The organism is Paraburkholderia sp. PREW-6R (assembly GCF_039621805.1).
Classification (GTDB): Bacteria; Pseudomonadota; Gammaproteobacteria; order Burkholderiales; family Burkholderiaceae; genus Paraburkholderia.
In genome coordinates, this window is record NZ_CP155074.1 from 115,343 (window position 1) to 173,013 (window position 57,671).

52 protein-coding genes (2 of these 52 running past the window's edge) are annotated in these 57,671 nt (G+C 60.8%); 21 read left to right on the forward strand and 31 right to left on the reverse strand.

The genetic code is table 11. From position 1 onward, the window contains the following. Both AAGS40_RS15825 and AAGS40_RS15830 read left to right on the forward strand, forming a co-directional pair. On the forward strand, window positions 1-604 hold the 3' portion of the coding sequence (locus tag AAGS40_RS15825) for a PLP-dependent aminotransferase family protein (RefSeq protein WP_345815727.1). The gene continues 884 nt to the left of window position 1, outside the view; 604 of the gene's 1,488 nt are visible here — the last part of the coding sequence; the start codon falls outside the window, past its left edge; the stop codon is at window positions 602-604. A gap of 239 nt (window positions 605-843) precedes the next feature. Further along, on the forward strand, window positions 844-1,176 hold the full coding sequence (locus AAGS40_RS15830; protein ID WP_345815728.1) for a hypothetical protein: 333 nt from the start codon (window positions 844-846) through the stop codon (window positions 1,174-1,176). A gap of 66 nt (window positions 1,177-1,242) precedes the next feature. Here the strand turns inward: AAGS40_RS15830 and AAGS40_RS15835 are convergent, their stop codons facing one another. The 3 genes from AAGS40_RS15835 to AAGS40_RS15845 form a co-directional block, all read right to left on the reverse strand. Beyond that, window positions 1,243-1,728 carry a GNAT family N-acetyltransferase gene (locus AAGS40_RS15835; RefSeq protein ID WP_345815729.1) on the reverse strand — a complete coding sequence of 162 codons (486 nt, stop codon included), beginning with the start codon at window positions 1,726-1,728 and terminating at the stop codon, window positions 1,243-1,245. A gap of 477 nt (window positions 1,729-2,205) precedes the next feature. Next, on the reverse strand, window positions 2,206-3,084 hold the full coding sequence (locus tag AAGS40_RS15840; protein WP_345815730.1) for an FkbM family methyltransferase: 879 nt from the start codon (window positions 3,082-3,084) through the stop codon (window positions 2,206-2,208). Between the two features lie 443 nt (window positions 3,085-3,527). After that, complete coding sequence (locus AAGS40_RS15845; RefSeq protein WP_345815731.1) at window positions 3,528-5,096, reverse strand: hypothetical protein; 1,569 nt, start codon at window positions 5,094-5,096, stop codon at window positions 3,528-3,530. Between the two features lie 1,022 nt (window positions 5,097-6,118). Here AAGS40_RS15845 and AAGS40_RS15850 point away from each other — a divergent pair. Beyond that, on the forward strand, window positions 6,119-6,412 hold the full coding sequence (locus AAGS40_RS15850) for a hypothetical protein (protein WP_345815732.1): 294 nt from the start codon (window positions 6,119-6,121) through the stop codon (window positions 6,410-6,412). 17 nt (window positions 6,413-6,429) lie between these two features. Here the strand turns inward: AAGS40_RS15850 and AAGS40_RS15855 are convergent, their stop codons facing one another. From AAGS40_RS15855 to AAGS40_RS15950, 20 genes are all read right to left on the reverse strand, one after another. Further along, on the reverse strand, window positions 6,430-7,923 hold the full coding sequence (locus AAGS40_RS15855; RefSeq protein ID WP_345815733.1) for a DHA2 family efflux MFS transporter permease subunit: 1,494 nt from the start codon (window positions 7,921-7,923) through the stop codon (window positions 6,430-6,432). Between the two features lie 170 nt (window positions 7,924-8,093). Next, window positions 8,094-8,771: a glutathione S-transferase gene (locus tag AAGS40_RS15860; RefSeq protein ID WP_345815734.1), complete on the reverse strand. Its 678-nt coding sequence runs from the start codon at window positions 8,769-8,771 to the stop codon at window positions 8,094-8,096. Window positions 8,772-8,873: 102 nt separating this feature from the next. After that, window positions 8,874-10,097 (reverse strand): dienelactone hydrolase family protein, encoded by a 1,224-nt coding sequence (locus tag AAGS40_RS15865; RefSeq protein WP_345815735.1) that lies wholly within the window; start codon window positions 10,095-10,097, stop codon window positions 8,874-8,876. A 40-nt stretch (window positions 10,098-10,137) separates the two neighbouring features. Beyond that, window positions 10,138-11,778, reverse strand: a complete 1,641-nt coding sequence (locus AAGS40_RS15870) for an AMP-binding protein (RefSeq protein ID WP_345816575.1) — start codon at window positions 11,776-11,778, stop codon at window positions 10,138-10,140. Window positions 11,779-11,864: 86 nt separating this feature from the next. Continuing rightward, window positions 11,865-12,257, reverse strand: coding sequence for a RidA family protein (locus tag AAGS40_RS15875; protein ID WP_345815736.1), 393 nt, complete (start codon window positions 12,255-12,257; stop codon window positions 11,865-11,867). Further along, window positions 12,254-12,697 (reverse strand): thioesterase family protein, encoded by a 444-nt coding sequence (locus AAGS40_RS15880; RefSeq protein WP_345815737.1) that lies wholly within the window; start codon window positions 12,695-12,697, stop codon window positions 12,254-12,256. Before AAGS40_RS15880 ends, AAGS40_RS15875 begins: the two co-directional genes overlap by 4 nt. Then, window positions 12,694-13,902, reverse strand: coding sequence for an acyl-CoA dehydrogenase family protein (locus tag AAGS40_RS15885; RefSeq protein ID WP_345815738.1), 1,209 nt, complete (start codon window positions 13,900-13,902; stop codon window positions 12,694-12,696). The genes AAGS40_RS15880 and AAGS40_RS15885 overlap by 4 nt, the downstream gene beginning before the upstream one ends. A 1-nt stretch (window position 13,903) precedes the next feature. Continuing rightward, complete coding sequence (locus AAGS40_RS15890; protein WP_345815739.1) at window positions 13,904-14,755, reverse strand: enoyl-CoA hydratase family protein; 852 nt, start codon at window positions 14,753-14,755, stop codon at window positions 13,904-13,906. Window positions 14,756-14,800: 45 nt separating this feature from the next. Continuing rightward, window positions 14,801-15,358, reverse strand: coding sequence for a MarR family transcriptional regulator (locus AAGS40_RS15895; RefSeq protein WP_345815740.1), 558 nt, complete (start codon window positions 15,356-15,358; stop codon window positions 14,801-14,803). After that, window positions 15,355-16,134: an SDR family NAD(P)-dependent oxidoreductase gene (locus AAGS40_RS15900; protein ID WP_345815741.1), complete on the reverse strand. Its 780-nt coding sequence runs from the start codon at window positions 16,132-16,134 to the stop codon at window positions 15,355-15,357. Before AAGS40_RS15900 ends, AAGS40_RS15895 begins: the two co-directional genes overlap by 4 nt. Continuing rightward, a complete protein-coding gene (locus tag AAGS40_RS15905; protein ID WP_345815742.1) occupies window positions 16,131-18,503 on the reverse strand; it encodes a bifunctional salicylyl-CoA 5-hydroxylase/oxidoreductase in 2,373 nt (790 codons plus the stop codon). The genes AAGS40_RS15900 and AAGS40_RS15905 overlap by 4 nt, the downstream gene beginning before the upstream one ends. Window positions 18,504-18,709: 206 nt before the next feature. Then, entirely contained in the window at window positions 18,710-20,089 is a 1,380-nt protein-coding gene (locus AAGS40_RS15910) for an NAD-dependent succinate-semialdehyde dehydrogenase (RefSeq protein WP_345816576.1), read from the reverse strand. A gap of 339 nt (window positions 20,090-20,428) precedes the next feature. Continuing rightward, window positions 20,429-21,802: an MFS transporter gene (locus AAGS40_RS15915; protein WP_345815743.1), complete on the reverse strand. Its 1,374-nt coding sequence runs from the start codon at window positions 21,800-21,802 to the stop codon at window positions 20,429-20,431. A 65-nt stretch (window positions 21,803-21,867) separates the two neighbouring features. After that, complete coding sequence (locus AAGS40_RS15920) at window positions 21,868-22,689, reverse strand: enoyl-CoA hydratase-related protein (RefSeq protein WP_345815744.1); 822 nt, start codon at window positions 22,687-22,689, stop codon at window positions 21,868-21,870. Window positions 22,690-22,729: 40 nt separating this feature from the next. Continuing rightward, window positions 22,730-23,506 carry an enoyl-CoA hydratase-related protein gene (locus AAGS40_RS15925; RefSeq protein WP_345815745.1) on the reverse strand — a complete coding sequence of 259 codons (777 nt, stop codon included), beginning with the start codon at window positions 23,504-23,506 and terminating at the stop codon, window positions 22,730-22,732. Continuing rightward, window positions 23,506-24,747: a CoA transferase gene (locus tag AAGS40_RS15930; RefSeq protein WP_345815746.1), complete on the reverse strand. Its 1,242-nt coding sequence runs from the start codon at window positions 24,745-24,747 to the stop codon at window positions 23,506-23,508. The genes AAGS40_RS15925 and AAGS40_RS15930 overlap by 1 nt, the downstream gene beginning before the upstream one ends. 126 nt (window positions 24,748-24,873) lie before the next feature. Further along, the gene (locus tag AAGS40_RS15935; protein WP_345815747.1) at window positions 24,874-25,758 is read right to left on the reverse strand and encodes a LysR substrate-binding domain-containing protein; all 885 of its coding nucleotides are present in this window, start codon (window positions 25,756-25,758) and stop codon (window positions 24,874-24,876) included. 228 nt (window positions 25,759-25,986) lie between these two features. After that, window positions 25,987-27,156, reverse strand: coding sequence for a Gfo/Idh/MocA family oxidoreductase (locus tag AAGS40_RS15940; RefSeq protein WP_345815748.1), 1,170 nt, complete (start codon window positions 27,154-27,156; stop codon window positions 25,987-25,989). 138 nt (window positions 27,157-27,294) lie between these two features. Next, window positions 27,295-27,657, reverse strand: coding sequence for a DUF3140 domain-containing protein (locus tag AAGS40_RS15945; RefSeq protein ID WP_345815749.1), 363 nt, complete (start codon window positions 27,655-27,657; stop codon window positions 27,295-27,297). Window positions 27,658-27,821: 164 nt separating this feature from the next. Continuing rightward, window positions 27,822-29,165, reverse strand: coding sequence for a hypothetical protein (locus AAGS40_RS15950; RefSeq protein ID WP_345815750.1), 1,344 nt, complete (start codon window positions 29,163-29,165; stop codon window positions 27,822-27,824). A gap of 785 nt (window positions 29,166-29,950) precedes the next feature. On the opposite strand from AAGS40_RS15950, the gene AAGS40_RS15955 reads away from it, so the two are divergent. Further along, entirely contained in the window at window positions 29,951-30,352 is a 402-nt protein-coding gene (locus AAGS40_RS15955) for a hypothetical protein (RefSeq protein ID WP_345815751.1), read from the forward strand. A gap of 338 nt (window positions 30,353-30,690) precedes the next feature. Next, the gene (locus tag AAGS40_RS15960) at window positions 30,691-32,391 is read left to right on the forward strand and encodes a hypothetical protein (RefSeq protein ID WP_345815752.1); all 1,701 of its coding nucleotides are present in this window, start codon (window positions 30,691-30,693) and stop codon (window positions 32,389-32,391) included. 99 nt (window positions 32,392-32,490) lie between these two features. On the opposite strand, the gene AAGS40_RS15965 is transcribed toward AAGS40_RS15960, so the two are convergent. Further along, complete coding sequence (locus AAGS40_RS15965) at window positions 32,491-33,390, reverse strand: SDR family oxidoreductase (protein ID WP_345815753.1); 900 nt, start codon at window positions 33,388-33,390, stop codon at window positions 32,491-32,493. Between the two features lie 94 nt (window positions 33,391-33,484). Between AAGS40_RS15965 and AAGS40_RS15970 the strand changes: the two genes are divergently transcribed. Next, the gene (locus AAGS40_RS15970; protein ID WP_345815754.1) at window positions 33,485-34,324 is read left to right on the forward strand and encodes a helix-turn-helix transcriptional regulator; all 840 of its coding nucleotides are present in this window, start codon (window positions 33,485-33,487) and stop codon (window positions 34,322-34,324) included. Between the two features lie 159 nt (window positions 34,325-34,483). On the opposite strand, the gene ilvD is transcribed toward AAGS40_RS15970, so the two are convergent. Together ilvD and AAGS40_RS15980 are read right to left on the reverse strand one after the other, a co-directional pair. Beyond that, window positions 34,484-36,343 (reverse strand): dihydroxy-acid dehydratase, encoded by a 1,860-nt coding sequence (ilvD, locus tag AAGS40_RS15975; RefSeq protein WP_345815755.1) that lies wholly within the window; start codon window positions 36,341-36,343, stop codon window positions 34,484-34,486. Between the two features lie 358 nt (window positions 36,344-36,701). Beyond that, window positions 36,702-37,439 (reverse strand): CerR family C-terminal domain-containing protein, encoded by a 738-nt coding sequence (locus AAGS40_RS15980; RefSeq protein ID WP_345815756.1) that lies wholly within the window; start codon window positions 37,437-37,439, stop codon window positions 36,702-36,704. Between the two features lie 169 nt (window positions 37,440-37,608). Between AAGS40_RS15980 and AAGS40_RS15985 the strand changes: the two genes are divergently transcribed. From AAGS40_RS15985 to AAGS40_RS16005, 5 genes are all read left to right on the forward strand, one after another. Continuing rightward, window positions 37,609-38,718, forward strand: coding sequence for an HlyD family secretion protein (locus AAGS40_RS15985; RefSeq protein ID WP_345816577.1), 1,110 nt, complete (start codon window positions 37,609-37,611; stop codon window positions 38,716-38,718). After that, entirely contained in the window at window positions 38,711-40,324 is a 1,614-nt protein-coding gene (locus AAGS40_RS15990; RefSeq protein ID WP_345815757.1) for an MDR family MFS transporter, read from the forward strand. Before AAGS40_RS15985 ends, AAGS40_RS15990 begins: the two co-directional genes overlap by 8 nt. A 17-nt stretch (window positions 40,325-40,341) precedes the next feature. Next, the gene (locus AAGS40_RS15995; RefSeq protein ID WP_345816578.1) at window positions 40,342-41,820 is read left to right on the forward strand and encodes an efflux transporter outer membrane subunit; all 1,479 of its coding nucleotides are present in this window, start codon (window positions 40,342-40,344) and stop codon (window positions 41,818-41,820) included. A gap of 173 nt (window positions 41,821-41,993) precedes the next feature. Then, the gene (gene zwf, locus AAGS40_RS16000; RefSeq protein WP_345815758.1) at window positions 41,994-43,457 is read left to right on the forward strand and encodes a glucose-6-phosphate dehydrogenase; all 1,464 of its coding nucleotides are present in this window, start codon (window positions 41,994-41,996) and stop codon (window positions 43,455-43,457) included. 150 nt (window positions 43,458-43,607) lie between these two features. Beyond that, the gene (locus AAGS40_RS16005; protein WP_345815759.1) at window positions 43,608-44,015 is read left to right on the forward strand and encodes a hypothetical protein; all 408 of its coding nucleotides are present in this window, start codon (window positions 43,608-43,610) and stop codon (window positions 44,013-44,015) included. On the opposite strand, the gene AAGS40_RS16010 is transcribed toward AAGS40_RS16005, so the two are convergent. Next, a complete protein-coding gene (locus AAGS40_RS16010; RefSeq protein WP_345815760.1) occupies window positions 43,999-44,751 on the reverse strand; it encodes an SDR family oxidoreductase in 753 nt (250 codons plus the stop codon). The two genes, AAGS40_RS16005 and AAGS40_RS16010, sit on opposite strands and share 17 nt — an antisense overlap. A 113-nt stretch (window positions 44,752-44,864) precedes the next feature. Here AAGS40_RS16010 and AAGS40_RS16015 point away from each other — a divergent pair, with 113 nt between their 5' ends. Then, window positions 44,865-45,779 carry an AraC family transcriptional regulator gene (locus tag AAGS40_RS16015; RefSeq protein ID WP_345815761.1) on the forward strand — a complete coding sequence of 305 codons (915 nt, stop codon included), beginning with the start codon at window positions 44,865-44,867 and terminating at the stop codon, window positions 45,777-45,779. A gap of 110 nt (window positions 45,780-45,889) precedes the next feature. Continuing rightward, a complete protein-coding gene (locus AAGS40_RS16020; RefSeq protein WP_345815762.1) occupies window positions 45,890-46,630 on the forward strand; it encodes a DUF2278 family protein in 741 nt (246 codons plus the stop codon). A gap of 69 nt (window positions 46,631-46,699) precedes the next feature. Here AAGS40_RS16020 and AAGS40_RS16025 read toward each other — a convergent pair whose 3' ends face one another. After that, on the reverse strand, window positions 46,700-47,170 hold the full coding sequence (locus tag AAGS40_RS16025) for an NUDIX domain-containing protein (protein ID WP_345815763.1): 471 nt from the start codon (window positions 47,168-47,170) through the stop codon (window positions 46,700-46,702). A 103-nt stretch (window positions 47,171-47,273) separates the two neighbouring features. After that, complete coding sequence (locus AAGS40_RS16030; RefSeq protein ID WP_345815764.1) at window positions 47,274-47,501, reverse strand: hypothetical protein; 228 nt, start codon at window positions 47,499-47,501, stop codon at window positions 47,274-47,276. Between the two features lie 206 nt (window positions 47,502-47,707). Here AAGS40_RS16030 and AAGS40_RS16035 point away from each other — a divergent pair, with 206 nt between their 5' ends. Beyond that, complete coding sequence (locus tag AAGS40_RS16035) at window positions 47,708-48,031, forward strand: hypothetical protein (RefSeq protein WP_345815765.1); 324 nt, start codon at window positions 47,708-47,710, stop codon at window positions 48,029-48,031. 67 nt (window positions 48,032-48,098) lie between these two features. Here AAGS40_RS16035 and AAGS40_RS16040 read toward each other — a convergent pair whose 3' ends face one another. Further along, the gene (locus tag AAGS40_RS16040; protein ID WP_345815766.1) at window positions 48,099-48,572 is read right to left on the reverse strand and encodes a hypothetical protein; all 474 of its coding nucleotides are present in this window, start codon (window positions 48,570-48,572) and stop codon (window positions 48,099-48,101) included. Between the two features lie 716 nt (window positions 48,573-49,288). On the opposite strand from AAGS40_RS16040, the gene AAGS40_RS16045 reads away from it, so the two are divergent. The 5 genes from AAGS40_RS16045 to AAGS40_RS16065 all read left to right on the forward strand — a co-directional run bounded on the left by AAGS40_RS16045 (window position 49,289) and on the right by AAGS40_RS16065 (window position 54,580). Next, window positions 49,289-50,590, forward strand: a complete 1,302-nt coding sequence (locus AAGS40_RS16045) for a gallate dioxygenase (RefSeq protein WP_345815767.1) — start codon at window positions 49,289-49,291, stop codon at window positions 50,588-50,590. 134 nt (window positions 50,591-50,724) lie between these two features. Beyond that, window positions 50,725-52,074, forward strand: a complete 1,350-nt coding sequence (locus tag AAGS40_RS16050; protein WP_345815768.1) for an aromatic acid/H+ symport family MFS transporter — start codon at window positions 50,725-50,727, stop codon at window positions 52,072-52,074. Between the two features lie 60 nt (window positions 52,075-52,134). Continuing rightward, window positions 52,135-53,160 carry an amidohydrolase family protein gene (locus AAGS40_RS16055; protein ID WP_345815769.1) on the forward strand — a complete coding sequence of 342 codons (1,026 nt, stop codon included), beginning with the start codon at window positions 52,135-52,137 and terminating at the stop codon, window positions 53,158-53,160. Window positions 53,161-53,162: 2 nt separating this feature from the next. Beyond that, window positions 53,163-53,846 (forward strand): 4-carboxy-4-hydroxy-2-oxoadipate aldolase/oxaloacetate decarboxylase, encoded by a 684-nt coding sequence (gene ligK, locus AAGS40_RS16060; RefSeq protein ID WP_345815770.1) that lies wholly within the window; start codon window positions 53,163-53,165, stop codon window positions 53,844-53,846. A 14-nt stretch (window positions 53,847-53,860) separates the two neighbouring features. Next, window positions 53,861-54,580 (forward strand): substrate-binding domain-containing protein, encoded by a 720-nt coding sequence (locus AAGS40_RS16065; RefSeq protein ID WP_345815771.1) that lies wholly within the window; start codon window positions 53,861-53,863, stop codon window positions 54,578-54,580. Window positions 54,581-54,605: 25 nt separating this feature from the next. On the opposite strand, the gene AAGS40_RS16070 is transcribed toward AAGS40_RS16065, so the two are convergent. Further along, window positions 54,606-55,631, reverse strand: a complete 1,026-nt coding sequence (locus AAGS40_RS16070; RefSeq protein WP_345815772.1) for an AraC family transcriptional regulator — start codon at window positions 55,629-55,631, stop codon at window positions 54,606-54,608. A 131-nt stretch (window positions 55,632-55,762) separates the two neighbouring features. Between AAGS40_RS16070 and AAGS40_RS16075 the strand changes: the two genes are divergently transcribed. Beyond that, a complete protein-coding gene (locus tag AAGS40_RS16075) occupies window positions 55,763-56,722 on the forward strand; it encodes a 3-keto-5-aminohexanoate cleavage protein (RefSeq protein ID WP_345816580.1) in 960 nt (319 codons plus the stop codon). A gap of 68 nt (window positions 56,723-56,790) precedes the next feature. Then, a protein-coding gene (locus AAGS40_RS16080; protein WP_345815773.1) for an MFS transporter crosses the window boundary here: on the forward strand, window positions 56,791-57,671 show its 5' portion. It continues 463 nt past the right edge of the window; the window shows 881 of its 1,344 coding nt (coding positions 1-881); it begins with the start codon at window positions 56,791-56,793; the stop codon falls past the right edge of the window.

Here is a 57,671-nt window from a genome sequence, read left to right on the forward strand (position 1 = left end):
GTGGCTGATCGAGGACGATTACGACGGCGAATTCCGCTATACGGGCGAACCCATTGCAAGCATGCAAGGGCTCGTCGAGGATGCGCCGGTCTTGTACGTCGGTTCGTTCAGCAAAACCATGTTCCCGGCGCTGCGGATCGGCTTCGTCGTGCTGCCGCGAGCCATCGCCGCGCATACCGAGGTCGCGTTGCAGGAGATCCTGCGCGGCGGCCACCGGCTGGAACAACTGGCGCTCGCGCACTTCATCGAAAGCGGCGAGTTTGGGCGGCACTTGGGACGCATGCGGCGTTTGTACCGCGAGCGTCAGCAGGCGTTGCGCGACGCGTTGACCGAACATTTTCCGGCGTCAGCCATTCTTGGCGGCGATTGCGGAATGCATCTGACGTTGCGCTTGCCCGACGCAATCGACGACAACGCGCTTGTCGCCCGCGCGCTCACCGAGGGACTCAATCCGCGTGCGCTTTCGGCGTTCGCGCTGGTGCCGCGCAGCGGCGCAAATGGCCTCGTGATCGGTTACGGCTGCACGCCCGCTGAACAGCTGGCGCCTGCCATACGCACGCTCGCCCGCCTCGCGGGCGCGTCGAGCGGGACAGCCCGCGCATAACTTTTAAATTTGTCCGAGTCACGTTGTCGCGCTATCGTGTCGTCTATGCGCAGCGATCTAAAAATTGGTTCGACTCGACGGGTTGCTGCGCAGGTCACGCCCTGTAGGACGCCGCATCGCAACATCGCTGGCGAGGCTTGAAGCGACGTGAGGTGCGCGGCTGCCTGCTGCGCGAGACGTGTCCCGGCGTGCCCTGACTTTGCTGTGGTTATCCTGACGATTGAACGACTGGAGACGACATGAAGGAAATCGAGCCAACCGCGTGGTTTGAGCTGGTAGCCCACACGCCGGTACGTGAGGGCTGGTATGAAGTGCAGTTGACGAGCGGCGACACCGCGTTTGCCCGCTTCGGCGACGGCGGCTGGACGGATAAGCCCTTGCTGGGTTTCACGCATTGGCGCGGATTGTCTGCCGATCCATCGGAAGCGGCGGAGGGGGAAGTCGAATCGATTGCCGCGGAGGCGACCGCAGCGCAGGGCGTACGCGCCGCCTGGAACGCCTTTTTCCCCAAGCTGGGCGAGGAACAGCACAAGCCGCTGGACGCTGTGCCCAACGGCAAAGCGCCACATTGACGCCGGTACGGATGGCGGCCTGTGGGCCGCCATCCCCGATGCGCAGAGCCGATTAAGGGCGGCTCGTCAGTGGACGCCTTCCGCAAATGCGCTGAGTGCTTCGCCAGCCAACCGGTAGCGCACCCATTCGCTTTGGGCGCTCGCACCGATCGACTTGTAAAAGCCGATTGCCGGTTCGTTCCAGTCGAGCACGCTCCATTCGAAGCGGCCGCATCCGGTTTCACACGCCACACGCGCGAGGTGGCGCAACATGCGTTTGCCTGCGCCGCTTCCGCGCGATTTCGGTGAGACGTACAGGTCTTCCAGATACAGTCCCTGCTTGCCGAGCCACGTCGAATAGGAAAAGAAGTACACGCAAAAGCCGACCGGCTCGCCGTGCATCTCACAGATCAGTGCTTTTGCCGTGGCGTTCGCGGAAAACAGGCTCGATTCAATATCGTGAACGGTAGCGACGACTTCATGCTCCGCTTTTTCATACACGGCGAGTTCGGTGATGAAGCGAAGAATCAAGGCGGCGTCTGCGTGATGCGCGGAACGGATGTGGATAGTCAAGGTAAGTACTCGAACAGTAGTCGTGTCGCAGGTCGACGTTTCGCTGACGCGCGGCTTCGGATCAAAGCTGCATCGTATCTTTTATCCGGCTGTTCTGACGAGTGAACGCCGTTGGTACGCGCTGGCTCAATGCGAACGTTCGACGACGGTCCGTGAGGCGTCTATCTGAAAGAAGCCGGACTTGGCATGCCGTTGAACAGCGGGCCGGCGCGGCGCGAATAGAAGAGGATCGACGCGTGCGAGACGCAAGTGCCGCTATGGTCGCGGCCGGTTCGCGTGATGAACGTGACAGCCCCGTTAGCGGCCGGCCACGCAATGGCAGGCAGGGGATGCTGCCGTTGCGTCAGCTAAGGCCTCGGGAAATGACAATAACTGGCTTTGTTGCCAGTGGTGATGGATGGCACACGATGCGGTGTGCCGGGTCGCGAGCCAGATTCGTGGCTTGCACGAACTGTGCGCGACCTGTGGCGTGCTGCGTCACAGATGAAGGAGATTCTGGAAGCGCGGCGGCACGGCGATGAGCATCGAGTAATTGGCCGGTGGGACGAAATCCGCAGTCACCACTTTGTGGGTACGCCCGGCAAACATTTCCTTGAAGTTGAAAATCCGCCGGACAAACGTGTTTCGCGACCCCACGCCGCTTTGATGCCAGCAGAATTTGTAGCCGAGGTCACGCAGAATCGATATGGATTCCGAATGACCGTCCTTGAAGTCGCTTTCATGCTGCTCAAGCACGATCAATGGCCAATGCCGCGATATCGTGCGCAGGGCGCCGCGCAGTACCTTCGGCTCGAAACCCTCGACATCCATTTTGATGAAACACGGGCCTTTCTCCTGGAAGTCGCGATCGTCGAGCCGTTCCACCTGCACGTCGATGCAGGTCACGTCCGTGGCGACCTCATTGCCGTCCGCAACGATGGATGAGGCACCCATGTTATGGGGAACCTCTGCCAGTCTGAACGTGCCTGTCCTGTCGCCCAAGCCGATGTTGAATGTCTTGATTTTCTTGCGGAAGCTCGCATTGAACTGGAGCAGATAATAAGTCGACGGGTCCGGCTCGAAGCTTTGCACTTCATTGAATTTCTGCGAGAAATACAGGCTGTGATTGCCGATGTTGGCGCCGATATCCAGCGCCAGGCCCGCACGGAAAACGTCACGCAACGGGTCGAGAAAGCTGAACAAGACGTCGAGTTCCTCCTGCTCATAGACGCCGAACACGTGGATGAAGCCGCCAATGTGCTCGTTCGCGAACACCGCCATTTTGTGGCCTCGCGTGCGCAGGTGGTTGTCCGCAAGTCCGTTAAGCCGGTGAAACGACAACCGGTCGACCACATAGCTGAATTTTCTGGCACTCACGCGCCTGGCAAGGATCTTTTCTGTTGGGAGAGGCTGAGAGGAAGCAGGCAAGGTTTGCGAATCCATATCCATCTGCGTCTCCAAATATCGATGCATGGGCGTCCGATCCGCGGCGCCAGTTTTTGCTCATCAAACCTTACTCATCAACCGCTGAAAAGCCGCCGGTAGCGGGGCGATTGACCGGGCGCTGCACGCCGCCTGCTCGTCGCGCTCTTCGTCTGAATATTAGGCCTCGATCCGAAAAATGAGCGGGCGGCGGCGCAAACTCGGGCAATACAGTCCGAAAATGTTGAATGTCAACTGCTTTTCCATGCAGATCGAATCGTCGGCAGGTCGAATACCTTATGTAGGCGTGTAAAAGAAACTGGGCCTCTTCGCGAGGCGAAGAGGCCCAGTTTATCGACGTCGGAGAGGGTCAGGCGCGAGGTCGCGCCGTAAATCGGTTAGATGTCAGGGTTGGCCGACGTGAAAGCGGTGAACGCACTGTAGGGCTGGCTGATCGGCGAACCGTTGACCATGATGCCGTACGTCTGGTTGCCGCTATCCAGCACGTAGTACATCACCGACTGAATGTTGTGCGTCTTGCGTGCCTGGTAGAACTCGCCCAACTGCTGCGAAATATAGTTCGCGCGGAAGGATTCGGACTGGTCAGGACCCGTGTTCCACTCGGTAATCATGAACGGCACGCCGTAACGGGCCTTGCAATACGTGGGCAGGTCGAAGCCGGGGCCGTTGCCGTCGGTGCCGATGTTGAAGATGTCACCGTAAGCATCGTAGTTGTGCCACGTGGTGATGTCCCAACGCAGCGTCTGATGACCCGACGTGCCATCGGGTTGCGTGCCTTCCCACAATGCGTCCGCTGCGCCGACGTCCGCTACGCAGAAGTTGATTGCGCATTTCGCCGACGGTTGAACCGACTTCACGCCGTCCATCATGCCGCGCATGGCGCCGCGCATGATCGGCCAGTTCGTGTTGTTGAAATCCATGGCCAGCGAGCCGGCGTACGAGAAGTTCATGACGGTCGCGTTCTGGCGCGTCAATTCGTTGCCGCATTCATAGATGGTCACGCCATACGGTGCCAATGCCGACGCGATCGTCTTTGCGCCTGCCATGTTGCCCAGGTAAGCCGCGACTTCATTCGCGTACAGGTTGCCGCTGCTGTCCGTCACGCCCTGGTTGATCAGAACGAGCAGCTTCAGGCCTGCAGCCTGGAATGCCTGCGCAATCTTCACCACTGCGTTAAGTTGAACCGCGTCGGCCGTGCAGCCCACCCGGTACGACGTGCAACCCAGACCCTTGACGAGCGAGACGAGCTGAGCCGGCGTGTAGGTGTAGTCGAAGTGACCGTTGACGCCGTAGAACATGCCCGCGACAGGCGCCACGGCGATACGCGGATCATTACAGGGCAGCCATTGCGCTGTGAAGTTGCGCGCGTCCACGTTCACATAAAACTGGCCGCCCGTGCCGCACAGCCACACACGGCCGCCGTACCAGAGAAGCAGCGATACGTTGTATGTGTTGCCGACCGTGGCGCCGTTGCGATAAACCACGCCATTGACCAGCGTCCACACCGCATTGGACTTGTCGATGATGTACGGCGAAGCCGGCAGCGTGGTGCCGTCAGCAGAGGTGCCACCCATGCGCGGGTCGTTGCAGGCCACCCATCCCGAACCATTCCACGAGTAGAACTGACCGCCGGAGCCGCTGCAATAGATGCCGGTGCCGTAATAGATGATCAGCGACGTGTTGTACGTATTGCCGGCCTTTGCGCCGTTGCGATACACCACGCCGTTCGAAAGCGTCCAGATAGCGCCGGTGCTGTCGATAATCGAGCTTGCCGGCGGGATGATCGTACCGCTTGCCGAAGCGGCGGCATGCGCCGTTGCATTGGTGATGGCCGAGCTGGCACTCGTGCCGCTGCCGTCAGCGCCGCCCCCGCCGCCGCAGGCGCTCAACAGATAACTTCCACCGATTGCCGCAAGGCCACTGATAAATTGACGTCGTTTTAGCATGACAAAAATTCCACTGTCGGGAACGTATTCCCGATAAAAAAACCCCAGCAATTTGTATGGAGCTTTTTGAGTATGTAAATACGCGCCAATCTGGCCGCGCGCTAATTAGTAGAGCTAATAAGTGAGCAAATCATTTTTGCTTCTTTTAGATCGGACATTGCCGGAGCAGCCGAAATAGAGGGTTGGTAACGCTGATATTTTTTAGCGGACCCATATCGGCGAATAACGGAATATTGCGTCCACGCCGTTATTCGTCATATGAATCGGCTTGCGCCGATGTCTGCCAAAAATCCCCGTGCCGCGTTTGAAGCAAACGTTTCACCGCCAGCGTTTGCATGAACTTCGGTAATGTTTGCCTTGTTCGCTGCGACTGGGGTAAATAGTACCCGAGGTGGCGGGGGAAAACAGTAAAAGCTGGTTCAATCCGCCAAAAAAGCACGATTGTTTCTTGGAAGTCTTGCGCTTCGCAAAAATTGGTATTTTCTTATGATGATCAGAGAAAAGTAATTATTCTATATATTGTGTTCTAACCCTATTTATTTAAAGTAGAAAATACCGATACATGTCAATTGAGTCGTCCTTATGAATTCTGCAAGAATTTCCAATGGAAAGACCATTCGGTTTGTAAAGGTAATAATTACGCTTTTTAGTAGGGTAAGCGCTAGTGCTGCTACACCAAACGTAGCGTGGAATTGGCATAGCACATGCTTAGGGGTCCGGCCCGTCAAAAGCAACGTGACGCTCCGCACGCAAAGATGAGGTAGCTCGCGGATCTGTGAGTTCCGATTTCACATAGCGGAGCGCTCCGAGACGCTGGCGGAAAAAAGCTAGCCGATTTCTGGCGATACCGACGGATGAGGACAACCTTACCGCTTGTGCAAGCGCCCAGATGCATGGTGCGTAACATTGAAACTGACGCCTGACGCCTGACGCCCGTGTTCGTGCGCCGGTCCAAACGGGTAGAGCCGTAGGCGGCGAAAAAGGCAACGAACCAATACGCGAATGAGGGGGCGTGAGAACTGGTGATGGTTTCAGTGGAGAAGCCGCTTTTCCTTCATGCGCCTTTTCCAATTGCGCGTCGCTTCAATCGATCGACGCTCGCCCAATCTACGAACAATACGAAAGTCGGTTGTGGCGCCGACCTTGGTGAGCTAATTGAAGCCGTGGAAAGTATTCGCTATCCGCCCTGCCGTCGAGCGTCGATTTTTTGCTCAATAACGTTCTATAAAGCATGGCGCTTTTTTGATCGTTTCTTCGGCGTCATATCGCACGAAAGCGGCATCCCGGCGATGAGACCGCGTAGCTGGCCGCAGTAACGGTCGCGGGCCGGTGGTCAATAGCGTCCGGTCGCAGTCCGGGCACTGGATGCGTCGGACGGATCTTCAGCGCCTTCGTGCGCAGCGGCGACGGCGATGGCATCGCCCGGACGGCCGGCCCGTAGCAGCAAGCCACCCAATACCCCCGCGATTGCCGCAAAAATGGCGCCGAACACAAACGCAACGTGGTAACCCCTATTGAGCGCCGCGACCGCATTGCCGGATGCGAGCATGGCCTCGCTGCGTGCAGCGGCAAGGCTCGCCAGTACAGCGAGTCCTAGCGCGCCTCCCATCATGAACGACGTATTGACGATGCCTGATGCGAGACCCGAATCGGCCGGATCGACATCGCTCATCGCCGCAAGCAGCATGGGATTGAACGCGATGCCTGCGCCGAAGCCGAGGAGCATCATGCCGGGCAACACGTCGACGATGAAGCTGCCGTTCACCGGCGCCCGCGCAAACCAGGCGAGGCCGCACGCCGCGACCAGTAATCCGACCGCCAACGGACGACGCAGCCCGAAGCGCATCACCACGCGCGCCGACAAGCCGAGCGAGAAAAACGCCATGATGAGGTTCGCCGGCAGAAATGCGAGCCCAACCTGCAGAGGCTCGTAGCCGAGCACGCGCTGTAAGTACAACGCGGATATGAAAAACCACGCGAACATTGCCGCCGCCCACAATACGCCGATCACGTTCGCGGTCGCGACATTGCGAAGACGAAAGAGCCCCAGCGGCATCAACGGATGCTGCACGCGCGCTTCGATCGTAAGGAACGCGGCCAGCAACCCGAGCGCGACGATCAGCAGGCCGAGCGTCTGCAGCGATGTCCAGCCGGCTTCGTTGCCGTTCACGACCGCATAGACCGCGAGCATCAGCGAAGCCGTCACGCATATCGCTCCGGCCACGTCGAGTCGCTCGCCATGAGCATGACCGCGCGCGGACGGAAGCAGCGCCACGCACAGCGCGTAGACGGCGATCCCGATTGGCAGATTGACGAGAAAGATCCAATGCCAGCTCAGCAGATGGGTGAGCAGGCCGCCGAGCAGCACGCCGATACTGCCGCCGGCCGCGCACACGAACCCATATACGCCCATCGCCTTCGCACGTTCACCGGGCTCGGTGAATAGATTCATGATGAGCGACAGCGACACCGCCGAGACGATCGCGCCCGCGACGCCCTGGACGGCACGCGCGGACACCAGCAACAGTTGCGAAGTGGACATGCCGCAAGCCAGTGACGCCAGCGTAAAAAACGTGATGCCGATCAGAAACAGCCGGCGATGCCCATACAGGTCGCCGAGCCGTCCGCCGAGCAGCAGGCAGCCGCCGAAAGTCAGCATGTACGCGTTGACCACCCAGACGAGCGACGTTTCGCTGAAACCCAGATCGGCCGCAATGGACGGCAACGCCACGTTCACGATCGTCGTGTCCAGCACGATCATGAGCACGCCGAGGCACAGCACAGCCAGTGCGAGCCAGCGTTGTTTGCCGTGGATCGAATGCGTCATGAACAACTCCTTCGCCGGAACTGAACCTGATGCCGCACGATGCCGGAAGCGCCTCGCCGCCCAGGCGAGAAGCCCGTAATCGAGTCGGCCACTCTTTCAGCGCAATGAGATTTTCAGCCTAACATTCGCCACTTTCGCGTCACCTCTACGAATCCTGGGCGACGCGGCGCTCAATCTCCGCCAATAATCTCGTACTTGCCGCCGCGTTCGAGTGCCCGCTGATAAGCCGGGCGCGCGTGAATGCGTTTGAGAAACTCAATGATCGCGGGTATCTGGCCTTCCATACCGCCGCGCGCGGTGGCTGCTTCGAGCGGAAAGCTCATTTGCACGTCGGCCGCGGTAAAGTTATTGCCGACGAACCAGCCAGTCGCGCTCAGCTCCTTATTGATGTAGCCGAGGTGCAGTTTCAGTTGCGGATCGATGAAACTCGATTGCAGCGTGTCCGCGATCTTGCGCGCGATCGGCCTGGCGAAGAACGGCATGGGCGCGCTTGCAATACGCAACGCGACCAGCTTGAGCAACAACGGCGGCATCGCCGAGCCTTCCGCGTAATGCAGCCAATAGGTGTAGCGCAGCCGTTCCGGCGTGCCCGGTGCGGGCGCGAAACGTCCCTGACCGTACTTTTCGACCAGATACTCGATGATGGCGCCCGACTCCGCGATGGTCTGACCGTCGTCGGTAATCACGGGCGATTTGCCTAGCGGATGCACCGCGCGCAATTCGGGCGGCGCGAGCATCGTCTTCGGATCGCGCTGGTAGCGCCTGATTTCATACGGCACGCCCAGTTCTTCAAGCAGCCACAGCACGCGTTGCGAGCGGGAGTTGTTCAGATGATGGACAGTCAGCATAGGTCGAAGATCGTGGGCCAGTGGAGTGTCACATCATAAGGATGTTGCGCAGAGGCGGGGCTCTAGTCGCAACACGCTGCGCGTCCAGGCACTGCGCTCCCTTCACACGCGCGACTTGCTTCCCATCAACCCGTTCGACGGCAACGTTTCATCCAGCAACTTACGCGCGCTTTCGATTCCAGCCACCGGCAACCCTTCGGGGTTCAGCAGACCCACCTGCACGAGCACCGACGCCTGATCCCAGTAGATATGCTCGTTATAAAGCTTGTCGCCTCGAAAGCTGACCACCGCGAGCATCGGTACTTCGAAATATTTGCCGGTCGGCGCAACGCCCGGCAGCAGCCAGTCGATTTCGCACGTATGCGTACAGCTGAAAATAAATTCATCGACAATGCGATCAGAGCCGATTGTGCGCGAGAGGGGAATCAGCTTCGTATCCGGCGGATTCGAATTGACAAAGTGATGCGTATAAAACCGCTTGAGATTGTCGTAGCCCACCCCGCCGGTCATGGTTGGCACATGATTCACATACGGTTGCGCGACCATCGTGGGCATGACCGCTTCGACGTCGCGCGTCGCGAATTCGTAGTAGCAGTGCGCCTCCCATAGCGCATTCAGGTTGTAGATCGGGCCAAGCACCCTGCGCAAAAGCGCGAGCGTGCGCGAATACGCCATCATCGCGGCAGGCTTGTTGTACTCTGGACGCGCTGGCGCCGCGAACGCATGATCGCAATCCGGATAGACGTATTGTTCGATCTGGGGATTTCGGCCCAAAGCCGCGCTGATGCGTTCGCGCGTTTCAGGCGGACAGTGCGAGTCGTTTTCCGGGAAATGCAGCACCATCGGGCAGCGGATCGCGGGCACTTCGTCGAAATACGATTCAAGGCCGACGCCGTAATAGCTCACGGCGCAATCCACGTCCGTGCGGGCGGCGCTCAGGAACGCGAGCTTGCCGCCGAGGCAGTAGCCCACCGCGCCCACATTTCCGGCCTGCTCCGGCATGGCGCGCAACGTGGCGATGGTCGCGGCGATATCGTCCACGGCCAGATCGGTGTCGAATTGCTCGAGATAGGCGAGCGCCTGCTTCATATCGGCTTCGCCGTAGCCGAGCACGATGCCGGGCTTGATGCGCCAGAACAGATCCGGCACCACCACCACGTAGCCTTCTTCGGCAAAGCGCTCGGCCGCGCGCTTCATGGTCTCGTTGATGCCGAAGATTTCCTGCAACAGCACGAGTCCAGGACCCGACCCTTGCGCTGGCCGCGCGACATAAGCGTTGAAACGGCCGCCGTCCTGAGCGACGACTTCAATCAGGGAACCAGCCATGACGGTGTCTCCATGTGAGCGGGTTGCCAGGGAAGAGGGCTTAACTCATTGTCCGCAACTCGAAGCGTTTGAGTTTGCCGGTTTCCGTTCGCGGCAGTACGTCGACGAAAGTAATCACGCGCGGATACTTATAGGGCGCCACGTTATTCTTCACGAAATCCTGCAATTGCGCGACCAGTTTATCGCTCGCGCCGAATTCCGGGTTGAGCACCACGAAGGCTTTGACGATCTGCCCGCGAGTCTCGTCGGGTACGCCGACCACGCCGCATTCGGCCACCGCTTCGTGTTGCAACAGCACGCTTTCCACTTCCGGACCGGAAATGTTGTAGCCCGCCGAAACGATCATGTCGTCGGCGCGCGCCTGATAGAACACGTAACCGTCGGCGTCGAGATAAACGGAGTCGCCCGGCAGATTCCAGCCGTCGCGCACGAACTTGAGTTGCCGCTCGTCGGCGAGATAGCGGCAGCCGGTCGGGCCACGTACCGCGAGTTTGCCGATCGTGCCCGGCGCGACGGGTTCCATTGCGTCGTCCACGGCTTGCACGATGTAGCCGGGCACGGCGCGGCCGATCGCGTGCGGGCGGATGTCGTCGCCCTGAGCGGAGATAAAAATATGGATCAGCTCGGTCCCGCCAATGCCGTCGATCATGTCGATGCCGGTCGCGTCGCGCCACAGGCGGCGTGTCGAATCCGGCAGTGCTTCTCCCGCCGACACGGTCTTGCGCAAACTCGACACATCATGACGCGCGACGAGGGGCGCCATCTGCCGGTAAAACGTCGGTGCGGTAAAGAGGATGGTCGCGTGAAAGCGTTCCACGGTTTGCAGCAACGTTTCGGGCGTGAGCTTTTCGATCAACACCGTCGACGCGCCGACACGCAACGGAAAACACAGCATGCCGCCGAGCCCGAACGTAAAGGCGAGCGGCGGCGTGCCGCAAAAAATATCGCTCGACGACGGCTTCAGAATATGACGCGGGAACAGATCGCACATCGCGAGGACATCGCGATGAAAATGCATGCAGCCTTTCGGCTCGCCGGTCGTGCCGCTCGTGAAGGCGATCAGGCACACGTCGTCGGCGGCGGTATCGCACGCGTCGAAATGGTCGGGCTTGTTGATCGCGAGCGTATCGAGCGAGTCTGCGGCGTCGTCGTGGAAAAGGCGGGTTTGCTTCAGCACCGCAGCGTAGTACTCGTCGTGAGGATCGCTGCAGCGTGCGAGTTCTTCGGTCAGGCGCGCGTCGCAAAGTGCGGCACTCACCTGTGCCTTGTCGATGATCTGCTTCAGTTCTTTCGCACGCAACAGCGGCATGGTCGGCACGACGACGAGTCCGGCCTTTAACGCGGCCAACGCGGCTACGGCCATCTGCAACGTGTTCGGCCCGCGCAGTAATACACGATTGCCGGGCTTCAAACCCATTTCGTCGACCAGCACGTGCGCGCTGCGATTCACCAGCGCGAGCAGTTCGCGATAGGTCGTGGCTTGCGCGTTGCCCTCCACGTCGGACCAGATTGCGGGATCATCGCGATGGCCGGCTTCGATCGTTCTGTCGAGCAATTCCGTCGCGCAGTTCACGCGCGGCGGATAGGCCACGTCGGGATTGTCGAGCAGAAAGACAGGCCATTGATCCTGCGGCGGAAGATTGTCGCGCGCGAAGGTATCGACGTGTGCTGACGGTTCCATCATGGTCTCCCGGGCGTTGAGCCGGCTAAATGCGCATGGGTTGGCTTGGTGGCTTGCGTGTGTCGTTCAGTACTGTGGGGACTCGATCAAGCAATGACGGCAGTGGCTTCGATTTCGACCTTCGCTTCGTCTTCGATCAGCGCGACGACTTGCACCGCGCTCATCGCGATGTCGTAGTCGCCGATCAGTTCACGAAAGGCGCGGCCAATATCCTTCAGCGCCGCCAGATATTCACGTTTATCGGTGACGTACCACGTCATGCGGACGAGGTGCTCGGGTTTGCCTCCCGCTTCATGTAACACGGCAACCACGTTTCTCAGCGCCTGGATGGCCTGCTGCGCGAAGTCGCTGGACTGGAACCGCGCCTGTTCGTCCCAGCCGATCTGGCCGGCAATGAACACTTGCGTGCCGCTGGCCGCGACACCGTTCGCGTAGCCACGAGGTTTAACCCAGCCGGCCGGAAGAAGAGCTTTTTTCATGAGCGATGCGCCTCGATGGAGTCGGGCTGAGGAGCGAACGGCGCGAGCGCGCTCGCGATATCCGCAGGGATCGGAATCGATTGACCGCTTTCGAGCGATGTGGTGACGAGCACCTGTTTCGCGCGAAACCGCGTTTCACCGTCGTGGTGTCCGACTATTTCGATGCTGAGCGAACGGCGTCCAACCGCTACGACGTTCAGCGTCAGCATGATCGTTTCACCCATCTGACTGGGCCGCGAGAATTCGCAGTCGAGCTTGACGATCGGCAGGCCGATGCGTCGCCGCGAGATCATCTGCGCATAGTCGATCCTCATGCCTTCATTGAACCAGTCTTCGACGAGCGCGTTGGTCATCACCAGATATTGCGGGAAGAACACAATGCCGGCCGGATCGCAGTGCGAAAAGCGGATACGTAGCGGCCTTTCGAATTGGGCGCTCATGTGATGTCGCCTTTGCCGGCCGCAATAGCATGCGCTTTCAACAGATCGCGGCCGACGATCAACTGCTGCACTTCGGTCGCGCCTTCGTAAATCCGCAGCGCGCGGATTTCGCGGTATAGCATCTCGACAGCCGTGCCGCTTTGTACGCCCATGCCACCGTAAAGCTGCACGGCGGCGTCGATCACCTGCTGTGCACCTTCGCTCGCATGCCACTTCGCCATGGCTGCTTCACGCGTGACACTTTCGCCCTGATCGCGCAGCCACGCGGCGCGGTAGACGAGCAACGCACTGCTGTCGATAGTCAAGGCCATGTGCGCAAGTCTGGCCTGAGTGAGCTGGAAGTCGCCGAGCGTCTGCCCGAACATTTTCCGTGACGACGCGCGGGCGAGACCTTCGGCCATGGCATGACGTGCAAACCCGAGCGACGCGGCGGCAACCGACGTGCGGAAAATGTCCAGCGTGCGCATGGCGAGCTTGAACCCTTCGCCGGGTGCGCCAAGCATCTGGCTGCGCGGCACGCGTGCGCCCGCAAAGTGCAGACGCGCGAGCGGGTGCGGCGCGATCACGTCGATACGTTCGGCGATCTCTAGCCCGGGCGTCTGCGCGTCGACGATAAACGCAGTGATGCCGCGCGCACCGGGCGCTTCTCCGGTTCTCGCGAAGACTACATAGAAGTCGGCTATTCCGCCGTTGGAGATCCACGTCTTGTCGCCGTCGAGTACGTAAGCATCGCCGTCCTCGCGAGCGGCGAGCGCCATGGCGGCGACGTCCGAGCCCGCTTCGGGTTCGGACAGCGCGAAAGCGGCGATTGCCGTGCCGTTGGCGACGCGCGGCAGATAGCGCGTTTTCTGCTCATGCGTGCCGCCAAGAGAAATTGCGCCGGAGCCGAGTCCCTGCATGGCCAGCGCGAAGTCCGCCAGACCGTTGTGTCGGGCCAGCGTTTCGCGCAACAGGCAGACGGCGCGCGTGTCGATCGTGTCGCCGTGGCCGCCATACGCGCTGCCGCCGACGCCGTATCTCAACCAGCCCGCCTCGCCCAGTTGGCGAACGAGGCTGCGGCAGGTCGCATCCACGTCATCGTGCTGGACGTGTTCAAGATGGGCGCCGCACCACGCTTCGATACCCGCGGCCAGTTCGCGATGACGCGGCTCAAAAAACGGCCACGCCAGCGGGCTGTGCCAATCCATTTCGCTTGTCGCGCTCAATTCAATCTCCTTCGAACACTGGGCGCGACTTCGCTGCAAATGCGCTATAAGCACGCTCGAAATCGCGTGTGCTCATGCAGATGGCCTGAGCCTGCGCTTCGGATTCGATGGCTTCGTCGATACTCATGCTCCACTCCTGGTGCAGCATTGTCTTTGTGATGCCATGCGCGAAAGTGGGTCCGGCGACCAGCTGGGCGGCGAGTTGGTGCGCTTCTTCCAGCAACGCGGCGGGCTCGCAAAGGCGATTGTAGAAGCCCCATGCGTGGCCCTCTTCTCCGCTTGCCGAGCGACCGGTGAAGAGCAGTTCCGACGCGCGCCCCTGCCCGATAATGCGCGGCAGAATCGAGCACGCGCCCATATCGCAGCCTGCCAGTCCAACGCGCGAGAAGAGGAACGCGACCTTGCTGCGCGCGGTCCCCAACCGCATATCGGACGACATTGCGAGAATGGCGCCCGCGCCCGCGCACACGCCGTCCACCGCCGCGATAACCGGCTGCGGACAGTGGCGCATGGCTTTGACGAGATCGCCGGTCATGCGCGTGAAGAGCAGCAGTTCGGGCATGGGCAGATCGATCAGCGGCGCGATGATGTCGTGAACGTCGCCGCCGGAACAGAAGTTGTCCCCCGCGCCGTGAAGAACGACTGCTTTCACATCCGTCGCGTACGCGAGCTGGCGGAACAGATCGCGCAGTTCCGCATACGACTCGAAAGTCAGCGGATTCTTGCGTTCCGGGCGATTCAGCGTGATCGTCGCGACTTTGTCGGCGACCTGCCAGCCGAAGTGTCGGGCTTCGTAGTCCGCAAGTGTCAACTGGTTGCCGGCGAGCAATGCGTCGGCGCTAGATCGTGGCATGTGTGTCTCCTGCGTGTTCGTGCAATGCGGTGTGATGGGCTGCGATCAGGCTTTGAGGCTGTCGAGCAGATGCTGCTTGAGCTTGCCCAGGCGCTGGTGGGTCCGCGATTTCTCATCGAGACTCAGGCCGCCGAACAGTTCGACGACCCACTGCTCGTGTGCGACCGCCATCTTGTCGAACGCCTTGCGGCCGGCCGGCGTGAGACACACGCTGATCGAACGGCGGTCGTTCGGGTCGGTGTCGCGCGACACCAGGCCTTCTTTTTCGAGTTGGTCAGTAATGCCGGTGACGTTGCCGCCCGTTACCATGAGTCGGCGCGACAGTTCTGTCATCTTCAGGCCTTCGGGGTGCCGCTCCAGTTGCGCCATCAGATCAAAACGGGGCAACGTGGTGTCGAATTCAGTGCGTAGACGCTTGCGTAATTCGGCCTGTATGAGGTTCGTGGTGGTCAACATGCGCAACCAGAGGCGCAGGCCCATGTGACTATCGGCGCCGGTGCTCATTTCGAGGTCCACGACGTTCTCCGCGGGTTTCGCCACGCCTTTGCGCGGCGCTTTGGCGTCGGCTGCAACGGGCTTCCTGATGTTCGATGGTTTACTCACATGACCTCCCCGCCCGAAACGGAAACAGATTGCCCCGTCATCGCCTCCGAGCCAGGCTGGCACAGCCATAACACGGCGTTGGCCACCTGCTGCGGACTGACAAAGCGGCGCTGCGGATTCGAACGGAGCAACGTTTCGCGCGCCTGTTCTTCGGTGCGCGAGGTTTTGCTCGTGATCTGTTCGAGCGATGCTTGCAGCAATTCGGTCTCCGTGTAGCCGGGGCAAACGGCGTTGACGGTGACACCTTTCGTCGCCACCTCCAATGCGAGCGAGCGGGTCAGCCCCACGACGCCATGCTTGGCCGCGCAATACGCGGCCACATACGCATACCCGATCTGACCGGCCGTACTCGCCACGTTCACGATGCGGCCATAGCCGCGTTCGAGCATGCCAGGCAGCACGGCACGCGTGCCAAGGAACACGCCGGTGAGATTGACGTCGAGCATGCGCTGCCAGAGCGCCATGTCGGTCTGCGTGAATGGCGCCGCTTGCGCCTGGCCCGCGTTGTTGATCAGAATGTCGATAGCGCCCGTCTGAGCGAACGCGCGTTCAACCGACGATTCGCTGCTGACATCCACGCCAATGCACGCCATTTCGCCAAGCGCGGCGAGCCTGTTTCGCTGTGAATCGAGCCGCGCGGCATTGCGGCCCATCAACGTGACACGCGCACCGGCCTTGAGCAGCATTTCCGCAACGGCTGCGCCGATGCCGCTGCCGCCGCCCGTCACGACCGCGTGTCGACCTTCGAGCGCACGGTTAAGCATGGTGCTGTTCACGTGGTGCCCTCCGCGCGTTGCGCGCGCTCTTGCGCCGACAGACCGGCATTCGCGGCAGCCTGCGCGCGTTCACGTTCGAGATTGCGTTCCAGTTGCGATTTCGCCGCGGTATAGGGCTTGGGCCACATCACGTCGAAGTAGCCGATTTTCGCGGCCTCGTTGAGTGTCCATGCCGGGTTCGCCAGATGCGGACGCGCTATCGCGCAGAGATCCGCGCGACCCGCCGCGATAATACTGTTGACGTGGTCCGCCTCGGAAATCGCGCCCACTGCGATCGTGGCGATGCCCGCTTCGTTGCGCACGCGGTCGGCGAAGGGGGTCTGGAACATGCGTCCGTAGACGGGCTTTTCTTCCTTGCTGACCTGACCCGACGATACGTCGATCATGTCGGCGCCTGCCGCCTTGAACGCGCGGGCAATCTGCACGGCGTCCTCGGGTGTCGTGCCGCCTTGCACCCAGTCGTTCGCGGAGATCCGCACGGAAATTGGCTTGTCTTGCGGCCACGCCGCACGAACCGCCTTGAACACTTGCAATGGATAGCGCAACCGGGTTTCGAGCGAACCGCCGTACTCGTCCATGCGCTGATTGGTGAGCGGCGACAGGAAGCTCGAAAGGAAATAGCCATGCGCGCAGTGCAGTTCGAGCCAGTCGAAGCCCGCTTCAGCCGACATCTGCGTGGCGCGTACGAACTGGGCCTGGATCTCGCGCAGATCGTCAAGCGTGGCTTCACGCGCCTGCTGGCTCACACCGCGCAGATATTGTTGCGACGACGCCGACACGAGCGGCCAGTTGCCTTCGCGGAGTGGCTGGTCGATGCCTTCCCACGCGACACGCGTCGAACCCTTGGCGCCCGAATGACCCAACTGGATACCGATCTTCGCGTCGGATTGCGCATGCACGAGATCGACGATGCGCTTCCACGCCGTCAGATGTTCGGGCGCATACATGCCAGGACAGCCCGGCGTGATTCGCGCCTCGGGCGACACGCAGGTCATTTCCGTCATCACGAGGGCTGCGCCGCCTAATGCGCGCGCGCCCAGATGCATCAGATGGTAGTCCCCGGCGATGCCGTCTACTGCGGAGTATTGCGCCATGGGCGACACCACGACGCGGTTTTTCAGCGTGACGCCGCGCAACCTGAACGGCGTGAACATAGGCGGGACTGAATGTTTTTCGGGCGCGCGTTGTACGCCGGATCGACTCGCAAGCCAGTCTTCGAAGGCGGACAGGTAGATCGGGTCGCGCGCGCGCAGGTTTTCGTGCGAGATGCGCTGCGAACGCGTGAGCAGCGAGTACGCGAATTGTTCTGGTTCAAACGACGTGTAGCGATCCACATGCTCGAACCATTCGGTGGAATTGCGCGCAGCGTTCTGGATGCGCAGCACGTCGACGCTGCGAACCTCGGTGTAGTGCGCAAGCGCCGCGGCCAGATTGCCGGGATGCGCGCCAATGCTGTTGGCCAGTTCGATCGAATCTTCGAGCGCGAGCTTCGTGCCCGAGCCGATGGAAAAATGCGCGGTGTGCGCCGCGTCGCCCATCAACACGACGGGCGTTTGCGTTCCGTCGGCGTTGTCGCGCCAGTGCACCCATTCCTGGTTGACGACGCGCGGAAAGCGGATCCACTGCGATGAGCCGCGCAAATGCGCTGCGTTCGACAGCAACGGGTTGCCATCGAGATACTTCGCGAAAAGTTTCTCGCAGAAGGCGATGCTGTCCTCTTTACTCATCTCGTCGAGGCCGGCGGCGCGCCACACACGCTCAGGTGTCTCGACGATAAAAGTGGACGTTTCGTTATCGAAACGATAGGCGTGTGCCTGAAACCAGCCGAATTCGGTTTCTTCGAAAGCGAATGTGAAAGCGTCGAATAGCTTTCTGGTGCCAAGCCAGACGAAGCGGCAATCGCGCATGTCGATGTCCGGCTTATACGTGGCGGCGTATTTTTGACGGATTGCGCTATTTGCGCCGTCGCATGCGACGATCAGGTCGGCCTTGTAAGCCGTGTCCTCCGTGACCTGGGTTTCGAAAACCAGTTTGACGCCGAGTTGTTCACAGCGCGCCTGCAGGATATTCAGCAGACGTTTGCGCCCAATCCCGCAGAAACCGTGGCCGGACGAACGGATCTGCCGGCCGCGAAAGTTGATTTCGATGTCGTCCCAGTGATTGAACGCGTTGAGAATCGCGTCGGCGCTGGGTGCGTCGGCGGCGCGCAGATTGCCGAGTGTCTGGTCGGAGAACACCACGCCCCAACCGAACGTGTCGTAGGGGCGATTGCGTTCAACTACTGTCACTTCGTCTGCCGGATACCGGTGCTTCATTAACAGGCCAAAGTACAAACCGGCCGGGCCGCCGCCGATGCAGACGATGCGCATGCTCATTCCCCACGTCAGATTGCTCTGGAGGGTAATTTAGGCTTCGATAGTTTAGATGTCAAGTAAACGCAGAGAAGGCTCGCTGGCGGGTACTGGAACGCCGATCGGACAAGGCACGTTAGTCCGATTGACTGGAGACGGTCGAAGCGACCACGAGAGCACGAGGAAAGCGTGCGAACACGGCGATGTCCGCACGCTCGTTCGGCTTATTGATCCAGACCGCTCATCAACACGTATTTGACCTCTACGTATTCTTCAATCCCATAGTAGCTTCCTTCCCGGCCATAGCCGGAATGTTTCATTCCGCCAAATGGAATGGAAGCCGTTCCCACGGAGCCGCTGTTGAGAATCACCATTCCCGACTCGATTCCCCTCGACAGGCGGAACGCTCGCGCGAGGTCTCGCGTGAAGGCATAGGCAACCAGACCATATTCGGTGTTGTTCGCGCGCTTCAGTACTTCGTCTTCAGTCTTGAACCGGTAGATCGGGAACACGGGGCCAAAGATTTCTGTCTTTGCCACTTGCATGTCGTCGTTCAGTTCCGTGAGGATGGTCGGCTCATAGAACAGTCCGCCCTTTGCGTGCCGCTTGCCGCCGAGGACAACCTTCGCACCTTCGTGCCTGGATTGCTCGACCAGTTCCGCAACCTTATTGAAGCCAGCCTGGTTGATCATCGGACCCACCACCGTTTCTTCCTGCATGCCCTGATCAACGCGGATTTTCGCTACCTTCTCCGCGACAGCGGCAACAAAGCGATCGTGAATGCTTTCGTGGACGTAGATACGATTGGGAGAAATGCAGACCTGTCCGGAATTGCGAAGCTTTGCAGCGACAAGACCCGCGACTGCGTCGTCAAAACTGGCGTCGTCGAAAACAATGAACGGCGCGTTGCCGCCTAGTTCCAGCGTCATCTTCTTGAGGTCCTTGCCACAAGCGCTCGCGAGCAGCCTGCCGACGGCTGTTGAACCCGTGAACGAAATCTTCCGGATTCGCGGATCGCTCGTGAACAGTTCACCGATTTCTTTCGGATTGCCTGTGACCATCTCGAACACGCCTTCGGGAATGCCGGCTTTTCGCGCATAGTCGAGCAGTTTGTATGCTGTCAGCGGAGTCAGCTCAGCTGGCTTGATAATCATCGTGCAACCGGCGGCCAGCGCCGTTGCAATCTTGCGAGTGATCATCATGAAAGGAAAGTTCCACGGCGTGATCGCAGCAGTCGGGCCAGCCGGCTCTTTCACTACGATAACCTGTGCGTTGGCGGCGTGAGTCGGGATGGTGTCGCCGTACACGCGCTTCGCTTCTTCTGCGTACCATTCAATGAAGCCGAGACCGTAATCGATTTCCCCCATGGCGTCCGACAGGCACTTGCCATTCTCTTTGACCATGGTTTCAGCAAACGCGCGTTTGTCGTCGCGAACCAGCTCGAACCAGCGGCGAAGCAGTTCGCTTCGGTCCTTGGCGAGTTTGCGCGACCATGCGGGAAAGGCGTTGCAAGTGCGGTCGATTGCGGCCTTCACTTCGTCACGTGTCATTTCAGGCACTTCGCCCACATATGAGCCGTCTGCCGGGTTATTGACTGTAATCATGCTTAAGTATCCTTGGCAATGTAAGTTTATGGGCGACCAGGACCAGACCAACCGCTGCATCAAGTCCCTTGCGGCGACTGCTACGACCTGTGCGGGGTGACAGCCGAACATCGACGTGGGCCATTTCAGCGGGTTACGTATGGGTGCTCGCGAATGTCGACTGTTTGCAGGCGCTTCGTCGTCCGCACTGGAAGTCTGTAAGCAGATCGTGTGTGGTCGATGTTAGGACCGACTGACTGTCTCGACCATGGCGCAACGTCTATTCTTATTGCCTAATCCTATGGAAACTGGATTCGACCTGGTGAACCGTATTGCCGATTCCACCGTGCGTTCCGCTTTTCATTGCTGAGCAGGGAGGTGATCGGCGTCAGGTTGTGTCAGATATCCGTCGACATGTTGACGTCTGCCTTTTGCTTCCTGTTTCAACGCCCAGAAATAGGTCACGACAAGGCACGGGACCATTGAAACAATGGAATAGGTAATGCCTGCCAGATCGTTTCCCGTATATTTCACAAAGGACAGACTGATTAGTGGAAGAAAACCACCGAATACAATATTTCCGAACTGCTGCGAAAGTCCAAAGCCGGTTGTTCGGCTTTGTGGTGGGAACGATTCGGCGATAAAGGCAGGAAGCGGGGCCATGATCATCGCCGTGAAAATCGCTAGTATTGTGATTTGTGCGGACACAAGCGCCCACTGGCTTGCCGCCACACAGCTTCGAATGCCGGCGAAGCAGGGATAAGCGACAACGGTCCAGCATATGATGCCGATCAGTATCACTCTCGCGCGGCCAACTGAATCGGAAAGCCTTCCAAACACGGGATACATCGGCGCTGCAATCGTGATCGCCGCGCCGAGGCACAAGCTCGCCGTTGTCGGGTCCACTCTCAGCACGTTCTCGAGAAAATAGAGCATGTAGACAATGGAAGTGTACAAAGAGACCGAGGTCGCACCTTGCGGACCGAACATGGCCACGAATATCGCTTTCCACGATGTCGGGCTTTTTAGCGTGTCCTGCAGAGGAGATGCGGACAGACGGCCAGTGTCCTTCAGATTTTTAAAGGTTGGAGTTTCCGCCATACCCAGGCGAATCCATGTTGCGATTACTACAATTGGCGCCGAGACGAGAAACGGTACGCGCCATCCCCATGAGTTGAAACTGTGCGGTTGCAATGACAGCTTCAACGCACTGACGATCAACAACGCGCAGAGCAAGCCAACAGTCGCGGTGCTCTGAAGAACACTCGTTGTCATTCCTTTTCTATGGGCTTCGGAGTGTTCCATGACATAAACGACGGCCGAACCGTATTCTCCGCCGAGCGCGATGCCCTGAATGATGCGCAGAACGAGGAGTGCAACGGGCGCCGCACTTCCGATGACAGCATAGGTTGGGAGACATCCGATTCCCACCGTCGCGACACCCATCAGCACGAGCGTAATCACGAAAGTCTTTTTCCGTCCGATCCTGTCGGACATGGGACTGAAAATCAGCGTGCCGAGTGGACGCGCCACGTAAGCAATGCCGAAAGTAGCCACGCCTGCCATGCTGGCGACAACCCGGTCGGTCGACGGCAGGAATAGGGCGGTCAACGTCGACGTGAGCGCAACATAAATAAAAAAATCGTAGTACTCCAGCATCGTTCCAACACTCGAACTGGCGATGATACGAAGCATGCTGGGTCGCAGAGATTCCGTCTTGCGGTCGAATGACATACCTGTCTCCTGATTGAATCACCTGGCTGTCTGTGCCGTACCTGGCGGCGCTCGCTCTTTCGCGTCTACCGGTTTTCTTTCTGTGCGGTTTTCGATGTGTTGAAACGGGTGACCGCTTCCTTGTGTTCGTGACCGGCAAGCAAAATGGCTTGCATGCTCGCGGCTAGTTCGAGCGCCACGGATAACGAACTCTCGGCTGACTCACGTACCAGGTTTTTTGCCATACGCGCAGCGCGGGGCGGGTGGGCGCAGACGCGTCTGGCAAGTTCAAGTGCTTCCGCATCCAGTTTGTCGCTCGGGACGACCTTGGTCACGATTCCTAGTCTGTAAGCCTCGTCCGCGTCGATGAATTGACTCGTCAACGACAATTCGAGGGCTTTCGCCGGTCCGACTATGCGCGACAGAAACCATGCGCCGCCAATACCCGAGACAAGTCCAAGGCGCAAAAAGCTTTCCGCGAAGACGGCGCTTTGCCCGGCGATCCGGATGTCGCACATGAGCGACAGATCGAAGCCTGCGCCAACGGCTGTACCATTCACGGCGCAAACGGTCGGAATTTCCATATTGCTCAGCGCGCGCGTGATGCGATGCAAGCTATCGTGCAGGCGATCACGTATGTCGGCGACGCTGCCGTCCATCAGATCCGTTCCGCTTTGCATATCTTTCACGTTTCCGCCGGTACAAAAATGCTTTGCGGAAGAAGAGCGGAGTAGTACGCAGCGAATGTCTCGTCGCGAATTGATTCGCTCAAGCTCATCGGAAAGCGCTTCTGTCATGGCAACGGTAAGCGCATTGCCATCTTCTGGATGGTTGAGTGTGATCGTCAGGATTGCTTCCTGTAAAGACGTCACAACCAGACGTTTGTCCTCTGATACTAGCGTCGACATATTCACATACCTTCTAAAATGAAACGTCCACCGACGGTCCCTATCGATTCGCAAAAGCTGCGGGACGCCGCTCGAGAAATGCCGCCATGCCTTCTTTCTGATCCGCCAGTGAAAATCCCGCATGGAATAATCGACGTTCGAACAGAAGTCCCTCGGACAGTGAGGCCTCGAACGAGCGATTGACAGCTTCCTTGATAGCTACGATGACGGGCAGGGAGTGCCTGGCTATCTGTTCAGCCATGGACAGTGCGGCGTCTAGCAGTTCGTCCGGCTGCACAACCTTCGAAACGAGACCGGTGTCGAGGGCTTCTTTGGCCGTCATGGACTCGCCGGTAAGGCAGGCAAGCATCGCGTTCGACTTGCCGACGGCGCGGGGCAGTCGTTGTGTGCCTCCCGCTCCCGGCACAATCCCCAGCTTTATTTCCGGCTGACCGAACACGGCATCGGCGGCGGCGATCACGATGTCGCACATCATCGCCAACTCACAGCCACCGCCGAGCGCGTAGCCGCGGACTGCGGCGATGAGTGGCTTTCTGAGTGTGCGCAGAACGTCCCAGTTCCGCCCGATGTAGTCCTGTCCGAACGCGGTCGAATAGTCGAGTTTCGACATTCCCACAATGTCCGCGCCGGCTGCAAATGCCTTGTCCGAACCGGTGATAACGGTCGCGTGTATCGCAGGGTCGGCTTCGTTCCGGAGCAACGCGGCTGCGAGTTGATTCACCAACTCGTCCGTCAGCGAATTGAGCCGGTTCTCGGAGGCCAATCTGAGCAGTGACACATGGCCACGGCGTTCCTGTTGCACGCAGCTTTCTGTCATCACAGCACCTCGTCATGTGTTTGTGTCGGAGCCGGGCGTGCCGGGTACGCGCGAATCACACCTGTGTCTAGCAGTTCAGCAATCTGGTCATGCTCGATGCCGTAGCGGGCGAGTACTGCGAGCGTGTGTTCGCCGTTTAACGGTGCAGCGCGGTCGGCATTGTCTTGTGCGCGATCGGATGGTCCCAGCGCAAATCCATTTGCACGGATCTGGCCGGCGACCGGATGATCGAGTGTGCAAGCGAGGCCACTTTCCGCGTATTCGGCGGATTCAACGACATCGCGATAAGACGACACGGGTGCGCATATGATGTCCCGCAACGCGAGCCGTTCCATCCACTGCGAGGTTGAGCATTCGGAAAACCTTGAAGCGAGTAACTGATGGAGCGCCTTGCGATTGCGCACCCGATCGTCGTTTGTTGCGAATCGCGGATCCGATTCGAGCCACGGCATGCCCAGTTCTTCACACAATGCGGTCCACCGTTCGGGGTGATAGGCGACGACCACGATCCAGCCGTCCTCCGTTGGAACGGCTTCGTTGGGGGCGGCGTAAGGCGCAGCACTTCCGACCTTGTCCGGATTACGCCCTGATGCGAAGAACGAGGCGAAGCTGATCTGCTGCAGCATCACCGTCGCGTTGTACAGGCTGATATCAAGCTGCTGCGCGCCCTTGCCGTTGCGCACACCATGCAGCGCGGCAAGGATGGCAATCGCGGCAAGATATCCGCCGACCATGTCGGCAATCGGTACGGGGACCTTGAGCGGATCCTCGTTCGCGGCGCCAAGCGTGCTCATCAAGCCGCTGACGGCCTGAATCACACCGTCGACGCCCGGACGCTGGCGATTCGAACCGCTTTGCCCGAATGCGGAGATGGAACAGTAGACAAGGTTCGGGTTGATCTCGCGAACCGACGCGAAGTCGAGCCCCATTGACTGCATCACACCCGGTCGGAAATTTTCGACAAGAACGTCTGCATCGCAAAGCATCTTGCGCACGAGACATCTTCCAGCGTCTGTCTTGAGATCAATCGATGCGCTCAGCTTGTTCCGGTTGACGCTCATGAAAACGGGGCTTTCACCGTTTATCCATGGTGGCCCGATCTTGCGGCCAAGTTCGCCCGCTGGCGGTTCGATCTTGACGACGTCCGCACCGAGGTCCGCTAGTGTCATGGAGCAAACCGGACCGGCGAGTACGTGTGAAAAATCGAGCACACGTACGCCACTCAGACTGTCTCGTAGCATTGTCGATTGTCTCCTGTTTCATGGCTTGCCCGAACGCAAGGCCATGGGGCGAGCATAAGTGGCCCGCTTTGGGCTAACAATCGACTTTTTTTAAGCGACCTTTTGACTTTTTGTTAAAGGGCGTCGCTACTCGATGACGAGTGTGACGAGCCAGTCGCGGAAGACTTCCAGCGCGCGCGAAGACTTGCGATTCGCGGGCCACGCAAAGTAGTACGTGTGGGCGCCACGATCGAGCTTGAACGGAAAAGGCGCAACCAGCGCACCGCTGTTCAGTTCGGCGCGCACGAGGGCTTCCTGTGCGATAGCAATACCGTGTCCTTCTATCGCGGCCTGATACGCCAGTAGCGATGTCTCATAGCGCATTTCGCGCCGCCCGGCGTTCGGTGAGATTCCGGCGCCCTTGAGCCAGAGAGTCCAATCTTCCGGGCGGGCAAGTGAATGGAGCAGCGTTTCGCCTTGCAGTTTCGAACGCGGTTTGACCGCGTGTGTTGATGCTGCAACGGGAATGAGTACGTTTGGAATGAGCCGCTGCACGTGAACACCGCTCCACGCTCCGTCGCCCAACTGGATGCCGGCGTCAATATCTTCGCGGCCGAAGTTCAAAGGCGCAGAGGATGTGGTGAGTTGAACTTCGATGTCTTCATGCGACCTATGGAAGTTCGCCAACCGGGGAATGAGCCACCTGACAGCGAAGGTCGCGGGCGACCGGATCTTCAGCACGCTCGCCCCACGTGTCGTGGTGCGAAGGCTGGCCGTTGCGTCACGCAGAGACTCGAAAAGCGGCATCAATTCAGCAAGGTAACTTGCACCCGCTGCTGTCAGTTCAAGCCGTCCTTTCACCCGTTCAAACAGATCGACGCCAAGATAGCGTTCAAGTGTTCGCACTTGCCGGCTCACGGCCGCCGGCGTGACAGCGAGTTCCTGTGCAGCCTTTGAAATGCTCAGAAGGCGTCCTGTCGCCTCAAAGGCGCGCGTAGGATTGAGCGGTGGGAGGGACTCGCGACGTTCCATCGAATGATCGCACTCTTATTCTGATAGCTGATTGTGCTCCCGGATGGGCAGTTGAGCAATATTGCTCGATACTGCTGACAGAGTGCTGGCGGGTTCTCCGCACTGGGTCCCGGTGTGTGCGATTCGCGGTACCCAGTCCCGAAGTCAAACGCGTCCATTGCAGGATCGCTGGAGCGCTGGACCGCTCGCAACGACCCTCACGCGGCGCCAGCGAATGCCCCTCTCCGCTCAGTTCTTCGGCACTTTGTCGACGCCCTCGGCAGGATTGCTTACATCGACGAGATCAGGGGATTTCACCGCGCGCAGTTGTTCGACCTGGTGTTTCGTGTCGATGCGGGTCGTTCTCGAAAATGGCTCGAGTGTCACGGAGGCGCCGCTTTTCAGCGCCTTCACGATGCCCTCGATAACGCGTACGTCCGCATAGCCTTCTTCGACATCGGGCTCCGGATGTCTATTGTTCAGAATGCAGTCGGAAAAGTACTTCATCTCACCGCCGAAGTGGTCGGTGTTCTTGAACGAATGACTGCTCTCATCCTGACCAATCGTCACCGTTTGTTCAAGCGGCTTTCCGTATGTGTAGGCGGGCTGCATGGCGATGCTGCCTTTGGTGCCGACGGCGAAGTAGGATTCGAGTGCGTTGGCCGCATAGGAGACGACGAATTGCGCGAGCCGATTGCCGGGGAAACGGAGCGTGACGGCCACAGTGTCGTCGAAGTCGCCGAGACCCGCTTGCGGATGCCGCGCGCCGACGGCATTGACGACTTCAGTCGGTTCGGCTTCGAAGATATAGCGCGCGGCGTTGATCGGATACGGCGCCATGTCGAAGACAGGGCCTGCTTCGATCCCATTGTTGGCACGATGGTTGGCAGGGTCCACCTTCTGCACGAAGGTCGATGAAAACACGATCACTTCCCCGATCTCTCCCCCGCGAATCTTCTCTATGGTCGAGAGCGTGGCCGGCTCGAAATGCAGCCGGTACGCCACCATCAGTTTCGCAGTTGATTCTTTTGCGGCCTGTGCAATCGCGTTGCACTGCGCGGTGGACACCTCCAATGGCTTTTCCACCAGCACGTGGATACCGGCTTTCAAAGCGGGAATGACGAACTCTGCATGGCGCCAGTTCGGCGTGGCCAGGTAAATCGCGTCGACCTTGCCTGATGAAAGCATCTGGTCGAACTGCTCGTATGAGTAGATGTCGGTCAGATTGTATTGGTCTGCGACCTTGCGTGCCTTTTCCGGGTCGCCGCTAACGAGTGCCGTGATCTCCGAATTGCCGGTATGGTCGACGCCGGGCATCATCGCTTCCTGCGCGATATCGCCTACGCCGACGATTGCATAGCGAACCTTCGTTGCGTTTGAGGAATCGTTGGTGAGTCCAATGGCGGACAGAATGCTCATGTTCGTACCTTTGCTTGCAGGGTTGGGAATCGCGCTGGCCCGCCTTCAACGGCGGACCCGCGCTCGACGCAACATGAGGTGCAAGCGCCGTTCCAGCACGGACGGCACGAATGTTTCTGCTGCAAGCGTCGCCGCCAGTCAGCGCTTCAAAGGGTCATGGCCCCAGTTCATCAGAGAATAACGCCACGCGCTATGGTCGATTTCGTCGGCCGATTGATCCGGCCGTTGAGCCATGTGCCGCTTGATGTAGCCGACCACCTTGCGCATGTGCTGAAGATCAGCCGGTTCGAGATCGCCCTTTTTCTTCTCAAGCAATTGAACGATTCTGCGACCTGACCGGTGGCCGGTTGATTCGCCGCCGGTTTTCTTCTGACCGACCATCAGTGATTCCTCTGTTCGAAGCCAACGTGTAAGTTCATTCCTTGTCATGTTGACGTGATGTTTGAATTCGGTCACCACGTCGGCGTCGTGGCTGGTGTTCGCTGCGGTGGAGTGCGTCATGCTGACCTCGCTAAGTGCGTGCAGACATGCCGCCAGCCGCCGCAACGGGCGTGCCAGCGTGGTGGGGGTCCAGAAGGAATGCGGTTCAGGTGGGTGGACAGGACCGCGTAACGGACCCGCGTGACAGCTGACACTGGCGAGTCCGTTATGACAATGCAGTCCGCCTAGTTATCCGGATGGCTCGACGTAAAGCTCGCAAATGCGTTGTACGTCGGATTGATCGGAGAACCGTTGATCATGATGCCGTATGTGTCGTCGCCGCTATCCAGCACGTAGTACATCACAGACTCGATGTCGTGAGTCTTGCGAGCGTTGTAGAACTCGCCAAGTTGCGTAGTCACATAGTTGGCGCGGAAATCCTCAGTCTGGTCAGGACCGGTATTCCACTCGGTAATCATGAACGGCACGCCATAACGGGCCTTGCAATATGTCGGCAAATCGAAGCCGGGACCATTGCCATCGGTGCCCATGTTGAAGATGTCGCCGTAGGCATCGTAGTTGTGCCAGGTCGTAATGTCCCAGCGCAACGGCTGGTGGCCGCTGCTGCCGTCGGGTTGCATTCCCTCCCACAAGGCGTCCGCTGCGCCAACGTCGGCCACCGAGAAGTTGATCGCGCACTTTGCCGACGGTTGAACCGACTTCACGCCGTCCATCATGCCGCGCATCGCACCGCGCACGACAGGCCAGTTCGTGTTGTTGAAGTCCATCACCAGTTCGCCGGCGTACGAAAAGTCCATCACCGTTCCGTTCTGACGCGTCAGTTCGTTGCCGCATTCGTACATCGTCACGCCATACGGTGACAGTGCCCTTGCGATGGTTTGTGCGGTCGCATAGCCTGCGTAGTAGGCGATCGTTTCGTTGCCGAACAGGTTGCCGATGCTATCGAAGACGCCCTCTTCGATCAGAACGAACAGCGTGAGTCCGGCCGACTGGAAAGCTTGCGCAATCTGGACCATTGCGTTGAGCTGGATTGGGTCGGCAGTGCAGCCGACTCGATAGGTCGTGCAGCCCATTGCCTTCAGAATGGAAACCAGCTGGGCGGGCGTGTATGTGTAGTCCCAGTGCCCATTGACTCCATAGAAGTTGCCGGCAGTCGCGGCTACGGCAATACGCGGATCAGTACACGGTAACCATTGGCCACTGACATTGCGGACATCGACGTTCACGTAGAACTGGTTGTTCGTGCCGCAATGCCAGATCTTTCCGCCGTACCAGAGCAGCAGAGACACGTTATATGTATTGCCGACCGTCGAACCATTTCTATAGACGACGCCATTGGCCAGCGTCCAGACGTTGCCGACGCTATCCGTGATCGCGCTTGCGCCCGGAATCGCCGTGCCGTCTGCCGATGTCGAACTAACGGGAGTGGCTACTTTCGCTGTGGCCTTGGCTGCGTTAGAACTCGCAGTGTTGGTGCTGCCGTCTTGCGAGCTGCCGCCGCAAGCGCTCAATAGATAACTGCCTCCGAGGGCCGTCAGGCATCCTATGAATTGACGTCTTTTCATCATCACGAATAAATTCCGTTGTCGAGAAAATCTCGAGAAAAAATAAAAAAGTCCCGCATACCCGGTCAATGAATGACCGAAGCTAGTTGTGAAATCATCTATTTGATTAGCGTACCTAACTAAATGAAAGGTAGCGATCATGAAGCGGATTCGATGCTCGATTTCACTGAAGGCAAGCAGGTGCGATGAGCCGTGCGGGCTCATGGGCAAAGCGTCGTCTTTATCGGGCAAGCCGGGTGCAGGTCACGACGACATGAAACCGATCGACGGACCCGTTGCTGATACTCAAAGCCACAATATGCCTGCGGATCTGTCGAAGTAGACGGACCACAGGTGCGGGGACCACATCGGTAAATCCTCTACGCGGTCCTCGCTGGCGGGTAAATAGTAACCGCGATCTCTGCTGGACTAAAGTGTTACCGCATACTTGACGGCCAGAAAGCAAAAAATTTTCTAATGTTTTCGACAATGACAAAAAATCATACTTTATCGGGACGAGGTGCGCAGTATTGGACCAAGCCGCGAATGCTTCGCCCCGGTTCGAGCGGTCGCATATTGGCCACATTTACCGATTCGGGCGTACCTGATGCATCAGATTTTCGGGTCGGGCCTGCGAGGTTTCAACGCAGTAAGCGGCGGGCACCACCTGGCGGCCTTTCGATGTCTGGGCGTATTTTAAATAGGGTTGTCAGGCGGGGTGTACCATTCCTTACCGGCACAAGAGTTTGATTCGAGGGTTTCAAAACCGCTCTCATGGTGCTCATTGCGGCAATGATGGATTAATCGTCATGTCAATCGAATGGAAGCAGCGTGTCAGGTTGTTCATTCAGCGCTTCTGGCAGCCGACGAGCGCATGCATGACGTGCATGCCTGGAAGCTGGACAAAGGTCGTGAGCGTTGCCCATTGGTCTATCGCATTGCACACCGGCTTGCTCACGGGATTACTCGCTGTCTTTCTGACCTTTACGCCGGCTGGAAAGCTGTACGCTAACCGGTTCGGCAATGCGTTGGTGGTGGGTCTGCTGACGACGGTAGGCGACGCGTATTCACACGCGAGCCAATATCGCATTCCATATATTGAACACATTGTCACCGGCGCGATCTCGGGGCTTCTGACGCTGGCCGGTTCATACCTCTTCGAAGATCGTGCGCGACGCCTCAGGGCAGTCTGGACCCGCGTGTTCGGATAACGCCCACATACGCAGCGATGCATTCGAGACTTCCCCAAAGCATCACTCACGCCGGCCGAATTTGTTTGGCATCCCGATAGATTGTTCTATCCGCATTGCGTGTATGGAAGCATGCGTCGTCGCGCATGTCACGTTACGTTCCGCGGAACACAACGGGAATATTCCGTGACATCTAACGGGTCTTTCGGCGACTGTCTTCCTGGTAGTCGCGGCCGATATTGGCTTTCCAGCCTCTTCCCCGCAAACGTCGCTCCAGATGGCGACTGGCATGGTCTCTGCAAATGTCCACCTCGCAATGGCCAGCGCAGTACACGTCAACATATAGAGAGGGCAGGGCGATGGACAAGAACATTACGGGTTCGGCGGTTACTGCAATCGCGCTGTGCGCGGCTGCGGCGTTTGGTGTGGCGGCGAGTGGCGCCGCGTTGGCGGATCCGGCGCCGTCGAGCGCGGGGCTGGTGCTGGGCGCAACTGCGGCTACGACTCCTGACTCGCTGGTATTGAGCTCGGTGGCGGGCGGTAGTGCGTCGGCGAACGGTGTCACGGTAGTAGTGGGGGGAGCGGGCGGGATCGGCATCGGCTTGAACAACCAACCGGCAGCACCACTGAGCGGTCTTCTCGGATCATTGTCGACCGGGTTGCCAGGCACGGGTGGCAGCGACCCGCTGGCGCCGGTGACGGGCGCGGTCGGGACGGTAACAGGCGCGCTTTCGGGCGTGGCGGGCAGTCATCCTTTAGCGCCGGTGGCGGGTGCGATAGGAGCGCTGACCGGAGCACTGTCTGGCGCGGGAGGCAGCGACCCGCTGGCGCCGGTGACGGGCGCGGTCGGGACGGTGACAGGCGCGTTGTCTGGCGCAGCCGGCAGCGATCCCTTAGCGCCTGTAACTGGCGCGGTCAGTGCCGTAACGACTGCTTTGACGGGCGCCGCTGGCAGCGATTCATTGGCACCCGTGACCAGCGCGATCGGAGCCGTAACAGGAGCTTTATCCGGCACTGCTGGCAATGATCCGCTTGCGCCACTAGCGGCTACCGTGACCAGCGCGACCGGCACGCTGCCAGATGCAGTGAGCTCCACGACCGGCAATCTTTCCAGTTCGGTCAGCGCTGCGACGGGTGCGCTGACGAGCGCTGTTGATTCGGGGACGGCGACATTGTCGAGCGCCGTCAATGCGACGACGGCAAATGTCCCGAGTACCCTTGATTCGACGACCGGTATCGTTGCGAACGCGGTCAACGCCGGGGCGAGCACAGCGTCCGGCACCGTGAACTCGTTGACTGGCGCCTTGACCGGCGCAGCCGGGAGCGATCCCCTGGCGCCGGTAACGGGCGTCGTCAACGCGGTGACGAGCACATTGGGAGGCGCAGCCGGAAGCGATCCCCTGGCGCCGGTAACGGGCGTCGTCAACTCGCTAACGAGCACACTGGCAGGCGCAGCCGGAAGCGATTCGCTAACGCCGGTAACGGGCGTCGTCAACTCAATAACGAACACGTTGACAGGCGCGGCCGGAAGCAATCCGCTAACGCCGGTAACAGGCGTCGTCAACTCGATAACGACCACACTGGCTGGCGCATCAGGCAGTAACCCGCTCGCCCCCGTCACAGGCGCAGTCACTTCCGTCACCAGCACGCTCGCTGGCGCGAACCCGATCGTGCCGATCACGAGCACGCTCGACACCGTCACGGCGAGCGCCGGCTCGCTCACCAGCACGTTGTCGAACGTGGGCAAGAACCTGCCGGTCGCGCCGCTGGCGAGCACGGTCGCCGCGCTAGGGACGACGCTCGCGTCATCCACGGGCATCGCGGCCACCGTCACCGGCGCGGTTGGCGCAGGAATCACGGCGTCGAGCAATGTCGTCAGTGCGGGGACGGCGGCGGGATCGGGCGGGTCGGCCAGTGCGGCGGCGCCGGGTCTGCTGACGCCGGTGACCGGACCGGTGGCGTCCCTGAATTCGACGACATCGCACGCTGGCAGCGGCGGAACCATGCTTGCCCCGGTGACCGGTCTGCTGACTGCCGTGACAGGCGCACTGCCCAGGTGATTGGCTAGTGGCGTCGATGGGCCGGCCTCGCCTCGTGCAGGGAGTCAGGCCGGCCCGCGAAGATGTGAGACGCCTTGCGCTCGTCCCACCGTCGCAGCGTTACGCCGACGGCAAAAAGTACCCCGGTTGATCCAGATCGGCGAGCAACCCCGGCTGCTCCGGCTTCCAGCCGAGATAAGTGCGGGTTCGCTCGCTGGAGGCCGGGCAATCCAGCCCTGCGAATCGCGCCATCCAGCCGAAATGCTCGGCGGCTTCTTCCAATGATCTGGACTCCACAGGAATATTCAACCTTCGGCCGATGATTCCGGCAATCTCTCTGAACGGAATGCCTTCTTCGGCAATCGCGTGAAACGGGCCACCCTGGACACCGCGCTCAAGCGCAAGCCGATAGATGCGTGCCGCGTCGAACCGATGCACGGCCGGCCAACGATTGTCGCCGCCGTCCACGTAGACAGACACACCTTTCTCACGCGCGAGGCCGATCAGCATCGGCACGAAGCCATGATCGCCCACGCCATGCACGGTCGGCGCGAGGCGCACCGCCGTCACCCGCACACCGCGAGACGCAAATTTGGCCGCTGCCTCTTCCGGATTGCGAGGAAAGGCGGGTGCGGGTATCCGCGCCTGGTCGTCCTCGGTCGCGACGCGCCCCGGCGCAAGTAGCGCCACGCCGGATGTGACGATCAGCGCGCGGTCCGAGCCCTCCAGTTCGGTGCCGATCGCGTCGATCGCGCGCCGTTCCTGCTCGCAGTTCTCGACCATCCTCGAAAAGTCATGATTGAACGCGGTGTGTATCACGGCGTCCGCTTGAGCCGCACCTTGTTTCAGGATGTCGAGATCGTCCAGGGTGCCGTGGAGCGCGTTCGCGCCCGCGGCTACGAGACGCTTGCCGCCATCGTCTGAACGCGTCAGCCCGATCACTTCATGGCCAGCGGCAATCAGATCGTCGACGACGGCCGAGCCCACCCAACCCGTTGCTCCGGTTACGAATACACGCATGATCGTCCTTTCCGAATGTTGTCGTGAGGCCAATATCGGCGTGCGAGGCATCGTAGTAAAGTAGTGACGTTATCGTGTTATAAAAAGTACCCCAATGAGCGACGAAGTGGCCAGTCACGCCCTGCTGGGCGTCTATCTGCGGGATCGTCGCACGAAGCTCGATCCGGCGTCTTTCGGCCTTTCGATGGAACGTCGGCGTACGCCTGGGCTGCGTCGCGAAGAGGTTGCCCGGCGCGCCAACATCAGCGCCGCATGGTACACGTGGCTCGAACAGGGCCGCGGCGGGGCGCCGTCGGCAGACGTGCTCGACCGGATCGCAAGCGCGCTGATGCTGACCGCCGTGGAGCGCGAACATCTCTTTTTGCTTGGCTTGGGCCGGCCGCCTGAAGCGCACTACCAGGGTAACGACGGTGTGACCCCGCGGTTGCAGCGTGTGCTCGATGCGTTGAATCCGAGCCCCGCGCTGATCCGCACCGCAACCTGGGAGGTCATCGCGTGGAACCAGGCGGCGACGGTGCTGCTCGTCGACTACGAATCGCTGCCGCCGGGTCGGCGCAACGTGCTGCACTACATGTTTCTCGATCCACGTGCCCGCGCCGTGCAGTATGACTGGGAGAGCGTGGCGCGCTTCGTCGTAGGCGCGTTCCGGGTGGACGTGGCGCGCGCCGGCGCGGCGACGGCGGTCAGCAAGCTCGTCGACGAGTTGTGCCGCCTGAGCCCCGACTTTGAGCGGATGTGGCGTGATAACGATGTCCGCACGCATGGCGAGGCGGTCAAACATATCCGCCACCCGGTGTTCGGGCCATTCTCGTTCGAGTATTCAGGATTCTCGGTAGACGGTCGGCCCGATCTCACGATGGTGGTCTACAACCCGGCAACCTCGGAGGATCTCGCCAAGATCAGTTCGGCTATGGCTGCGGCGGTCACGAGCTGACACGCGGCGCGCTTGCCACGTATGCCGCGGGCCGCCGCAACTACCGTTTGCCAGGTAACGCGCAAGCAACTGCAGAAGTTGCCGTAGGCGCCGAGCGTGTACCGGAGGGTCGCGATGCAACCAGCCGGTACATCACGCGCAGCCGCCGCGTGGTTCGCGTCAATCGTCCAGCAGCGACAGATCGCGCACGGCCCCCTTGTCGGCCGACATCACCAGTTTCGCGTAAGCCTTGAGCGCCGCCGACACCTTGCGCGGACGCGGGTTAGCCGGCTTCCAGCCCCGGGCGTTCTGTTCCTCGCGACGGCGCGCCAGTTCTTCGTCGGACAGCAGCACGTTGATCGTGCGATTCGGAATGTCGATGCGGATACGGTCGCCATTGCGCACGAGACCGATTGCGCCGCCAGCCGCCGCTTCCGGCGAACAGTGCCCGATGGACAGTCCCGACGTGCCACCCGAAAAGCGCCCGTCGGTCAGCAGCGCGCACGCTTTGCCCAGACCCTTCGACTTGATATAGCTCGTCGGGTAAAGCATTTCCTGCATGCCGGGCCCGCCCTTCGGTCCTTCGTAGCGCACGATCACCACGTCGCCGGCCTTGACCTTGTCGTTGAGGATGTTCTCCACCGCCTCATCCTGTGATTCAGTCACGTGAGCCGTGCCCTCGAACACCAGAATGCTTTCGTCGACGCCAGCGGTTTTCACGACGCAACCGTCTACCGCGATGTTGCCTGTCAACACGCCCAGGCCGCCTTCCTTCGAGAACGCGTGCTCATACGAACGGATGCAGCCTTCGGCGCGATCCAGATCGAGGCTCGGCCAGCGCGTGTTCTGGCTGAACGCCACTTGTGTGGGGATGCCGGCGGGGCCGGCCTTGTAGAAGTGGCGAACGGCTTCGTCCTGCGTAACGGCGATGTCCCACTGATTCAGCGCGTCTTTCAGCGTCGCGGCGTGCACGGTGGGCACGTTCGTGTGCAGCTTGCCCGCGCGGTCCAGTTCACCGAGGATCGCCATGATGCCGCCGGCACGATGCACGTCTTCGATGTGGTACTTGTTCGTGTTCGGCGCGACCTTGCACAACTGCGGCACGACGCGCGAGAGGCGGTCGATGTCGGCCATCGTGAAGTCGATTTCCGCTTCGCGTGCAATCGCCAGCAAATGCAGGATCGTGTTCGTCGAGCCGCCCATGGCGATATCGAGCGTCATCGCGTTTTCGAACGCGTTGAAACCCACCGCGCGCGGCAGCACGGTGTCGTCTTCCTGCTCGTAGTACTGGCGGGCCAGTTCGACGATGCGACGGCCGGCGCGCTTGAATAGCTGCTCGCGGTCCGCGTGCGTGGCGACCACGGTGCCATTGCCCGGCAGCGACAAACCGAGCGCTTCGGTCAGGCAGTTCATCGAGTTAGCCGTGAACATGCCCGAGCACGAGCCGCAGGTGGGGCACGCGGAGCGTTCCACTTCGGCGACTTCTGCGTCGGTGTAGTTTTTGTCGGCGGCGATCACCATTGCGTCCACCAGGTCGAGCTTCCTGAACTCCATCGCCTTGGTGACGGGATTGGCGAGGCGTGTCTTGCCCGCTTCCATCGGGCCGCCGGAGACGAAGATCACCGGAATGTTCAGCCGCATCGCGGCCATCAGCATGCCCGGCGTGATCTTGTCGCAGTTCGAGATGCACACCATTGCATCGGCGCAGTGCGCATTGACCATGTATTCCACCGAGTCCGCGATGATGTCGCGGCTCGGCAGCGAGTACAGCATGCCGTCGTGACCCATCGCGATGCCGTCATCGACGGCAATGGTGTTGAATTCCTTGGCGACGCCGCCGGCAGCTTCGATTTCGCGCGCGACGAGCTGGCCGAGGTCTTTCAGGTGTACGTGTCCGGGCACGAACTGGGTGAACGAATTGACCACCGCGATGATCGGCTTGGAGAAGTCTTCGTCTTTCATGCCGGTGGCACGCCACAGCGAGCGCGCTCCCGCCATGTTGCGGCCGGCGGTGGAGGTTTTGGAACGGTAGGTGGGCATCGTGGGTGCTAAAGAATGATTGCGGAAAGGTAGCGGGCCACGGGAATAAAGGCCCTTTGCACGCCATCGCAAACAACCTCTTGAGTCGCGCTCTGGGCAAACGCGGCATTATCCCACAGGGGGGTGAACGCTTGCCGGGACGGCGCGCTGTGTCGACAGCACGCCGCGCGCGTTCGCGGCAGTCGTCGCGCATGCCTGAACTGTATTGTTCGTTTGCCTGGCTGCAATGGACTGAGCCCGCTGTTTTTTTATCTCAAGTCGCGTTTTGCACGGCGGCTTTCGCAGACGCGCGCAATGCCATTGGAGCACGCGTATCTCGACGTGTTCAGAAAACGCTTTCGCGCGACGGCAATACGCGTTACCTGGTACTTTTAGCTGCGGCTGCAAGCGCTTCGTCACGCTCACGGCTCCATGCTTCGAGCAGGGCCCGCGTCTGCGCATGGATAGTGGATCGGAGCAGTTCAGCCTTCTCGGCATCGATGGTCTTCCAGCCGAGAAACGTCAGCGTCGAGCGATGCGCGACGTGAAAAACCATCAGCTGTCCGTGCAGGCTGAATGCGCGGATCAGCGTGATGGGGTCGTCGGCGGCGCGGCCTGATATGCGCGCCACGAGGCCGGCGGTCGCATTGTTGAGCGGCTCGCGAATACGGCTGGAAATGATTTTCGTCGCGCTGTCGGGTTCATAGCCGGCCTGCTCGCGTGCGAAGAACAATCGCCTTCCCGGCTTGCTCGCTTTCGCGAGCGCGGTGTCGGCAATGGCGTCCTGAATGCCAATGAACGCATCGATCAACGTTTCCGTGTCGGCGTCTTCGCTCAGCACCTTTTGCGCGTGCTCGACAGGCGGGCCCAACGTCTGCCAGGCGCGATCGGTCATGGCCTCGATGCACGCGTGGTACACGCCTTCCTTGTTCTCGAAGTAATACTGCAACGCAGGCGCATTGACGCCGGCGCGGGCCGCAATGTCGCGCGTCGATGCGCCATCGAATCCATGTTCGCCAAACAGGTCGACCGCCGCCTCGATGATCCGGTTGCGGGTTTCGTCGCCGCGCGCATAGCCGCCTTCCGTTGAGCGGCGCAGCTTCTTTGCGGTGTTCATGCCTTTCTCTCTCCGCATTGCTTTCTCTTTACGCCCTGAAAGGAAAGTCCCTGCAAGGCGGTCGAAGAAATATATCACTTGACACAATTTTATCGGCTGGAATAATTGTGCCGATTGGAATTATTTGGACTTCAAGATGTCATCGACCGCAGGCTCACCCTCCCGTCCAATGCCCGACGCTGACTCGCCCGCAGCGGGCGCGCGGCGTCCATCGCGGCGCACGCTGCTGATTGCTTTTGTCGTGGTCGCGTTGATTGCCGGCGCAGTGTATCTCGCACGCTGGTGGACGGTCGGCCGCTTCATCGAAAGCACGGACGACGCCTATCTGCAAGCCGACAGCGTCACCGTAGCGCCGAAGATCGCGGGCTATGTGACCGAAGTGTATGTCGCGGATAACCAGGTGGTGAAGCCCGGTGATCCACTGGTTCATCTCGACGCGCGCCAATACCAGGTCGCACTCGACCAGGCGCTGGCCACGATCGACGCGCGTAAAGCCGACATCGAACGCGCGCAGGCCGACATCAGACAGCAGCAATCCAACATTGCGCAGGCTCAGGCGCAACAGCAGGTGTCACGCGTGAGCGCCCAGCATGCGAGCGATGAAGTGCGGCGCTACGCTCCGCTCGTCGCTACCGGTGCCGAGAGCAGCGAGCGGCTCGCCGAATTGACCAGCACGCGCGATCAGGCGAATGCCACGCTCGCTGCGAATGCGGCCGCGGTCGACGCAGCGCGTTCGCAGATCGGTTCGGCCACGGCCCAACTCACGCAGGCGCGCGCTCAGCTCGAAGCCGCGCAGGCGAGCGCGCAGCAATCTCAACTCGATCTGGATAACACCGTGGTGCGCAGCGTGCTCGGCGGCAAGATCGGCGATCGTACCGTGCGGGTCGGACAGTACGTACAGCCGGGCACTCGCATGCTGACCGTCGTGCCGGTGCAAAGCACTTATCTGCTCGCGAACTTCAAGGAAACCCAGGTGGGCCGGATGCGTGTCGGCCAGCCGGTGGAGATGCATGTCGACGCATTGCCGGGGCACACGTTGCACGGCGTGATCGACAGTTTCTCGCCTGGTACTGGGTCACAGTTTGCGTTGCTGCCGCCGGAGAATGCCACCGGTAACTTTACGAAAATCGTGCAGCGCGTCCCTGTGCGAATCCGGATCGACACCGGCGCGGAAACGCGCAGCGTGCTGTTGCCGGGGCTTTCGGTGAACGTGGACGTGGACACGCGTTCGGCGCGTGATCGTGATGCGCGTATCGACGCCGAGAACCACCGTGGCTGAGTCGACCGCAACTGCGCCGGCTCACGCCGCGCCGCCGGGCGCACCGCACGCGGAAGAGCGCGCGAGCGCCGGCGACTGGATCGCCGTCGCCGCCGGCGCGCTCGGCGCGTTGATGGCGACGCTCGACATCTCGATCACGAACTCCGCGCTGCCGCAGATCCAGGGCGAAATCGGTGCGACCGGCACCGAGGGCACATGGATTTCCACTGGCTATCTGATGTCGGAAATCGTGATGATCCCGCTTGCGGCATGGCTCACACGTGTATTCGGCCTGCGCAATTTTCTGCTGACCAATTCCGCGCTTTTCATCGCGTTCTCGATGATGTGCGGCTGGTCGCACACATTGCCGATGATGATCGCCGGCCGCATCGGCCAGGGCTTCACAGGCGGCGCGCTGATTCCAACCGCGCAGACGATCATCCGCACCCGCCTGCCGCTGTCGCAATTGCCGGTCGGCATGACCATGTTCGGGTTGATCGTATTGCTCGGGCCGCTGCTCGGGCCCGTGGTGGGCGGCTGGCTGGCGGAGAACATCAGCTGGAGCTGGTGCTTCTTCATGAATCTGCCGATCTGCCTTGCGCTGATGACATTGCTGATTGTCGGGTTGCCGTCCGACCGGCCGCATTGGGAAGCCTTTTTCAACGCGGACTGGCTTGGTATCGTCGGTCTCGCGATCGGTCTTAGCTCGCTGACCGTGGTGCTGGAAGAAGGTCAGCGTGAGCGCTGGTTCGAGTCGTCGATGATCGTTTCGCTCACCTGCGTGTCGGTGTTCGGCATGCTGTTGATCGCCGCATCGCAAATGACCGCGAAGAAGCCGATCGTGCGCCTGAGTTTGATGCGCAACCCGAATTACGCGAGCGTGATCGTGATCGTGTCGGCAGTCGGCGCAGCGCTTTACGGCGTGTCGTATCTGCTGCCGCAGTTTCTCGGCGTGGTGGCGGGTTATAACGCGGAACAGTCGGGCGCGATCATGCTGTTATCCGGCTTGCCGGCCTTTCTGATCATGCCGGTTCTGCCGCGACTGCTCGGCAAATTCGACTTTCGTGTGCTCGTGATTACCGGCCTTCTGATGTACGCGATCAGCTGCATGATCGACATCGACCTGACGGCGCAAAGCGTGGGTCATGACTTCGTCTGGTCGCAGCTGATACGCGGCACCGCGCAAATGCTCGCAATGATGCCGCTCAATCAGGCGTCGATGGCGGCAGTATCGCGCGAGGATTCCGGCGACGCCGCCGGGCTGTACAACATGGCGCGCAATCTCGGTGGATCGATCGGGCTGGCCGTGATCGGCACCGTGATCGACCGGCGCACCACGTTTCACACCGCCATGATCCGCGAGTCCGTCAGCGCCAATTCGCTGGTCGGTCAGGAGAGCCTGACGGCCAACGCCGCGAACTGGTTTGCTCATACCGGCGACATGGCGTACTCGCACATGCGCGCACTCGGGCAACTTGGCGCGCAGATCCAGCAGCAGGCCGTGGTGATGACCTATTCGGAAACGTTCTATCTGCTCGGCATCGCGCTACTTGCCTGCGTTCCACTCGCGCTGCTGCTCAAAACGCCGCGCCGGAATGCGCCGCCGCCTCCGTCTGCCGGACACTAATGTCTCTTCATTTCAACATGATGTTCAATCGTCCTTCGGGTTTCGCTCTGGCTGTTGCCGCTCTGGTGTCCGTGCTGTCGGGCTGCACGGTCGGCCCTGATTATCACGGCGCGCCGGCCGTCGCACAGGACGCCCACGGCAGCGCCACTTTCGTGCGTGCGCCGGCCTCCGGCACGCTCACCACGCCCGCGCCGAACCAGTGGTGGCTTGCATTCAACGATCCGCAATTGAACGATCTGATCGCCGCCGCGCTCGCGCACAGCCCCGATGTGCACATTGCGCAGGCAAGATTGCGTGAATCGCGCTCACAATTGCAGCAGCAACGGGCGAACGAATTGCCGAAAGTGTCGGCGGATGCGGCCGCGCTGCGCATGCGCGAGCCTGATCTCAACTCGCTCGGCTCGGCGACTTCCTCCGGCGCGGGCGGCAGTAGCGTGGCTTCCACTGGGCGAGGTCCGCTGCAGCTGTACACCGCGGGCTTCGACGCGTCGTGGGAAATCGATCTGTTCGGCGGCACGCGGCGTGCGATCGAGGCGGCGTCCGCCGACGCGCAAGCCGTCGACGCCGATCTATCAGACACGCAAGTGTCGCTCGCCGCAGAAGTCGCGCAGACCTATATCGAACTACGCGATCAGCAGAAACGGCTCGAACTCGCGCAGCGTCAGGCCGAGACCGAGCAGCGCATGTTGACGCTCACGCAGCAGCGCCGCGAGCGCGGCACGGCGGCGGACCTCGACGTCGAACGTCTGTCCACGCAGGTTGAAAATACCCGCGCAACGCTGATTCCGCTGGATGCCCAACTTACCGACTCGCTCGACCGCCTCGCCGTGCTGACCGGCCGTGAGCCCGGCGCGCTGGACGAACAGCTCGCCGCCGTTCAGCCGTTGCCCGTGCTGCCCGCGAGCGTGCCGATCGGCGACCCGTCGGCGATGCTGCAGCAACGGCCCGACATTCGCGCGGCGGAGCGGCGGCTCGCGTCGAGCAATGCGCAGATCGGCGAACATATTGCAGACTTCTTTCCGAAAGTGACGCTGCTCGGCGATCTCGGATTCAGTGCGGGTGATCCGGGTCATCTGGTGCGCAAAAGCAATTTTAGCTGGATCGGTGCGCCTTATCTGCAATGGAACCTGTTGGATTTCGGACGCACGCTCGGTAGCGTGCACGCGGCAGAAGCGTCGCGTGACGAAGCCGAAGCGCGTTATACGAAGGCGGTGCTCGGCGCGCTGCAGGACGCGAATTCGTCGCTGTCGCGCTATGGGCATCAGCGGGACCACGTGGTGACGCTGCAGAAGGTGCAGGCGTCGGCGAGCCACTCGGCTACGCTGATGCGGCAGCGGTACTCCGCGGGTGTCGCTACGTTGATCGATCTGCTGGACACGCAGCGCGAGGAATTCACCGCGCAGCAGAACGTGGTGGCTGGTCAGGCTGAGTTGCTGAAAGATTTCGTATCGTTGCAGAAGAGTCTTGGACTCGGGTGGGAGGCGCAAAAGGGCTAAGGATAGCGCTTGCCACACAACGCTGTCCGCATTAACGTACGGCAGACGAAGCAGTCGCCTCCTGGTTCTGCGCAGCGCGGTTCCCGCCCGCTGAATGAATGCTTCGTCTCCCACGGCGTCGCCGTTAATCGAGGCAATCTACCGGAAGCCCTTCGCTTTCGAGGAGTTGCAGGATGGCGAAAATCTCTGCAGGCGTTGGTCCGAAGTATCCACAAGTCGTCGTGCTGTTCGGCGCAACAGGCGACCTTTCGCGGCGTAAGCTTTTGCCGGGCTTGTTTCACCTGTCGCGTGCCGGATTCATTCCGGGCTGCAAGATCATCGCGGTGGCACTGGACGACATCCACATCGACGACTTTCGTCGCATGGCGCGAGCCGCACTCGACGAGTTTTCCACCCGCAAGGTCGACGAATCCGAATGGGAGGCGTTCGCCGCCAACCTCGACTACATGCCGTTGACGGCGGGCGCCGAGGCGCTGCGGCCCGCGGTCCTGAATGCGGAGAAGGGTTTCGACGGCGAGTGCCGTCGGCTGCACTACCTGAGTGTGCCGCCCAATGCCGCGCTTTCCGCAGTTGGCATGCTCAATGAAGCGGGCCTCGTGGAGCGCTCGCGGATCATCATGGAAAAACCGTTCGGCACCGACCTGGCGAGTTCGGTTTCGCTGAATGCCCGCCTGCACGAAGTGTTCGAAGAGGAGCAGATTTTCCGCATCGATCACTTTCTCGGCAAGGAGCCGGCGCAGAACATTCTCGCTTTCCGGTTTGCGAATGGTCTTTTCGAGCCCATCTGGAATCGCAATTTTATCGACCACGTTCAGATCGATGTGCCGGAAACGCTCGGCCTCGGCAAGCGCGCCGGTTTTTACGAGCAGACGGGCGCGTTTCGCGACATGGTCGTGACGCACCTGTTCCAGATTCTCGCGTTCATGGCAATGGAGCCGCCCACGTCGCTGGAACCCTCGCCGATCAGCGAAGAAAAGAACAAGGTGTTTCGCAGCATGCTGCCGATCCAGCCGACCGATGTCGTGCGAGGGCAATACACCGGCTACCGGTCGGAAGAAGGCGTGAGCCCGGAATCGGAAACGGAGACGTTCATTGCGCTCAAATGCTCGATCGACAACTGGCGCTGGGCCGGCGTGCCGTTCTATCTGCGTACGGGCAAGCGGCTTGCCGAAGGTCAGCGCATCATTTCCATTGCCTTTCGCGAGCCGCCGAAAAGCATGTTTCCAGCAGGCTCGGGCGTCGGTTCGCAGGGCCCGGATCATCTGACGTTCGATCTCGCCGATGCGTCCAAGATGTCGCTGTCGTTTTATGGCAAACGGCCGGGCCCCGGCATGCGGCTCGATAAACTGAGCCTGCAGTTCGCGATGCGCGACACGGGACTCATCGGCGATGTGCTCGAAGCCTACGAGCGTCTGATCCTCGACGCCATGCGCGGAGATCGCACGCTGTTCACCACGGCAGAGGGTATCGAGCGACTCTGGGAGGTATCCACGGCATTGCTCGAATCGCCGCCGCCGGTGCGCTTTTACGCACCGGGCTCGTGGGGACCGAATGCGATTCACCAACTCGTCGCGCCGCGCGCATGGCGTCTGCCGTTCGAGCGCGCGTGGCGCGACCCGAACGCGCTGGGCAGTTGAAGCGCAGGCCGTTGCGTTGCCGGCTATCTGGACGCGCCTCGTCTTTGCTCCGACTGCACTCTGTCGGGCTGCAGCCATCGCCGCGTATCACGTCGTCCACATGATGCCTTTACAATTCGGCACTCTGATTCGAGAATTGTGAACCGCGCCATGAAAAACCATCTCGCTTCGACACTCGCTGTAGTCATCGTCGCCACGGCGTTGACGTCGGCGGCCCATGCGCAATCACCGGCTAGCGGTGACGCGCCCGGAGAAGCATGTGGGATCGGCTACGTCACCGGTGTCGGTGGCTCGTCGCAGAGCGTGCACGAGTATCTCGCCGCTGCGGATAGAGACCGCTATCGCTACATCGCCGATAACCCGATTCAATGCAAGGTCTCCGATGAAGGCCGCGCATCCGACTGCACGGGCATCACCACCTTCAGTCACGAAAAAGTGAGCGTGTACGACGACGTCGACAGCGCAACGATGGCCGTGGTCGCCAAGGTCGAACTCGATCACGGGACGTATCCGGCGATCATCGTTGTGCCGAGGAAGGATCTCAGTTGTGCGGAGTAGCGGCGGCCCACGCCACCGCGTCGGCGCCGGCCGGTAGACGGAACGGGCAAGCGGGGTCATTGGCGGCGCGCCACACGGCCTCCGCCACGTCTTCGGACCGTGTGACCTCGGACGACTCCTGCATCCGCGCATACACGCTTTGCGTGAGGCTCGCATATGCATCGGGGACCGGGCCTTGCATCCGGGGCCGCGCGTTCTCGCCAAAGCGCGTATCCGGCGCACGCCCGGGCAGAACGAGCTTGACCCGAACGTTGAACGGCTGGAGTTCCAGCGCGACGGACTCCGTGAACGCATTGACCGCCGCCTTGCTCGCGGTGTACACGGCAAGCAGCGGGAGCGGCCTCAATGTCACGGACGACGTGACGTTCACGATGACTCCCGTCTTGCGCTCCCTGAATTGCGGCAGCAGCGCCTGCGTCACGGCGATCGTGCCGAGCGTGTTGGTCTCGAAAACTTCACGGGCTGTCTGCATCGACATGCCCTCCAGTGCGCTCAACACTCCGATGCCCGCGTTGTTCACGAGCACATCGACGGGGCCTGCCGCATCCACCGCCTGGCGAATGCTGTCGGCGTCGGTCACGTCGAGTGCGAGTACACGCAGCCGCCCGGAGCGGGGCAGCAGGTCCTCGCGAGGCGAGCGCATCGTAGCGATCACAGTCCAGTCGCGATCCAGAAAGTAACGCGCGGTTTCCAGGCCGAAGCCCGATGAGCAGCCGGTAATCAGAACGGTTTTCATGCGGATTCCTTCAATGAGCAGGCCGCGACAATGCAGCCAGGCCACCACGATAAGCGTCGGAGACCGGACTTGCTACAATCGAAAGTCCATGTTTCGTTCGCAGGAGTCCGGCTATGGTTGATCCGCTTGCGGAGGTCGTTTCGCTGCTCCAGCCCTTTGCCGGATTCTCGAAGGTCGTAAGCGGCGCAGGTCGCTGGGGCGTGCGCCGCTCGGAAGCGGGGCGACCGTTTTATTGCGTGGTCCTCGAAGGTTCATGCCGGCTTGCGGTGAATGGGCAAGAGCCGCTCACGCTGGTACAACACGACTTCGTGCTGATTCCGGCCGCCTATGACTTCACGATGTCGAGTCTCGAACCCGCGACAGAAAAAGACTTCGACATCCCGCCGGTCATGCTGCGTCAGGGCGAGTTCAGAACCGGCGTTCAAAACGGCGCGGCCGACGTTCGTGCCCTGGTGGGCTACTGCGTTTTCGGTTCGCCGGACGCGGCGTTGCTGGTATCGCTGTTGCCGCAGATCGTGCATGTGCGCGGTGAGCGAAGACTGGCTACGATCGTGCAACTGGTCGGCGAGGAGTCGCGCGAAAACCGGCCGGCGCGCGACGTGGTTCTGGCTCGCCTGCTGGAAGTGCTGATGATCGAAGCCCTGCGCTCCTCGGCAGGAACCGGCGCGTCGGCGGGCCTGTTGCGCGGCCTCGCCGACGAGCGCCTCGGCGTCGCGATACGACGCATGCACGAAAGTCCCACCAGGCAGTGGACCGTCGCGGAACTCGCGAGCGAAGCGGCACTGTCGCGCTCGGCATTTTTCGAGCGGTTCAGCCGTGCCGTGGGCACGGCTCCGATGGAGTATCTGCTCGCGTGGCGCATGGCACTCGCGAAGAACATGCTGCGGCGGAACGAGGGCGGGGTTGCGGAGGTGGCGCAGCGCGTGGGTTACAACTCTGCGAGCGCGTTCAGCGTCGCGTTTGCGCGTCATGTCGAGCTGCCGCCAACCCACTACGTTCGCGAGCAGATGGCCAATGGCGGCGCTTGATTGAATCCGCATTTTTCTCGCCCGGAATCAGGCCGCTGATGAACCGTTCGAAGCCGCAACCTGTCACACGTGGAGTGCATAATCGTCGGTCCACTCCTGGAGAAGAAGTCATGGCCCAAAACGAATACGTGATTTTCAAGGGAAAGGTGACACTCGGTGTGCCGTTCCTCGAAGGCTACAAGGGCGACCCGCACTACGTGATCGTGAGTGAAACGGCGAACGGTGAGCAGTTCCGCATTGTCACGAACGTAAAGTCCGACAGTTCGCTGACGGGCCCGGCCGGCTATCTGGTGCTGTACGAGTGGAATCAGAACTTCGAGCATCCCATGATTGCGCAGCTTCAACAGTTGCCGGCCGGTGTCGGCACTGCCGGCTTCCCGACCCTCGACTACGTGCACGATGCCAATCTGGTCGACCTCAGCAGCATGAAGCCGATTCCGCTCGACACGCAAACCGAACATAACGACATCAATGCGCTGCTGAACGAGATGCTTCAGCTCGACATGTCGGCACCCCCGGTCGATTTCGTTTATCCCACGCCGACCTACAACGACAACCGTCGCGGCTGGAAGCCGGCTGCGGACGTCACTGTGTATGGATTCGGATTCCTGTTCGAGCCGCAGAAAGACGGCTTGCACGAAACCCACATGAATCAGGGCAACCCGAAGGAGCCCAAAGGCGGCAAGGTAAGAGACCATTCGTCGGAGAATGGCGTGAATCAGGACGGCGCCGTGATCGTCGAAGTGAATGGCAAATTTCAGGCGCTCTTCGTCGCGTTCCAGACGCAGCTCGTGCCAACCGACGCCCACGGTAACCCGATCCCCGGCGAGTCGCATCCCATACTCGGCTAGCGCGCCAGTTTGCGCATGTGTCACGGCGAAACGCCGGGCCGGACGGTGCCGCTCGATGAGCGGCACCGCTTAACGCCGAAAGAGCGCGTTGGGGAAAGCGGGTAATGGGCAGAGAGAAGCGGTTGCGCTTCGCGCGCCGGTATCGGATGAGCCGGGTAATGCGATGGGCACGACGGCCAGTATCTCGGCGATTCCTTTTGTCGATGCGCTGACCGCGAGATTCGCCACGTCCGCGATATCGACCCAGGTGCAACGGGTAATCTCATTGCTGGGTACGGGATGTTCTCCGTCATTGATTTGCGCGGCAAAGACGTGGTGGCACGTGCGTGTTCCCGTGAAGCCGAACAGATAGTGCAGATCGATGGCGCGCAGACAGGTTTCTTCCATCAACTCGCGTCGCGCAGTCTCACGAAGATCTTCCCCTGCCTCAGGCTTGCCGCCAGGCAGCGACCAGCGGGTGCCTTCGCGGCTGACCAGCAGGATTCGCCTGTCGAGGCGGCAGACGACGGTTGCTCGTTGCTTCACAGTGTCTCTTGTCATTTTTCCGTTCGGGCAGAACGGTGCAAGTGCAATCGTCAGGCTTGAATATGACAGGCGTGTGGCGCGCGGGTAGCGGTTGCCTGCGCGCGGTCGATCAGTCGACTTAGTGAACCGATTCGAGCGTGCCGGTGGCCGACAGGTGCCGCAGCGCGCGGTCGCCGTCGTGCCGGGCGGCCGCCTCGGCGGGAAAGGTCGTCTCGCTATAGCCGATCACCTTGAACCCCGACCCTGCGGAACGAGGGATCGTAATACCCCAATGCCAGCCGCCGTCCTGCTCGAAGACATGTAAGACAGCAGCGGCTGATGCGTGTGAAGCTTCATAGGTCGTCATGGCGCGTTCTCCCCTCGCAGCACAAACATGAGCGGAAGTGCAGACTCGACTGGCAGTTTACCCTCATTTTGTTGCGCTGCAATATTGACCCTGTTGCAAAAATGTCAATTCGGCAATCGCCACAATTTTGAAATCTCGTTGCATGCGATAAGGCGTGCGATTATGAAGGCGTGGTTCAAAGAAGATCGTAAATGACGGGGTGTTTTATGAGTAGCCATTCACTCATCTGGGCGGCTGTGCCGCACAACAGCGACGGCGTGGTTTTCCAGATTCGTCTTGTTTTCGGTTTGCAGCGCTTTCATGTTTCGCGCAGCGTGCTTGAAAAGGCATTCAAACTCGAGCGCAAAGCTTCTGACGCGAAGCAACTCGAACTCTTCTACGCGCAGCTTGAATGCATTGTGTCCGGCGCCAGTGCAAAGCGTTCCATTGCGGGAATGGACACCCTCGCTCTTGCCGCGGACGACTTCATTGTCGAGCGCAACGAGTCGCGTCATGCAACGTCCGGTGCCATCGCGCAAAGCGCAATGTAATCGCCCACGGTCGACGTTGGTCAAGTGTGCGGGTGACGGTGTGACGCTGCCGAGGCAGCTTGTGTCATCACTTCGCTGCGCCTACTAGCGCGAACGCATCGTACGTGGGATCAATCGGCGTATGCGGCATATGCGTGATCGCTTCTTCGACGAGCGGCTCGCATGCGCTGTAGTCCGAACCAATACTGTCGCTGTGCGCCTGCGGGAAATTGATCGCCTCCACCTTGCCGCCCCAGCGATCGACCGTAGCAGTCATGCTGCATTTGCCGGCACCGCCTACTTTCACGTCGAGCAACACCAGCGTCATATCGAGCGCTGAGTCCGAGTTCGAGAAATTCCACTGCGCTGTCATGCGATCGGCGGGTCCGCCGGTATTGACGACCTTCATGGTCTTGTCGGGAATTCCAACCGACTGCACGAGATCCTGAATGTTCGAGCCGACAAGTTCGCCTTTCGGCTCTCGTGCTTCATGCATGCGATAAGTCGCACAGCCTGACAGGAAGATGAAAAGAAAGCTGACCGAGAATGTCAGGGTTCGCACGGATAGGTTCTCCGGTTGGGCGCGTGGTCATTCGTCACGCGGCAGTTGGCACAAAAAGACGGCGCATAAAACGCAAGGCAATACACGCCGCAACAAAAAGCGACTCGTCACTAAACGGATCGCACCGCACAGAGATAGTTCAAACGAATGCTGGAAGTGGACGCCCTCGCGGGCCAGTAGTTCGACAGAGCGCATCTCGCTGCGCCTTACCGCGCGTTACGGTTCCGTTATGACGGGCGCCTGACGACGTGTGCAATCTTCTGATGCCGGGCAGCGTGCGCGCCGACGCATGCGCAATCAATCGCGTCTCGCTTTCCTCCTTCCTGCCGGCTCACCGCCCGTTTTGCCAATCGGCTTGCCGGCCATCTAATTTATTTATTGGTCGCCGCACGGCCGGATGAGCAACGCTGGGCTCGTCGCGCCGCGCATTGAAAGCCGCGAGCGCCAGTCGGGACGCGGGTTAAACGGATCGTGCCGGCTTACAAAGCCATCGCTTGAGCGCGTAACCGCCACTCAAGAAACGGAAGCTCGGTGGTTTACCCGGACTTTTGGCACGCATGCGCAATTTGTACCGTTGATGCAAAGACGCATGCACTCCCGGCTATCCGATTGCGCGTCCACGATAGAAGAGCCGGAGAAGACGCATCACCTTTGCAGCACTCGCCGCGCGTAGACATCGCGCAGGCGAACCCAAAGAGTTTTGAAGGAGTACAGGTATGGCCCGCATCATCGGAGGCATTGCCGCCTCGCATACACCCACCATTGGTTTCGCATTCGACAAGAACAAACGCGACGATCCCGTGTGGGCGCCCATCTTCGAGAACTTCGCGCCGCTCGCCGACTGGCTCGCCGAAAAGCGTCCCGACGTTCTGCTGCTTATCTATAACGACCACGTCACATCGTTTTTCTTCGACCACTATTCGGCGTTCACGCTTGGCGTCGGCCCGCAGTGGCACGTCGCGGACGAAGGCGGCGGCGCGCGCGATCTGCCGCCTATTCACGGGCATCCGGCACTTGCCGCGCACATCGGCACGTCGCTGATGACCGACGAGTTCGACATGTCGTTCTTTCAGAACAAGGCGCTCGATCACGGCTGCTTTTCGCCGCTTTCGATGCTTTGCCCGCACATGCCCGAATGGCCGGTGAAACTCGTGCCGCTGCAAATGGGGGTGCTGCAGCTTCCCGTGCCAGGCGCGCGGCGCTTCTACAAGCTCGGTCAGGCGTTGCGTCGCGCGATCGAAAGTTATCCGGAAGATATCAAGGTTGCGATTGTCGCGACGGGCGGTCTCTCGCATCAGGTGCATGGCGAACGCGCGGGCTTCAACAACACGGAATGGGACCAGCGCTTCCTCGATCTTTTCGAGAACGACCCTGAACAGCTCGCCGACATGACGATTGCCGAATACGCGGAACTCGGTGGTTTCGAAGGCGCAGAAGTCATCATGTGGCTGACGATGCGCGGCGCGCTGTCGTCCAACGTGGTTTGCAAGCATCGCAGCTACTACCTGCCGTCGATGGCGGGTATCGCGACCGCGATCTACGAGGGCGAAGACGACGAAACGAAACCATCGATCCTCGAACGTCACCGGCAAAAAATGGCGGTTCAGCTGACCGATGTCGAAAAGCTCGCGGGCACCTACCCGTTTTCGATCGAAGTCGCGGTGCGCGCCTACCGGATCAACGACTACCTTCACCGCATGGTCGAACCGGCGCACCGCGAAGCATTCGTCAGAGACCCGGAAGCGAGCTTCGAGGTAGCAGGTTTGAGCGAGCAGGAGCGTGACCTGATCCGCCGCCGTGACTGGCGCGGCCTGCTGCACTATGGCGTGATCTTCTTCATGCTCGAAAAGCTCGGCGCCGTGACGGGTGTGTCGAATCTCCACATTTACGCGGCAATGCGCGGCGAAACGCTGGAAGACTTCCAGCGCACGCGCAATGCGCCCGGCGCGCTGTACTCCGTCGCGGGAAAGAGCGCGGGCAAACTCGATTGGGATACCGCGGAAAAAGGCAGGAACTGACGGCGGCATGTGCCCGCGCCGATGCTTCGCCAAAGGCGTGGCATCGAAACCAGAAAAGGTAATGCATGGCGGCGCATACGGCGCGGCGGCGAATGTGACGCCGCAAAGCCAGAGCAAGGAGACAGGAGTCAATCGTGACAAACGGAAAAGTAATCGACATCAAGGCTTTCATCGACGCGCGAGCGATATCGCCCTACCAGTGGCTGCTGGTCGCGCTGTGCTTTCTCGTCGTGACGGCGGACGGCATGGACGTGGCGATCATGGGGTTCGTCGCGCCGTCGATCATCCACGACTGGGGCATATCGCGCCCGGCGTTCGGTCTCGTAATGAGCGCCGCTCCGCTCGGTCTCGTGATCGGCGCGTTGGCCGCGGGCCCGGCTTCGGACCGTATCGGTCGCAAACGGGTGTTGATTACGTCGGTATTTCTGTTCGGGCTGTTCACGATCGCCACGGCGTTCACTCACTCGCCGGTGGAGATGGCGACGCTGCGGCTGCTGACCGGTATCGGCCTCGGCGCCGCAATGCCGAATACCACGACGCTTCTGTCTGAGTACGCGCCGCAGCGCAAGCGTTCGTTGATGATCACGATCATGTTCACCGGCTTCAATCTCGGTTCGGCACTGATCGGTTTCGCCGCCGGCTGGCTGATTCCCGCGCATGGTTGGCGCGCAGTCCTGGTTTTTGGCGGTGCGCTGCCGTTGGCACTCATCCCGCTGCAAATGTGGCTGCTGCCGGAGTCCGCGCGACTACTGGCGGTGCGCGGCGCAGCGCCGGCGCGTATCGGCGCCGTGCTCGGCAAGGTTTGCGGCGCGCGCTTTAACGGCGACGAGGTGTTCGTCTCGAACGAGCCGCCGCTGCCTACGCGCAAGCCGATCGGTGTGCTGTTCTCGCACGGCTACGGCTTCATGACGGCGGCCTTGTGGGTCACCTATTTCATGGGCCTGCTGGTCATCTATCTGCTCACTGGCTGGCTGCCCACGTTGATGAAAGACGCCGGATTGACAGTCACGACCGCGGCGAACGTCACGGCAATGTTCCAGATCGGTGGGACGTTGGGCGCGATTCTGGTCGGCTGGATGATGGACAAGGTGCGGCCGGCGCCGGTGATCAGCGCCGCATACCTGGGTGGCGGTCTGTGCGTGCTCGCGTTGGGCTGGATGGGCGCGTTGTCGTCGTCGCTGGCAGCGCTGGTTTTTGCTGCGGGCTTCTGCATGAGCGGCGCGCAAACCGGGCTGAATGCGTTTGCGCCGGGCCGCTATCCAACGGTTGCGCGTGCAACGGGTGTGAGCTGGATGCTCGGCATGGGCCGCTTCGGCAGCATTTTCGGCTCCGCGATCGGCGGCGCGCTGCTCGGTCTCGGCTGGCAGTTCGGTGCGATTCTCGCGATGCTCGCCGTGCCCGCGACGCTGGCCGCGCTCGCCATCCTGGCTGCTCAACGCGCGCGAGCCGGCGAGCCGGCCGCGCAGCCGAAGGTGGCGCACTAACCATTCAGGACGATGCCGCGCATCGCACCGTCCGATCACGATCAACCGCATGGAGTAACGATGATCATCGACATTCACGGCCACTACACGACAGCGCCCAAAGCGCTGGAGCAGTGGCGCAACCGGCAGATCGCCGGCATCGACAGCCCTGCTGAAAGGCCCGCTGTGTCCGAGTTGCGGATCAGCGACGACGAGTTGCGCGAATCGATCGAAAGCAACCAGTTGCGGCTGATGCGCGAGCGCGGGGTGGATCTCACGATCTTCAGTCCGCGTGCGAGCTTCATGGCGCATCACACCGGCGACTTCGAGGTGTCCAGCACGTGGGCGGCAATCTGCAACGAGCTGTGCTATCGCGTGAGTCAGCTGTTCCCCGCTCACTTCATTCCGGCCGCCATGCTGCCGCAAAGCCCGGGCGTGGATGTCCGCACGTGTCTGCCCGAACTCGTCAGATGCGTGGAGCAGTACGGCAACGTGGCGATCAATCTGAATCCGGACCCGTCGGGCGGTCACTGGACCAGCCCGCCGCTGTCGGACCGCTACTGGTATCCGATCTACGAGAAGATGGTCGAGTACGACATCCCCGCAATGATTCATGTGAGCACGAGTTGCAACGCGTGCTTTCACACGACCGGCGCGCACTACCTGAATGCGGATACGACCGCGTTCATGCAGTGCCTTACGTCCGACCTGTTCCGCGATTTCCCGACGCTGCGCTTCGTGATTCCGCACGGAGGCGGCGCGGTGCCGTATCACTGGGGACGTTTTCGCGGTCTTGCGCAGGAACTCAAAAAGCCGCTGCTGAAAGACCATCTGCTCAACAACGTGTTTTTCGATACCTGCGTGTATCACCAGCCCGGAATCGATCTGCTTACCCGCGTGATTCCGGTAGAGAACATCCTGTTCGCGAGCGAGATGATCGGCGCGGTGCGCGGTATCGATCCCGAAACCGGCCACAATTTCGACGACACGAAACGCTATATCGAAGCCGCGCACATCGACGCCGACGAGCGGTACAAGATATATGAAGGTAACGCGCGTCGCGTTTACCCGCGCCTCGATGCGGCTTTGAAAAGGAAGGATAACTGACCATGTACGAACTCGGTGTCGTGTATCGCAACATTCAACGCGCGGACAACAAAGTGGCCGCGCAGCTCGGCGCGCTCGGCAGTGCAACCGTTCATGAAGCGATGGGCCGCGTCGGGCTGCTCAAACCGTATATGCGGCCGATCTACACCGGCGCTCGCGCTGCCGGCACCGCTGTCACCGTGTTGTTGCAGCCGGGCGATAACTGGATGCTGCACGTCGCGGCGGAGCAGATCCAGCCGGGCGATATCGTGATTGCCGGCGTGACCGCGGAATGCACGGACGGCTATTTCGGCGACCTGCTCGCCACGAGCTTTCAGGCGCGCGGTGCGCGGGGGCTGGTCATCGACGCCGGCGTGCGCGATGTTGCCGTGCTCACTGACATGCGGTTCCCGGTCTGGAGCAAAGCCATCTCTGCGAAGGGCACGATCAAGGCGACGCTCGGCTCGGTGAACATTCCACTCGTCTGCGCAGGCGCGCTCGTGCATCCGGGCGATGTGGTCGTTGCGGACGACGACGGCGTGGTGGTGGTGCCGTCGGCGTTGGCTTCGGACGTGCTCGACAAAGCGGTGGCGCGTGAAGCGCTCGAAGGCGAAAAGCGCGCGACCCTCGCGAGCGGTGTGCTCGGACTCGACATGTACAGCATGCGCGAACCATTGCGAAAGGCCGGTCTGCGTTACATCGATTGAGAAGGGCGGCGAACATGGTCATTGGGCACACCGTGAGCGGGCCCATCACCGGCATCTCGTCGATGGCGACTCGCGGTGTGCTTGCGGAACTCGCGGATGAGTATGCGCGATCATCGGGTCAGCGGGTCATGATCGAGTCGGTGGGCGGTGTGGATGCGGCGCAGCGCGTGCAGAACGGCGAAGCATTCGACTTCGTGGTGCTGGCCGCTGGCGCGATAAACAGGCTGGAGGACGCCGGCCGCGTGCTAGCCGGAAGCCGGGTCGATCTCGCGCGCTCGGGCGTGGCGATCGCCGTTGCAGCGGGCGCGCCGCAACCGGATATCAGCACCGAGGCGGCACTGCGCAGCGCCGTGCTCGCTGCGCGCAGCATCGGTTTTTCCACCGGGCCGAGCGGCTTGCATCTGGCTTGCCTGTTCGAGCGCTGGGGCATTGCCGACACGGTCGGCCAGCGCATCGTGCAAGCGCCACCCGGCGTGCCGGTGGGCGAGCTTATCGCGCGCGGCGAGGTCGAGCTGGGATTCCAGCAACTGAGCGAACTGATCGACCTGCCGGGAATCGACGTGATCGGGCCCATGCCCGGTGCCGCCCAGACCGTCACGGTCTTTTCTGCCGGCATTTGCACGACGTCCCAGCAGAAGGAAAGCGCAGGCACGTTCCTGTCTTTTCTCGCATCGTCACGAAGCGACGCCGCGAAACTGAGTCACGGCATGGAGCCCGTTCAAGCGCGGCTTTGACAGCGCCTTTGTGCTTCCCAATCTTCTAACGCCGTAATTCGCCGGGGCCTTTGCCGGTCCATCGCTTGAGCGCGCGACGGAAATTCGCCGGATCGCTGAAGCCGAGCAGCATCGCAATGTCGTCGGTGCTCATTTTGGTTGTTTTCAGATACTCGGTTGCCAGCGAGCAACGCACGTCATCCACGATCGCCACGAACGACGTACCCTCGCTTTCCAGGCGCCGCCGCAGCGTTCGGGTCGTCATTTTCAACGCGCTCGCGATGACTTCCATGCCAGGGAACTCGCCGGGTTTGCGCATCAGGATCTGATACACCTCGCCCGATACACCCACCGATGTTTTCGCCTGGCCTATCAGTCTGTCGCAGGTCTCCTGCAGCAACGTGGCCGTGAGCCGGTGCGCCAGTTGAGGCTTCTGTTCCAGGATCCCGCTGTCGTAGTGAAGCTCGCATTGCGGCTCGTCGAAATAGCACGGACAGCCGAGATACTTCGGATAGAGATCCGCATGCGCCGGCGCCGGATACGAGAAGCACGCCCGGGTTGGCGGACAGGTGCGGCCGGCCACATCCTGAAGATGGGTCACGTGTTGCGTGAACTGCTGTTCGAGCAGGAACGCGCGCAACTCAGGCGATGGGCTCGAAATGAACGCATCGGGAAAGGTCCAGATGCCTTCGTCGGGGTACTCGGTCCACTCGATCGTGAGCGTGGGCGTGGCCAGCTGGTGGTACTTCACACCGAGGCGGAAATAGTCACGCAGCGAGAGACAGGACATCAGCGCGTAGCCGTACATGCCGTAAGCGGACAGATGCAGGCGCGAACCCACGAGAAACGGCGTCTCGGGACTGCACGACAGCAGAATTGCGTTTCTGCAGACAATGCCGTATTGCCGCACGGACGTGAGCGCGGACGCATCGTAAATCCGGTCCGCCGCGACGCCGCTGCCTTTCAGGCTGTGCTCGCGCGGGATGCCCTGCTCGCTGAGTACTTCCACCAGCGCGGCAATCTTGTACGGCGCGTAAATACGCTCGTTTTGCAACGGCAATCTGGACGACACCGCGTTCGACCTCCGAATGTCCCGGGACAACATCTGCCTGTCCGAAAATGACCTTACGAACTGGATCGTATCTCACTAGTATCCGTATCACAACACGTCGTCCTGCAACAGGACCGTCGGACAAACAGGAGATACGCTTGCTCAATCGTAAAGTCATCATTTCTTGCGCGATTACCGGCGCGACGCATACGCCGTCCATGTCCGAGTTCTTGCCGCTGACGCCGGCGCAAATCGCGTCGCAGTCGATCGAAGCCGCCCACGCTGGCGCGGCGATTCTTCACCTGCACGCGAGAGAGCCGTCCGATGGGCAGCCGACGCCGTCGCCCGACGTGTTCAGCCAATTCGTGCCCGCGATCGTCGAGGCAACCGACGCGGTCATCAACATCACGACGGGCGGCAGCACCCGCATGACCCTGGCGGACCGGCTGGCCTACCCGCGTCTTGCCAGACCGGAAATGTGCTCGCTGAACATGGGCTCCATGAACTTTTCGATTCACCCGATCGCCGCGAAGATGGCGTCCTGGCGCTACGAGTGGGAGAAGGGTTTCATTGAGGGAATGGAAGACACGATCTTCCGCAATACGTTTCGCGACATCAAAACCATCATGCTCGAACTCGGCGAACACGGCACGCGCTTCGAGTTCGAGTGCTATGACGTGGGGCATCTGTATAACCTCGCGCATTTCGTCGAACAGGGTCTCGTCAAGCCGCCATTCTTCATCCAGATGGTATTCGGCATTCTTGGCGGACTCGGCGCGGAACCGGAGAACATGGCGGTCATGCGCACGACGGCGGATCGTCTGTTCGGGCGTGAGAACTATCAGTTCTCGGTGCTTGGCGCGGGCCGGCATCAAATGGCTTTCGTCACGATGGGCGCCATCATGGGCGGCAACGTGCGCGTCGGTCTGGAAGACAGCGTCTTTCTGTCGAAGGGCGTGAAGGCCGAGACCAATGCGCAGCAGGTGCGCAAGATCCGGCGCATTCTCGAAGAGCTTTCGTTCGAAATCGCCACACCCGCCGAAGCACGGCAGATGCTCGGCCTCAAAGGCGCCGACAAGGTCAACTTCCAGGCAGCCGCATCGGCGGCGTAAATGAGCGGCAAACGGCCGCGAACTCGAAGCAGCCAAAACAACAACGAGCAAACTTTGGTGGAGACAACATGGCAACCCAACCGACAGGCGCGGACAGTGGCGCTTTACACCGTATCGCGACGCATAAGGCGATGGTGCGGCTCATCCCGCTCATGTGCGCAATCTATTTCATGTCGTACCTCGACCGCACCAACGTATCGCTCGCCAAGGCGCGGCTCGCCGCCGACCTCGGCATCAGCGCCGCGGCATACGGGCTCGGCGCCGGCATTTTCTTTCTCGGCTATGCGTTGCTCGAAGTACCGAGCAATCTCGCCGCGCATCGCGTCGGGCCGCGCCGCTGGATCGCGCGGATCGCGGTTACGTGGGGCGCGCTGTCGGCGTCGATGATGTTCGTTCAGGGCGAGTGGTCGTTCTACGCAATCCGCGTGTTGCTCGGCATCGCCGAGGCCGGCCTCTTTCCGGCGCTGATGTACATGGTGACCATGTGGTTCGCCCCGCAGGACCGCTCGGTCGCGGTGGGATGGATCTACACGGCGCCCGCGCTCGCGCTGGTGATCGGCAATCCGCTGGGTGGCGCCTTCATGCAGATGGACGGATTCGCCGGCCTGCACGGCTGGCAGTGGCTCTTTTTGCTGGAGGGGTTGCCGACCATCCTCGTCGGTGTGCTTTTGTGGTTCAAGCTGCCGGAGAAGCCGTCCGACGCGCGCTGGCTGTCGCAGGAGGAAGCCCGCGTGCTCGAAGCGCGCGCCGTGCCCGACGCTGCACACGCCAGAATCCTGTCGGATGACTGGCTGGCCGCTTTGAAGCGCCCGGCGACCGTGCTGACCGGACTGATCTATTTCCTGAATCAGGTGGCGTTCGTCGGGCTCGTGTTCTTTACGCCCGCGATGATCCAGCAAATGCACGTGCAGTCGCCCTTCATGGTCGGCGTGTTGTCGAGCAGTGTCGG

Bases quoted from the DNA above. Each gene is read 5' to 3' on its own strand.
- AAGS40_RS16010 (WP_345815760.1), bottom strand. From the start codon at position 44,751: ATGAAAACCGTTCTGATTACCGGCTGCTCATCGGGCTTCGGCCTGGAA.
- AAGS40_RS16045 (WP_345815767.1), top strand. From the start codon at position 49,289: ATGGCCCGCATCATCGGAGGCATTGCCGCCTCGCATACACCCACCATT.
- AAGS40_RS15955 (WP_345815751.1), top strand. From the start codon at position 29,951: ATGTCAATCGAATGGAAGCAGCGTGTCAGGTTGTTCATTCAGCGCTTC.
- AAGS40_RS15855 (WP_345815733.1), bottom strand. From the start codon at position 7,923: ATGACGCATTCGATCCACGGCAAACAACGCTGGCTCGCACTGGCTGTG.
- AAGS40_RS15880 (WP_345815737.1), bottom strand. From the start codon at position 12,697: ATGAGCGCCCAATTCGAAAGGCCGCTACGTATCCGCTTTTCGCACTGC.
- AAGS40_RS16035 (WP_345815765.1), top strand. From the start codon at position 47,708: ATGAGTAGCCATTCACTCATCTGGGCGGCTGTGCCGCACAACAGCGAC.
- AAGS40_RS16025 (WP_345815763.1), bottom strand. From the start codon at position 47,170: ATGACAAGAGACACTGTGAAGCAACGAGCAACCGTCGTCTGCCGCCTC.
- AAGS40_RS15870 (WP_345816575.1), bottom strand. From the start codon at position 11,778: ATGGAACCGTCAGCACACGTCGATACCTTCGCGCGCGACAATCTTCCG.
- AAGS40_RS15995 (WP_345816578.1), top strand. From the start codon at position 40,342: ATGATGTTCAATCGTCCTTCGGGTTTCGCTCTGGCTGTTGCCGCTCTG.
- AAGS40_RS16015 (WP_345815761.1), top strand. From the start codon at position 44,865: ATGGTTGATCCGCTTGCGGAGGTCGTTTCGCTGCTCCAGCCCTTTGCC.
- AAGS40_RS15860 (WP_345815734.1), bottom strand. From the start codon at position 8,771: ATGCTGACTGTCCATCATCTGAACAACTCCCGCTCGCAACGCGTGCTG.
- zwf (WP_345815758.1), top strand. From the start codon at position 41,994: ATGGCGAAAATCTCTGCAGGCGTTGGTCCGAAGTATCCACAAGTCGTC.
- AAGS40_RS16055 (WP_345815769.1), top strand. From the start codon at position 52,135: ATGATCATCGACATTCACGGCCACTACACGACAGCGCCCAAAGCGCTG.
- AAGS40_RS15910 (WP_345816576.1), bottom strand. From the start codon at position 20,089: ATGATTACAGTCAATAACCCGGCAGACGGCTCATATGTGGGCGAAGTG.
- AAGS40_RS15830 (WP_345815728.1), top strand. From the start codon at position 844: ATGAAGGAAATCGAGCCAACCGCGTGGTTTGAGCTGGTAGCCCACACG.
- AAGS40_RS15960 (WP_345815752.1), top strand. From the start codon at position 30,691: ATGGACAAGAACATTACGGGTTCGGCGGTTACTGCAATCGCGCTGTGC.
- AAGS40_RS16020 (WP_345815762.1), top strand. From the start codon at position 45,890: ATGGCCCAAAACGAATACGTGATTTTCAAGGGAAAGGTGACACTCGGT.
- AAGS40_RS15950 (WP_345815750.1), bottom strand. From the start codon at position 29,165: ATGATGAAAAGACGTCAATTCATAGGATGCCTGACGGCCCTCGGAGGC.
- AAGS40_RS15925 (WP_345815745.1), bottom strand. From the start codon at position 23,506: ATGACAGAAAGCTGCGTGCAACAGGAACGCCGTGGCCATGTGTCACTG.
- AAGS40_RS15945 (WP_345815749.1), bottom strand. From the start codon at position 27,657: ATGACGCACTCCACCGCAGCGAACACCAGCCACGACGCCGACGTGGTG.
- AAGS40_RS15875 (WP_345815736.1), bottom strand. From the start codon at position 12,257: ATGAAAAAAGCTCTTCTTCCGGCCGGCTGGGTTAAACCTCGTGGCTAC.
- AAGS40_RS16030 (WP_345815764.1), bottom strand. From the start codon at position 47,501: ATGACGACCTATGAAGCTTCACACGCATCAGCCGCTGCTGTCTTACAT.
- AAGS40_RS15930 (WP_345815746.1), bottom strand. From the start codon at position 24,747: ATGCTACGAGACAGTCTGAGTGGCGTACGTGTGCTCGATTTTTCACAC.
- AAGS40_RS15845 (WP_345815731.1), bottom strand. From the start codon at position 5,096: ATGCTAAAACGACGTCAATTTATCAGTGGCCTTGCGGCAATCGGTGGA.
- AAGS40_RS15985 (WP_345816577.1), top strand. From the start codon at position 37,609: ATGCCCGACGCTGACTCGCCCGCAGCGGGCGCGCGGCGTCCATCGCGG.
- AAGS40_RS15905 (WP_345815742.1), bottom strand. From the start codon at position 18,503: ATGCGCATCGTCTGCATCGGCGGCGGCCCGGCCGGTTTGTACTTTGGC.
- AAGS40_RS15970 (WP_345815754.1), top strand. From the start codon at position 33,485: ATGAGCGACGAAGTGGCCAGTCACGCCCTGCTGGGCGTCTATCTGCGG.
- AAGS40_RS15915 (WP_345815743.1), bottom strand. From the start codon at position 21,802: ATGTCATTCGACCGCAAGACGGAATCTCTGCGACCCAGCATGCTTCGT.
- AAGS40_RS15920 (WP_345815744.1), bottom strand. From the start codon at position 22,689: ATGTCGACGCTAGTATCAGAGGACAAACGTCTGGTTGTGACGTCTTTA.
- AAGS40_RS15965 (WP_345815753.1), bottom strand. From the start codon at position 33,390: ATGCGTGTATTCGTAACCGGAGCAACGGGTTGGGTGGGCTCGGCCGTC.
- AAGS40_RS15935 (WP_345815747.1), bottom strand. From the start codon at position 25,758: ATGGAACGTCGCGAGTCCCTCCCACCGCTCAATCCTACGCGCGCCTTT.
- AAGS40_RS15865 (WP_345815735.1), bottom strand. From the start codon at position 10,097: ATGGCTGGTTCCCTGATTGAAGTCGTCGCTCAGGACGGCGGCCGTTTC.
- AAGS40_RS15890 (WP_345815739.1), bottom strand. From the start codon at position 14,755: ATGCCACGATCTAGCGCCGACGCATTGCTCGCCGGCAACCAGTTGACA.
- ligK (WP_345815770.1), top strand. From the start codon at position 53,163: ATGTACGAACTCGGTGTCGTGTATCGCAACATTCAACGCGCGGACAAC.
- AAGS40_RS16005 (WP_345815759.1), top strand. From the start codon at position 43,608: ATGAAAAACCATCTCGCTTCGACACTCGCTGTAGTCATCGTCGCCACG.
- AAGS40_RS15940 (WP_345815748.1), bottom strand. From the start codon at position 27,156: ATGAGCATTCTGTCCGCCATTGGACTCACCAACGATTCCTCAAACGCA.
- AAGS40_RS15980 (WP_345815756.1), bottom strand. From the start codon at position 37,439: ATGAACACCGCAAAGAAGCTGCGCCGCTCAACGGAAGGCGGCTATGCG.
- ilvD (WP_345815755.1), bottom strand. From the start codon at position 36,343: ATGCCCACCTACCGTTCCAAAACCTCCACCGCCGGCCGCAACATGGCG.
- AAGS40_RS16065 (WP_345815771.1), top strand. From the start codon at position 53,861: ATGGTCATTGGGCACACCGTGAGCGGGCCCATCACCGGCATCTCGTCG.